47 protein-coding genes and 3 pseudogenes (2 of these 50 running past the window's edge) are annotated in these 57,671 nt (G+C 72.2%); 29 read left to right on the top strand and 21 right to left on the bottom strand.

Annotation, left to right across the window (positions count from 1 at the left end; translation table 11 throughout):
* On the top strand, positions 1-755 hold the 3' portion of the coding sequence (locus FRADC12_RS09865) for a hypothetical protein (protein ID WP_045876439.1). Its footprint begins 367 nt before the window's first position; the window shows 755 of its 1,122 coding nt (coding positions 368-1,122); its start codon lies beyond the left edge, outside the window; the stop codon is at positions 753-755.
* 305 nt (positions 756-1,060) lie between these two features.
* Positions 1,061-2,182: a hypothetical protein gene (locus FRADC12_RS09860; protein WP_045876438.1), complete on the top strand. Its 1,122-nt coding sequence runs from the start codon at positions 1,061-1,063 to the stop codon at positions 2,180-2,182.
* Positions 2,183-2,325: 143 nt separating this feature from the next.
* Here the strand turns inward: FRADC12_RS09860 and FRADC12_RS09855 are convergent, their stop codons facing one another.
* Entirely contained in the window at positions 2,326-3,123 is a 798-nt protein-coding gene (locus FRADC12_RS09855) for an alpha/beta hydrolase (protein WP_045876437.1), read from the bottom strand.
* A gap of 114 nt (positions 3,124-3,237) precedes the next feature.
* The gene (locus FRADC12_RS09850) at positions 3,238-3,462 is read right to left on the bottom strand and encodes a PKD domain-containing protein (protein ID WP_045876436.1); all 225 of its coding nucleotides are present in this window, start codon (positions 3,460-3,462) and stop codon (positions 3,238-3,240) included.
* A 65-nt stretch (positions 3,463-3,527) separates the two neighbouring features.
* Between FRADC12_RS09850 and FRADC12_RS29445 the strand changes: the two are divergent.
* The 5 genes and pseudogenes from FRADC12_RS29445 to FRADC12_RS09830 form a co-directional block, all read left to right on the top strand.
* Positions 3,528-3,734 (top strand): annotated as a pseudogene (locus FRADC12_RS29445) (cutinase family protein); the annotation flags it as partial.
* An 85-nt stretch (positions 3,735-3,819) separates the two neighbouring features.
* Positions 3,820-4,272: a helix-turn-helix transcriptional regulator gene (locus tag FRADC12_RS09845; RefSeq protein ID WP_045876435.1), complete on the top strand. Its 453-nt coding sequence runs from the start codon at positions 3,820-3,822 to the stop codon at positions 4,270-4,272.
* A 10-nt stretch (positions 4,273-4,282) separates the two neighbouring features.
* Positions 4,283-4,690 carry a VOC family protein gene (locus tag FRADC12_RS09840; RefSeq protein WP_045876434.1) on the top strand — a complete coding sequence of 136 codons (408 nt, stop codon included), beginning with the start codon at positions 4,283-4,285 and terminating at the stop codon, positions 4,688-4,690.
* A gap of 126 nt (positions 4,691-4,816) precedes the next feature.
* Positions 4,817-7,279, top strand: coding sequence for an ATP-binding cassette domain-containing protein (locus FRADC12_RS09835; protein WP_045876433.1), 2,463 nt, complete (start codon positions 4,817-4,819; stop codon positions 7,277-7,279).
* A gap of 273 nt (positions 7,280-7,552) precedes the next feature.
* Positions 7,553-8,737, top strand: coding sequence for a sulfotransferase family protein (locus FRADC12_RS09830; protein ID WP_052710789.1), 1,185 nt, complete (start codon positions 7,553-7,555; stop codon positions 8,735-8,737).
* Positions 8,738-8,793: 56 nt separating this feature from the next.
* Here FRADC12_RS09830 and FRADC12_RS09825 read toward each other — a convergent pair.
* Positions 8,794-9,288 (bottom strand): annotated as a pseudogene (locus tag FRADC12_RS09825) (cytochrome P450); the annotation flags it as partial.
* Between FRADC12_RS09825 and FRADC12_RS31010 the strand changes: the two are divergent.
* The 5 genes from FRADC12_RS31010 (at position 9,288) to FRADC12_RS28225 (ending at position 13,108) form a co-directional block, all read left to right on the top strand.
* Positions 9,288-9,680: a hypothetical protein gene (locus FRADC12_RS31010; protein WP_045876431.1), complete on the top strand. Its 393-nt coding sequence runs from the start codon at positions 9,288-9,290 to the stop codon at positions 9,678-9,680. The pseudogene FRADC12_RS09825 and the gene FRADC12_RS31010 overlap by 1 nt on opposite strands.
* Positions 9,681-9,792: 112 nt before the next feature.
* Complete coding sequence (locus tag FRADC12_RS09815) at positions 9,793-10,410, top strand: hypothetical protein (protein WP_045876430.1); 618 nt, start codon at positions 9,793-9,795, stop codon at positions 10,408-10,410.
* Between the two features lie 208 nt (positions 10,411-10,618).
* Positions 10,619-11,716: a magnesium transporter CorA family protein gene (locus FRADC12_RS09810; RefSeq protein WP_232303707.1), complete on the top strand. Its 1,098-nt coding sequence runs from the start codon at positions 10,619-10,621 to the stop codon at positions 11,714-11,716.
* Between the two features lie 250 nt (positions 11,717-11,966).
* Positions 11,967-12,353 carry a Dyp-type peroxidase domain-containing protein gene (locus FRADC12_RS32105; protein WP_052710788.1) on the top strand — a complete coding sequence of 129 codons (387 nt, stop codon included), beginning with the start codon at positions 11,967-11,969 and terminating at the stop codon, positions 12,351-12,353.
* The gene (locus FRADC12_RS28225; protein ID WP_157488757.1) at positions 12,350-13,108 is read left to right on the top strand and encodes a hypothetical protein; all 759 of its coding nucleotides are present in this window, start codon (positions 12,350-12,352) and stop codon (positions 13,106-13,108) included. The genes FRADC12_RS32105 and FRADC12_RS28225 overlap by 4 nt, the downstream gene beginning before the upstream one ends.
* Before the next feature lie 72 nt (positions 13,109-13,180).
* Here FRADC12_RS28225 and FRADC12_RS09795 read toward each other — a convergent pair whose 3' ends face one another.
* Entirely contained in the window at positions 13,181-16,090 is a 2,910-nt protein-coding gene (locus FRADC12_RS09795) for a polynucleotide kinase-phosphatase (protein ID WP_045876429.1), read from the bottom strand.
* A gap of 7 nt (positions 16,091-16,097) precedes the next feature.
* Entirely contained in the window at positions 16,098-17,753 is a 1,656-nt protein-coding gene (locus FRADC12_RS09790; protein ID WP_084010555.1) for a 3' terminal RNA ribose 2'-O-methyltransferase Hen1, read from the bottom strand.
* A 508-nt stretch (positions 17,754-18,261) separates the two neighbouring features.
* Here FRADC12_RS09790 and FRADC12_RS09785 point away from each other — a divergent pair.
* The 5 genes from FRADC12_RS09785 (at position 18,262) to FRADC12_RS09765 (ending at position 24,270) form a co-directional block, all read left to right on the top strand.
* Complete coding sequence (locus FRADC12_RS09785; protein ID WP_045876428.1) at positions 18,262-19,824, top strand: APC family permease; 1,563 nt, start codon at positions 18,262-18,264, stop codon at positions 19,822-19,824.
* 28 nt (positions 19,825-19,852) lie between these two features.
* Entirely contained in the window at positions 19,853-20,209 is a 357-nt protein-coding gene (locus tag FRADC12_RS09780) for a TraR/DksA family transcriptional regulator (protein WP_045876427.1), read from the top strand.
* 158 nt (positions 20,210-20,367) lie between these two features.
* On the top strand, positions 20,368-22,218 hold the full coding sequence (locus FRADC12_RS09775; RefSeq protein WP_232303706.1) for a TIGR03767 family metallophosphoesterase: 1,851 nt from the start codon (positions 20,368-20,370) through the stop codon (positions 22,216-22,218).
* Positions 22,219-22,306: 88 nt separating this feature from the next.
* On the top strand, positions 22,307-23,674 hold the full coding sequence (locus FRADC12_RS09770) for a TauD/TfdA family dioxygenase (protein ID WP_045876426.1): 1,368 nt from the start codon (positions 22,307-22,309) through the stop codon (positions 23,672-23,674).
* Positions 23,671-24,270, top strand: a complete 600-nt coding sequence (locus FRADC12_RS09765; RefSeq protein ID WP_045876425.1) for an HD domain-containing protein — start codon at positions 23,671-23,673, stop codon at positions 24,268-24,270. The genes FRADC12_RS09770 and FRADC12_RS09765 overlap by 4 nt, the downstream gene beginning before the upstream one ends.
* A gap of 185 nt (positions 24,271-24,455) precedes the next feature.
* Here FRADC12_RS09765 and FRADC12_RS09760 read toward each other — a convergent pair whose 3' ends face one another.
* From FRADC12_RS09760 to FRADC12_RS09745, 4 genes are read right to left on the bottom strand one after another with little or no spacing between them, the layout of a single operon-like run.
* The gene (locus FRADC12_RS09760) at positions 24,456-25,934 is read right to left on the bottom strand and encodes a UDP-glucose dehydrogenase family protein (protein ID WP_045876424.1); all 1,479 of its coding nucleotides are present in this window, start codon (positions 25,932-25,934) and stop codon (positions 24,456-24,458) included.
* Positions 25,931-27,073 carry a UDP-glucose 4-epimerase GalE gene (galE, locus tag FRADC12_RS09755; RefSeq protein WP_045876423.1) on the bottom strand — a complete coding sequence of 381 codons (1,143 nt, stop codon included), beginning with the start codon at positions 27,071-27,073 and terminating at the stop codon, positions 25,931-25,933. The genes FRADC12_RS09760 and galE overlap by 4 nt, the downstream gene beginning before the upstream one ends.
* Positions 27,070-28,848 (bottom strand): glycosyltransferase family 2 protein, encoded by a 1,779-nt coding sequence (locus tag FRADC12_RS09750; RefSeq protein ID WP_045876422.1) that lies wholly within the window; start codon positions 28,846-28,848, stop codon positions 27,070-27,072. The genes galE and FRADC12_RS09750 overlap by 4 nt, the downstream gene beginning before the upstream one ends.
* Positions 28,848-29,807 carry a UDP-glucuronic acid decarboxylase family protein gene (locus tag FRADC12_RS09745; RefSeq protein WP_045879339.1) on the bottom strand — a complete coding sequence of 320 codons (960 nt, stop codon included), beginning with the start codon at positions 29,805-29,807 and terminating at the stop codon, positions 28,848-28,850. The genes FRADC12_RS09750 and FRADC12_RS09745 overlap by 1 nt, the downstream gene beginning before the upstream one ends.
* Positions 29,808-30,349: 542 nt before the next feature.
* Between FRADC12_RS09745 and FRADC12_RS09740 the strand changes: the two genes are divergently transcribed.
* From FRADC12_RS09740 to FRADC12_RS09725, 4 genes are all read left to right on the top strand, one after another.
* Positions 30,350-31,585, top strand: a complete 1,236-nt coding sequence (locus tag FRADC12_RS09740; protein ID WP_157488756.1) for an FUSC family protein — start codon at positions 30,350-30,352, stop codon at positions 31,583-31,585.
* Positions 31,582-32,931 carry a winged helix-turn-helix domain-containing protein gene (locus FRADC12_RS09735; protein ID WP_045876420.1) on the top strand — a complete coding sequence of 450 codons (1,350 nt, stop codon included), beginning with the start codon at positions 31,582-31,584 and terminating at the stop codon, positions 32,929-32,931. Before FRADC12_RS09740 ends, FRADC12_RS09735 begins: the two co-directional genes overlap by 4 nt.
* Positions 32,932-33,098: 167 nt before the next feature.
* Complete coding sequence (locus FRADC12_RS09730) at positions 33,099-33,299, top strand: hypothetical protein (RefSeq protein ID WP_045876419.1); 201 nt, start codon at positions 33,099-33,101, stop codon at positions 33,297-33,299.
* Positions 33,293-33,640, top strand: coding sequence for a type II toxin-antitoxin system PemK/MazF family toxin (locus tag FRADC12_RS09725; protein ID WP_045876418.1), 348 nt, complete (start codon positions 33,293-33,295; stop codon positions 33,638-33,640). Before FRADC12_RS09730 ends, FRADC12_RS09725 begins: the two co-directional genes overlap by 7 nt.
* Positions 33,641-33,722: 82 nt before the next feature.
* Here FRADC12_RS09725 and FRADC12_RS09720 read toward each other — a convergent pair whose 3' ends face one another.
* The 3 genes from FRADC12_RS09720 to FRADC12_RS09710 all read right to left on the bottom strand — a co-directional run bounded on the left by FRADC12_RS09720 (position 33,723) and on the right by FRADC12_RS09710 (position 36,897).
* On the bottom strand, positions 33,723-34,679 hold the full coding sequence (locus tag FRADC12_RS09720) for a D-alanine--D-alanine ligase family protein (RefSeq protein ID WP_045879338.1): 957 nt from the start codon (positions 34,677-34,679) through the stop codon (positions 33,723-33,725).
* A gap of 11 nt (positions 34,680-34,690) precedes the next feature.
* On the bottom strand, positions 34,691-35,902 hold the full coding sequence (locus FRADC12_RS09715) for an aminotransferase-like domain-containing protein (protein WP_045879337.1): 1,212 nt from the start codon (positions 35,900-35,902) through the stop codon (positions 34,691-34,693).
* Between the two features lie 425 nt (positions 35,903-36,327).
* On the bottom strand, positions 36,328-36,897 hold the full coding sequence (locus FRADC12_RS09710) for an LppP/LprE family lipoprotein (protein ID WP_045876417.1): 570 nt from the start codon (positions 36,895-36,897) through the stop codon (positions 36,328-36,330).
* A 479-nt stretch (positions 36,898-37,376) separates the two neighbouring features.
* Between FRADC12_RS09710 and FRADC12_RS09705 the strand changes: the two genes are divergently transcribed.
* Positions 37,377-38,231 carry a sucrase ferredoxin gene (locus FRADC12_RS09705; protein WP_045876416.1) on the top strand — a complete coding sequence of 285 codons (855 nt, stop codon included), beginning with the start codon at positions 37,377-37,379 and terminating at the stop codon, positions 38,229-38,231.
* Positions 38,232-38,249: 18 nt separating this feature from the next.
* Here FRADC12_RS09705 and FRADC12_RS09700 read toward each other — a convergent pair whose 3' ends face one another.
* Complete coding sequence (locus FRADC12_RS09700) at positions 38,250-39,167, bottom strand: JmjC domain-containing protein (protein ID WP_232303705.1); 918 nt, start codon at positions 39,165-39,167, stop codon at positions 38,250-38,252.
* Positions 39,168-40,576: 1,409 nt separating this feature from the next.
* On the opposite strand from FRADC12_RS09700, the gene FRADC12_RS09695 reads away from it, so the two are divergent.
* The gene (locus tag FRADC12_RS09695; RefSeq protein ID WP_084010552.1) at positions 40,577-41,446 is read left to right on the top strand and encodes an SAM-dependent methyltransferase; all 870 of its coding nucleotides are present in this window, start codon (positions 40,577-40,579) and stop codon (positions 41,444-41,446) included.
* 153 nt (positions 41,447-41,599) lie between these two features.
* On the opposite strand, the gene FRADC12_RS09690 is transcribed toward FRADC12_RS09695, so the two are convergent.
* The 4 genes from FRADC12_RS09690 to FRADC12_RS09675 all read right to left on the bottom strand — a co-directional run bounded on the left by FRADC12_RS09690 (position 41,600) and on the right by FRADC12_RS09675 (position 46,413).
* Positions 41,600-43,162 carry a SulP family inorganic anion transporter gene (locus FRADC12_RS09690; RefSeq protein WP_084010551.1) on the bottom strand — a complete coding sequence of 521 codons (1,563 nt, stop codon included), beginning with the start codon at positions 43,160-43,162 and terminating at the stop codon, positions 41,600-41,602.
* 270 nt (positions 43,163-43,432) lie between these two features.
* A complete protein-coding gene (locus FRADC12_RS09685) occupies positions 43,433-44,233 on the bottom strand; it encodes a DUF305 domain-containing protein (protein ID WP_232303704.1) in 801 nt (266 codons plus the stop codon).
* 62 nt (positions 44,234-44,295) lie between these two features.
* Positions 44,296-45,753: an FHA domain-containing protein gene (locus FRADC12_RS09680; protein ID WP_045876415.1), complete on the bottom strand. Its 1,458-nt coding sequence runs from the start codon at positions 45,751-45,753 to the stop codon at positions 44,296-44,298.
* 429 nt (positions 45,754-46,182) lie between these two features.
* The gene (locus FRADC12_RS09675; protein WP_013421808.1) at positions 46,183-46,413 is read right to left on the bottom strand and encodes a hypothetical protein; all 231 of its coding nucleotides are present in this window, start codon (positions 46,411-46,413) and stop codon (positions 46,183-46,185) included.
* Positions 46,414-46,756: 343 nt separating this feature from the next.
* Here FRADC12_RS09675 and FRADC12_RS09670 point away from each other — a divergent pair, with 343 nt between their 5' ends.
* Positions 46,757-47,698, top strand: coding sequence for a glycosyltransferase family 2 protein (locus FRADC12_RS09670; protein WP_349305853.1), 942 nt, complete (start codon positions 46,757-46,759; stop codon positions 47,696-47,698).
* A gap of 10 nt (positions 47,699-47,708) precedes the next feature.
* Positions 47,709-48,758, top strand: a complete 1,050-nt coding sequence (locus FRADC12_RS09665; protein WP_045876414.1) for a tryptophan--tRNA ligase — start codon at positions 47,709-47,711, stop codon at positions 48,756-48,758.
* 339 nt (positions 48,759-49,097) lie between these two features.
* Here FRADC12_RS09665 and FRADC12_RS09660 read toward each other — a convergent pair whose 3' ends face one another.
* Positions 49,098-49,745 (bottom strand): YdcF family protein, encoded by a 648-nt coding sequence (locus FRADC12_RS09660; protein ID WP_045879331.1) that lies wholly within the window; start codon positions 49,743-49,745, stop codon positions 49,098-49,100.
* Positions 49,746-49,988: 243 nt separating this feature from the next.
* Positions 49,989-51,095 carry an ABC transporter substrate-binding protein gene (locus tag FRADC12_RS09655; protein WP_045879330.1) on the bottom strand — a complete coding sequence of 369 codons (1,107 nt, stop codon included), beginning with the start codon at positions 51,093-51,095 and terminating at the stop codon, positions 49,989-49,991.
* Positions 51,096-51,318: 223 nt separating this feature from the next.
* Between FRADC12_RS09655 and FRADC12_RS09650 the strand changes: the two genes are divergently transcribed.
* A complete protein-coding gene (locus FRADC12_RS09650; protein ID WP_045876413.1) occupies positions 51,319-52,161 on the top strand; it encodes a TatD family hydrolase in 843 nt (280 codons plus the stop codon).
* 10 nt (positions 52,162-52,171) lie between these two features.
* The gene (locus FRADC12_RS09645) at positions 52,172-53,290 is read left to right on the top strand and encodes an rRNA adenine N-6-methyltransferase family protein (protein ID WP_084010550.1); all 1,119 of its coding nucleotides are present in this window, start codon (positions 52,172-52,174) and stop codon (positions 53,288-53,290) included.
* 58 nt (positions 53,291-53,348) lie between these two features.
* On the opposite strand, the gene rsmI is transcribed toward FRADC12_RS09645, so the two are convergent.
* Positions 53,349-54,302, bottom strand: coding sequence for a 16S rRNA (cytidine(1402)-2'-O)-methyltransferase (rsmI, locus tag FRADC12_RS09640; protein WP_045876412.1), 954 nt, complete (start codon positions 54,300-54,302; stop codon positions 53,349-53,351).
* Between the two features lie 324 nt (positions 54,303-54,626).
* Here rsmI and FRADC12_RS29425 point away from each other — a divergent pair.
* Together FRADC12_RS29425 and FRADC12_RS09630 are read left to right on the top strand one after the other, a co-directional pair.
* Positions 54,627-55,442 (top strand): annotated as a pseudogene (locus FRADC12_RS29425) (dolichyl-phosphate-mannose--protein mannosyltransferase); the annotation flags it as partial.
* A 163-nt stretch (positions 55,443-55,605) separates the two neighbouring features.
* A complete protein-coding gene (locus tag FRADC12_RS09630; RefSeq protein WP_045879328.1) occupies positions 55,606-57,285 on the top strand; it encodes a phospholipid carrier-dependent glycosyltransferase in 1,680 nt (559 codons plus the stop codon).
* A gap of 262 nt (positions 57,286-57,547) precedes the next feature.
* Here FRADC12_RS09630 and FRADC12_RS09625 read toward each other — a convergent pair whose 3' ends face one another.
* Positions 57,548-57,671, bottom strand: the end of a protein-coding gene (locus tag FRADC12_RS09625) for a ribose-phosphate diphosphokinase (protein ID WP_045876411.1). 851 nt of this gene lie beyond the right edge of the window; the window shows 124 of its 975 coding nt (coding positions 852-975); its start codon lies off the right edge, out of view; it ends in the stop codon at positions 57,548-57,550.

Genomic DNA, 57,671 nt, shown 5'->3' with positions numbered 1-57,671 from the left:
AGCGCTTCGAGAACATGCAGACCGCCAAGACCCCCGGCCAGCTCGCGATCGAACTGACCGCCAGCGGCCTGATCAGCGTCGGCGTCCCGATGGCCTGGGAGGTCATCAAGGCGCTGCGGGCCGGGCAGGCGGTCATGGCCGCCATCCGGACCGGCATCTCGAACATCGGTATGAAGACCGCGATCGGCGCGATCGTCGTGGTCCTCGTCGGGTTCTTGCTCTACATGTTCCTCGACAACCCCAAGAAGATCCTCGGGATGGTCATCAACGACACCGACGAGCACCTCGTCGTCAAGAACTGGGAGAAGGGCGTCGACGGAAAGAAGGACGGAGACCTCTACATGGCCTTCGGCCACATGGCGAACTTCATGCAGGACAACGAGAGCGGACTCGTCTCACCGAAGGTTCAGATCAGGGCCCGGGTGAACTTCGGCCCGAACGAGCCCGACAACCTCGTGTTCGCCGGCATCTACTTCGCCGACCGCAACGTCGGAATACGCGGCGCCGAAGGCGTCATGATCTTCAGTTCGCCCAAGGTCAGGATCGCCCACCTGTTCGCCGTCCCCTACTTCGAGGACAACGGCACCTGGATGGGGTTCGTCAACGAGGGCGAGGACATCGAGAAGATCTACAAGGACTTCTACGCTCGCCGCCAGGTCTCCATGTCCCGCACCGAACGCAACTACCGGCTCGGCGCCAACGTCAACGCCCCCAGAGGCGGCGTCGTCTCCTGTATCGCCTCCATCGTCCAGTAGGGGCCCAGGAACGATTCCCGGCGGCCGTGGTCGGGGCCGCCGGGAAGCCTGACGAACACGAGGTAGCCGACGCTGACGGAAACGTCAGGCCACTGGACATCACAACCCACGACCGTGAGAACCGGCGAGGACCGGAACACGCCGTCCGCCTGTCGCCGGCGGCCGGACCGGTCCTCGCCCTGCCCCGCGTGACGCGTCCCGGGCGATCGCCTTCACCCGGACGCCCATGAGCCGCGCGGGACGCCCCGCCGTGGCGGTGTGCGCGCACCGCCACGTTCACTGGCGCGATCATTCGGAGGTATCTGGTGGAACTCTCGCCGACACAGACCCACCTGAGCGACCGGCAGTTCGCCGAACAGATCATGGACTCGATCAGGGAACGGCACGGTGTCGACCTACAGGCCATCTTCTCGAACGACGCGCTCAGCGAGCGTAAGAAGGCCCGGCTGGCCCGCGTCCGACTCCTGGAAGCACTGCTGGACGAGGCGAGCCAGCCCGGCTCCGGGGCCGTCGATCTCGACGCCGCCGACTTCGACGAGGAGACCGCGCTCGCACGGATGCTCGACACCGAGGTTGACGTCGAGCCGAACCTCGCGCTGGCCCGCGGCGACGCGAACTACCTCATGAGCCTGCGCGGCGACGGCGTGCGCGAGTACCTGACGATGCTCGTGAAGCGGTTCGAGAACATGCAGACCGCCAAGACCCCCGGCCAGTTCACCATCGAACTGATCTCCAGTGGGCTCGCCGGCGTCGGCGCACCGATGACGGCCGAGGTGCTCAGAGAGCTACGGGCCGGGCAGGTGCTCACCGCCGCCATCCGGAACGCGATCACCACCATCGGCCTCAAGACCGCGATCGCAGCGGCCGTCGCGGTCCTCACCGGGCTCCTGCGGTACATGTCCCTCGAGAACCCGAAGAAGATCCTCGGACTTGTCCTCAACGACACCGATGAGCATCTCGTCGTCAAGGACTGGAAGGAAGGCGTCGACGGGACGAAGGCCGGCGACCTGTACATGCACTCCGGCCACATGGCCGCCTTCATGCAGGACAACGAACGCGGGCTGCTCTCACCACGAGTCCAGGTCGGCGCACGCGTCAGCTATGGGCCCGACGAGCCGGACACCATTGTGTTCGCTGGCATCTACGTCGCCAACCGCAACATCGGACTACGCGGCACCACCGGAATCATGATCTTCAGCTCGCCTTCGATCAGGGTCGCCCACCTGTTCGCCGTCCCCTACTTCGACGACAACGGCACCTACATCGGATTCGTCAACGAAGGCGAAGACATCGGCAAGATCTACACGGACTTCTACGACCAGCGCCAGGTGTCCGTCGCCCGCACCGAACGGAACTACCGCCTCGGCGCGAACGTCAACGCCGCCAGAGGGGGCGTCGTGTCCTGTATTGCCTCGATCGCCCAATGAAGAGAGCCCCGGCGAACACGAGGTCAGGCTGGTAGCACGGCCGTCAGTACGGGCAGCCGCGCGCTGCGGGCCCGGTCGATGTGGGCGTACGCGAGTGGTCGGCCGGCCCTTCGCGCGGGCGCGCGCCCAGCTGGCCGCGGGTGTTACAGCCCCTGCTTGTGCAGCCAGGCGAGCGAGGCGTCCGCGACCTCGCGCCAGCCGTGGTCGATCGTCAGCGAGTGCCCGCGGTCGGGGAAGCCGAGGATGTCGGTGACCGCCGAGGAGTGGCGGTACTGCTTCAGCGTCGCCCGGGTCACGACCTCCGGAACCGTGTGGTCCTTCCCGCCGGCGATCAGCAGGAGCGGGCCGCGGCCCTCGTTCTTGGTGTTGACCGCGGCGGGTGAATGCGGGTCGAAGTTGGCGGCCGCGGCCTCGAACAGTGGCTTGCCGGGGGCGGGCATGACCCAGGTGTCGAACAGCTGCTGGGACTCGTCCTCGGGAATGGCGTTCCCGAAGGCGTACCGGAACTGCTCCGCCGTCAGCGGGACGGTCTTGTTCTTGTTGCTCGGGTTCTTGAACACCGGCAGCGTGGCGCGCAGCGCCGAGAGCGGCAGCGGCAGCACGCCCTTGATCTGGGCGGCGTCGATCGCGACGGCGGCGCCGGCGAGGTCCTGGCCGAGAAGGCGCTGAGCGATCATCCCGCCGAACGAGTGCCCGACCAGGACCGGCTTGGCCGGGAGGTGCGAGATGATCTCCGCGTAGTGGGCGACGACGTCGTCGATGCCGTGGCCGGCCATGGCGTCCGAGTTGGACCTGGCCTCCTCCACCGTGTCCGGGTCGCCCGGCCAGCCAGGGGCGGCGGGCTCGTAGCCGGCGCTTCGGAACAGGTCCAGCCAGGGTCCCCAGGACGAGGCGTGCAGCCACAGCCCGTGGATGAAGATCACCGGGGTCGAGGTTGTCATGCGAGGGCTCCTTAGCGGCCGGACGTCCGGATCGGTCATGGGTCGGGACGTCTTCTGATCGGAACGGTAAGGCATGACGATCGGCCGTCGCGTGCGTCAACCGCATCGGCGACGTCATCGGTTACTCGGACGAGGACCCGCCGGCCGGTGCGCGCGCGGCGGCGAGTCCCTACGGGTGCCGGTCGCGGTGTAGCTGTGCTTGGCCGTGCCGCCGGTCTGCGGGCCGAAGGTGGCCGCGCCGTCGCCGAAGTCGAACGTGTACCGCAGAGTCCCGGAGCCGCTGGACCCCGACGCGTCCGCGGTGACCTCCAGCTCGACCTGCGTGGGGACGACGGACACGGTGGGGTCACCGACGGCCGTGTCGACGCAGGCGGCGGGGCCTCGCCCCGAGGGCCGCGGCGGTCGTCGTCCTCGGCAACCCGCTGGCCCTCTACGGACAGCACATCCCGACGGCCAGCGCGCTGTGCGGCCCCAGGTCCCAGGAGTTCTGCGCGTCGGGCAACCCGGTCTGCGTCAACGGAGCCAACGGCGTGGCCCACCTGACCTACGGCTCCAACGGGATGACCACCCGGGGCGCCGCGTTCGCCGCCAGCAAGGTCAAGAACTCCTGATCCGCCCGGCCCGGCGGCGCGGTGCGCAACGGCGTCGCGCCGCCGGGCCGCCGGCCGGGCGGGTGCGGGCCCATACCCTGGCAGGGTGACGCCGGAGGATCTCGCCAACCTCGCGCACCTGCGTCGCGCCCGCGACCTGATGGACCGTGAGTACGCCCGCCCGCTGGACGTGGCCGCGCTCGCCCGGGCCGCGCTGATGTCGACCGCGCACTTCTCCCGGCAGTTCCGCGCCGCGTACGGGGAGACGCCCTACGCGTACCTGATGACCCGGCGTATCGAGCGGGCGAAGGCGCTGCTGCGCCGGGGCGGCCTGTCGGTCACCGACGTCTGCATGGCGGTCGGCTGTACGTCGCTCGGCTCGTTCAGCGCCCGCTTCACCGAGCTGGTGGGGGAGACGCCGACGGCCTACCGGGCCCGTGACCACGGCGGGCTCGCCGGCGTGCCGGGCTGCGTCGCCAAGGACCTCACCCGCCCCAGCCGCAGACCGCGCGGTGGACCGAGCAGGATCGGAGAAGCGCCCGGGCCCACGGTTCCTTAGCGTTGCGGTCATGGACCTCACACTTGCCCGCTGCTTCGTCCAGATCAACGACCCAGACCTCGCCCTGGCCTTCTACCGGGACGCCCTCGGGCTCGAGGTGCGCAAGGACGTCGCCAACGAGGGCTTCCGCTGGATCACGGTCGGCGCCCCGTCCCAGCCCGGCGTCGAGATCGTTCTCACGAACTTCCTCCAGGGCAGCCCGGCCGACACCGAGGCGATCGCCGCCCTGGTCGCCAAGGGAGCCCTCAACGGCGTCCACTTCCACACCGACGATTTGGACGGCACCTTCGAGAAGGTGCGTGCCTCGGGCGCCGAGATCGTGCAGGAGCCGACCGAGCAGTTCTGGGGAACCAAGGACTGCGCCGTGCGCGACCCGTCCGGCAACCTGGTGCGCATCGACCAGCTGCCCGCCGCCTGAGATTCCCGGGGCCGGAACCCGGGCCGGCGGCGCAGGGCGGGACTTCCGGCCCGAAGCTGGTTGGATCGAGCCAGGGGGCGCCGGCCCAGACCGCGGCGGCGGCCCCGGTCGACAGATGAGGACGCGATGAGCATGGCCACGAGGACACCGACGCAGTCGCCCGCGCCGCACGTTGCCGACAGCCAGGACCTGATCCGCGTGCACGGCGCGCGCGTGAACAACCTCAAGGACGTCACCGTCGAGCTCCCGAAGCGACGGCTGACGGTGTTCACCGGCGTCTCCGGCTCGGGCAAGAGCTCGCTGGTGTTCGGCACGATCGCCGCGGAATCGCAGCGGCTGATCAACGAGACCTACAGCGCCTTCGTGCAGGGCTTCATGCCGACGCTGGCCCGGCCCGAGGTCGACGTTCTCGAAGGGCTGACGACCGCGATCATCGTGGACCAGCAGCGGATGGGCGCCGACACCCGCTCCACGGTCGGCACCGCCACCGATGCCAACGCGATGCTGCGGATCCTGTTCAGCCGCCTTGGTCAGCCGCACATCGGCCCGCCCAACGCGTTCTCCTTCAACGTCCCCTCGGTCCGAGCCAGCGGCGCGATCACGGTCGAGCGCGGCGGACACAGCCAGGCCGTGAAGAAGACCTTCAACCGTCTCGGCGGCATGTGCCCGCGCTGCGAGGGCCGGGGATCGGTCTCCGACATCGACCTGGCCCAGCTCTTCGACGACTCCAGGTCGCTGGCCGACGGTGCCCTGACGATTCCCGGCTACCACGCCGGTGGCTGGAACGGCCGTCTCTACACCGAGTCGGGGTTCGTCGACCCGAACAAGCCGATCCGCGACTACACCCAGAAGGAGCTGACCGACTTCCTTTACAGGGAGCCGGTCAGGATGAAGATCGCCGGCATCAACATGACCTACGAGGGCCTGGTCCTCCGGGTGCAGAAGTCGATGCTGTCCAAGGATCCCGACGCGCTCCAGCCGCACATCCGGGCCTTCGTGGACCGGGCCGTGACGTTCATGGTCTGCCCGGAGTGCGCGGGTACCCGGCTGGCCGAGTCGGCTCGGTCCTCGCGGATCGGGGGCGTCAACATCGCCGACGTCTGCGCGCTGCAGATCAGCGACCTGGCCGGGTGGGTCCGCGGCCTGACCGAGCCCCGGGGACCCGACGGATCGCGAAGCGATCTGGCGGGAGTAGGCGTCGCGCCGCTGCTGGCGTCCCTGCTGCGCACGCTCGAGTCGTTCGTGGAGATCGGTCTGGGCTACCTCTCGCTCGACCGGCCGTCGGGCACGCTGTCGGGCGGCGAGGCCCAGCGGGTCAAGATGATCCGCCAGCTCGGCTCCTCCCTCACCGACGTCACCTACGTCTTCGACGAGCCCACCACCGGCCTGCACCCGCACGACATCCAGCGGATGAACGAGCTGCTGCTGCGGCTGCGCGACAAGGGCAACACGGTGCTCATCGTCGAGCACAAGCCAGAGATGATCGCGATCGCCGACCACGTCGTCGACCTCGGCCCGGGCGCCGGCACCGGCGGCGGCACCGTCTGCTTCGAGGGCACCGTCGAGGGGCTGCGCGCGAGCGACACCGTCACCGGCCGCCACCTCGACGACCGGGCCACGATCAAGGACTCGGTGCGCACGCCGACCGGCAAGCTGGAGATCCGCGGCGCGACGACCCACAACCTGCGCGATGTCGACGTCGACATCCCGCTCGGGGTGCTGGTCGTCGTCACCGGCGTCGCCGGTTCCGGGAAGAGCTCGCTGGTGCACGGGTCGATCTCGGCCGGCGCGGGCGTCGTGTCGGTCGACCAAGGCGCCATCCGCGGCTCGCGGCGCAGCAACCCGGCGACCTACACGGGGCTGCTGGAGCCGATCCGCAAGGCGTTCGCGAAGGCCAACGGCGTGAAGCCGGCGCTGTTCAGCGCCAACTCCGAGGGTGCCTGCCCGACCTGCAACGGCGCCGGCGTCATCTACACCGACCTCGGGATGATGGCCGGGGTCGCCACCACCTGCGAGGACTGCGAGGGGAAGCGGTTCGACGCCTCGGTGCTGGAGTACCGGTTCGGCCGCCGTGACATCAGCGAGGTACTCGCGATGTCGGTGATCGAAGCGGCGGAGTTCTTCGGCGCCGGCGAGGCGCGCACGCCGGCCGCGCACGCCATCCTCGGCCGGCTCGCCGACGTCGGGCTCGGCTACCTCACCCTGGGCCAGCCGCTGACGACACTCTCCGGTGGCGAGCGGCAGCGGCTCAGGCTCGCCACCGTGGTGGACATGCGGCCAGGTGCGGGCCGGGCCGAGAAGGGCGGCGTCTACGTCCTCGACGAGCCGACCGCGGGCCTGCACCTCGCGGACGTCGAGCAGCTGCTAGGCCTGCTCGACCGGATCGTCGACGCCGGCAAGTCGGTGATCGTCGTCGAGCACCACCAGGCGGTGATGGCGCACGCCGACTGGATCATCGACCTCGGCCCCGGTGCCGGGCATGACGGCGGCCGGATCGTCTTCGAGGGACCCCCGGCCGACCTCGTCGCCGCCCGCTCGACCCTCACCGGCCAGCACCTCGCCGACTACGTCACACCCCGCGCCGCGTAGCGGCCACCGGCGGGGTGAGCCGGGCCCGCCTGGCTGTCCGCTGACCGACAGGCCCTGGTCAGCGGCCTGCGCGGCGAGGTGTCATCGACCCCCCGGTCGAAGTCTGGACTGGGGGTGGGGGAGCATCTGGGCTGGGGAGCCGTGGCCCGTGCCGTCCTCGTGGGCGAGCGGCTCCACTGGGTCGTCCCACGCATTGGGGCGGCTTTTGTGTTCTTCCGGCCCCACCCCACTTTCGATGTGAACGCCGATCCAGTGACTGGTGGAGGTAGCCGCGTGAACCCAGATGATCTTCTCGCGTCCGCGCGGGAGACCACTGGTCTCGATGACTTCGGTGACGATGAGCTTTTCGGCGGGGATGGGTGGCGGGACGGGCTCGCCCTGCTGCTGCGCTGCATCGAGGACGAGGCCAGGTTCAGCGAGCTGGGCCAGCTGGCGGCCGGGTTCGAGCTGGCCTCCTACCTGGCGAACCGGTTGAGAGTCGTCGACCACCACCGCGGGCACCCGGAGATCCGGGAGCGCGACATCGTCCCGCCCGTGGTCATCGTCGGGCAGGCGCGCACCGGCACCACCCTGCTGTTCGACGTCCTCGCCCAGGACCCGGCCCACCGGGCGCCGCTGACCTGGGAGGTCGAGGCCCCGCTACCGCCGCCGCGCACGCAGACCTACTACTCGGACCCGCGCATCGACGAGGCTGAGTCGCTGATCAGCGTGACGGACACCGTCATCCCCGGGTTCCGCGCGATCCACCAGCTCGGCGGCCGGCTCGCCCAGGAGTGCGGCCGGATCCTGGGCAGCGCGTTCACCAGCACGATCTTCGCGAACCAGTACCGGGTGCCCAGCTACCTGCACTGGTGGCTGCACGACGCCGTCCGGGACGGCCACGTCGCGGCCGCCTACACCTGGCACCGGCGCTTCCTGGAGGTGCTGCAGAGCGAGCACCCGGGCAGCCGGTGGCTGCTGAAGTGGCCGTCGCACGTCTGGACGCTGCCGCAGCTGATGGGCGAGTATCCGGACGCCCTGCTCGTGCAGACCCACCGCGACGTCGCGACCCTGGTGGCCTCGAACACGAGCATGGTGGCCGCGCTGCGCCGGCTGTACTCCGACGAGGCCGACCGGGACGAGATCGGCCCCGAGTTCGCGGAGCTGCTGCTGGAAGGGTCGGAGCGCACGGTCGATGTCCGGCTCGACGGCACCGTGCCGGCCGGCCAGGTCTTCGACATCTCGTTCGCCGAGCTGATGGCCGACCCGCTGGCGACCGTGCAGACGATCTACGACCGGTTCGGCTTCGAGCTGCCCGGCCCGGCCAGGGCCCGGATGGCCGGTTTCCTGCGGGACAACCCGCGGGCGGCGAGTGGCCACAGCTACAGCTTCGCCGACACCGGCCTGGACCTCGCCGACGTCCGGGCCCGCACCGCCCGGTACGCCAAGTACTTCGACGTCGTGGAGGAGCGCGGCTAGGGCTCGCCCAGCGCCCCACCCGGCCCCGGTGATGATCACCGGGGCCGGGCCGCGGCTCAGAACGTGATGGGCAGCTTCGCGTAGCCGCGGACGGTGCTGGTGTGTACCCGCACCACGTTGGCCTCGTCGATGTCCCAGTTCGGGAACCGGAGCAGGGTCTCCTCCACCGCCACCCGGCTCTCCATCCGGGCGAGGCCGGCGCCCAGGCAGAAGTGGATGCCGTGGCCGAACGAGAGGTGGCTGTCGACGACGCGGTGGATGTCGTACCGGTCGGCGTCGGCGTACTTGCGCTCGTCCCGGCCGGCGGACCCGGTGAGCAGCAGGACCTTGGAGCCGGCCGGGATGGTGGTGCCGTGCAGCTCGACGCCGCGCTTGGTCAACCGCCCCTGGACCGGTGACGGCGCCTCGTAGCGCAGCGTCTCCTCCAGCGCGTTCCTGATCAGCGACGGGTCGCCGGCCAGCTCGGCGCGGGCCTCGGGGTGCGCGGCCAGCAGCGCGCCGGTCCACCCGAGCAGCCGCGCGACCGTCTCGGTACCGGCGCTGATCAGCGATGGCGTTGGTGGCCGGCTGCGGGCGGGTCGACCCGAACGAGGGCTTTCCCGGATTTCAGGACACGCTGGCGCCGTCGGCCCAGACGGCCGGCGGTGACGACCCCGCGTTGACCGACGCCGGCGCTGGTCAGCCCACGGACGCCGCCGACGTGGGTGCTCCGCTGGCCGTCGCGACCCCGGACCCGCAGACAGTCCGGCCGGCCGGCTCGAATGCCTCCGCCGGCACCGCCGCGACCGCCTCGGCGAAGGCGAGCCCGTCGGGCACGGCGGGGAACCACGCCCCGACCGCCCCGGCCAGCACTAGTTCGATCAAGCTCCCCGTCGAGACCACGACTCCCGCCGCCAAGCCGACGACGGCCAGGCCGACCGGCGGCCTCACCCTCCCCAACTGATCGCCTGCCGGCCCCGACCGGTCGGGCGAACCAGACCTGTCGGTGGTCCGGTCTACCGTGACGGGACAGAACGGCCCACACGGCGGCCCCGGGCGAACAGGGGAGAATCGCAGTGAGCGACGACGCGGCGAGTGCCGCCCCGCGCCGAGCCCGCGAGCCTCGGCGGGCCAAGCGGCTGGTGCTGGTGGTGGGGGCGGCCGTCGGGCTGCTGGCGGTCGGCGGTGGGCTCGGGTTTGTCGGCGGTCGGCTGTCCGCGCCGACGGGACGCTCCTCGGACCGGGCGGTCCGGCCCGAGGAGAAGGCCCAGCACGCCGCGGCCGTCCGGTACGGCAACCTGACGTTCCGCCCGACCGGGCTGACCTGCGGCCTGCAGTGGGCCTTCGGCACGCACGCCGAGCTGGAGGCCAGGGGCCAGTACTGCCGGCTCGGCGTCGTCGTCGAGAACGTCGACTCGACCTTTCATGACCTCGTCACCGGGAGACAGCGCCTGGTGGACGCGGCCGGAACGGCCTACGCGCCGAGCTTCGACGTCATGCGCGCGAAGCGGCAGCCGGACTCGATCACCATCGGCGCCCGGGACGCCGTCGAGATCGACCTCTGGTTCGACGTCCCGGCCACCGCCCGGGTCGTCGCCGCCCGCCTGGTCGGCGACGACGACCCGTCCGGCATCGACACGGTCGTCAACACCCCGCGACCAGCCGGCGGCGCCCGCGTCCCACTGACGATGTAGGCGGCCCGCGGCAGCGGACCGGGCTGTCCGCTCTCGGCTCGGCCGCCGGCGGCTCCTCGTCGCCGGTCGGGCTGTGAGTGCGCGGCTTCCTCCGGTGACGGTTGCGGCGGGTCTTGTCTGGAGATTCACCCTGGAGCGGGTCGGATTCTTCGTCATGCTCGGATAGGGGTCATGGCCGGCTTGGCCAGGGGCGAGGAGGGTGGATTCGGTGGGTGACGCGACGCTAGAGAATTCGGGCCTGTCGGGCCGCGCGGCGGGTTGGGCCGGGCATCCGACCCTCGCCTGTCGCGTCGACCCGGAGGCCGATCCGACGAACCGAGTCGGCCGGGAACCGCCCCGCACTCGGGCCTACCGGGCCGGCAAGCTGGAGGCCGAGGGCTTCGCGGTCGCCCGGGTCAGCGACTATCTGGAACAGCCCGACACCGTCGTGTGGCTCGACCTGTGCGCTCCCCGCCCGGACGAGTTGCACGTCATCAGCGAGGAGCTGAACCTCTCCTCGCTGGCGGTCGAGGATGCCGTCAGCCCGCGCGAGCGTCCCAAGCTGGACCGCTACGACAGCCACCTGTTCCTGAACGCCTATTCGGTGAGCTTCGACCAGGACAGCGGTGAGGTGGCCACGCACGAGGTCGCCGCTTTCATCACGGAGAAGGCGCTGGTGACCGTGCGCCAGGACGAAGGCTTCGACGTCGACGGCCTGCTCGCGCACTGGGGCGAGGTCGGCGCGGAGCTCAGCCAGTACGGCGTCAGCTACCTCGTGCACGGGCTTCTTGACTTCATCGTCGACCAGCATTTCGCCGCCGTGCAGAGCCTCGACACCGAGATCGAGACGCTGGAGGACCTGCTGTTCGACGACGCGCCGCACGACGGTGCCGTCCAGCGACGCAGCTACGAACTGCGCAAGAGCCTGGTACTGCTGCGCCGGGTGGTGCTGCCCATGCGCGAGGTCGTCAACACGATCATGCGCCGGGACCTGCATCTGGTCAGCCCCGAGATCGCGCCCTATTACCAGGACGTCTATGATCACGTGTTGCGCGCCACGGAGTGGACCGAGAGCCTGCGGGACCTGGTCACCACCATCCTGGAGACGAATCTGACCATCCAGGGAAACCGGATGAACCTCATCATGAAGCGGCTGAGCGCGTGGGCCGCCGTTATCGCCGTACCGACCGCGATCACCGGGTTCTATGGTCAGAACGTGCCCTATCCCGGCTTCGGAAAGGAATGGGGTTTCGCCGTCAGCGTCGGCGTCCTCCTCGGGTGCGCGAGCTTCCTCTACCTGGCTTTCAAACGCCGCGACTGGCTCTGATGTAGCCCGGATTTCTCGACGCTCCAGGCCCGGGCGAACGTCACGGGAACTTCGGATGACGTCTCGGCTCGAACCGCCCGTCAGCCGCCAGCCACCGACGCCGTCCCGGCCGGCGCGCTGGTCCGGCCGGCCCGGTTCGTCGCGTTCCACGGCCAGCACCAGGCCGGCATCCTGGTGCCCGCACAGGCCTACTCGGTCACCGCGGCCTTCGACGTGACGGGCCCGCTCCAAGGGCGAGCTCGCCGACCTGGTGCGCGCGCTGACCGGCCGGACCCGCTTCCTGGCCACCGGCGGCGTCCCGCCGAACGACGGGATCTCGGCGCCGCCAGCCGACTCCGGCGTGCTCGGCCCGGCCATCACCGGCACGGGCCTGACTGTCACCGTCGGCGTCGGGGCATCGCTGTTCGACGACCGGTTCGGCCTCGGCTCCGCCCGGCCGCGCCGGTTGACCACGATGCCGACGTTCCCGAACGACAGCCTCGACCGCGCCCAGTGCGACGGTGACCTGGTGGTGCAGATCTGCGCCGATGCCCCGGACGTCCCGCTGCACGCGATCCGCGACCTCGGCGTAGGCGTCCGCTCCACGACGTGGCGCCGTCGGTCGCGGGTGGTGCCTTCGCGCACCAGCAGACCGTGACCCGGTTCGCCCTGCTGTTCCTGTCGGGCACCCTTATGTGCCTGTTCCAGGACAAGATCCCGTTCTCCGGCGTGCTGGGGGCCGTCGCGCTGCTGGAGGTGGTCGTCGCCTACCGCGTCTTCGACAACGCCTACATCTGGGCCGGTCCGCCGCTGGCGTACGTGTGCCTGTGGGTGGCCACCCGGGTGCCGATGCCCAAGGTGCTGCGCAACGACTTCTCCTACGGTCTGTATATCTTCACGATGCTGGTGCTCTACGGACTGGCCAAGGGCAGTCTCACGGTCTACACCGTCCTCAGCCTGTCTGGCGGCCTCGCGATCGCGGCCCTCAGCTGGTTCGGCCTGGAGAAGCGCGTCTTGAAACTGAAGAACTTCACCCCTGGTTTCCTGAAGACCAAGGGCGCCGCAGCAGCCGCCAGCGGCTCCCACCGGCGGTTGCGACGGCCGCCCGGCATGCGGGCGTCGACGATGGTCATCCCGATGCCCGCCGAGATCCGGTCGGCGATGGCCGGGCCCAGCCCGGCCGAGCCGGTCCGGCGCGGCGCCAATCGGCCGGCCCCGGCCCCGGCCGAGTCGAGCCCCCGGTCGCGACGTCGATCGGGCTCGGACCGGCCGGCGCCGCCGCCGGCCCCGCCTGGGCGCGTCGATGAAACGATGCTGCTCATCCCGACCGGAGGAGCGGAGGAGACCATGCGGCTACCTCCCCAGCCTTCGGTCGACGACACGGTGCGACTCCGGCGCGGCCGCCGGCGCTGACGGCGGCCGCCCGCGCGGCTTCAGGGCTTCTGAAAGCCCAGAAGCCTTGTCGGCGCTAGAGGCGGGTCGGCGCTAGAGGCGGGGGTCGACGGCCTCGGACTCCAGAGCGAGGATGGCGAAGGCGCATTCGTGCACGCGCCAGAGCGGCTCGCCGGCGGCCGCCCGCTCAAGCGCCTCCAGCCCGAGGGCGTACTCGCGGAAGGCCAGCGAACGCTTGCGGCCCAGCCCGCGGACACGCAGCCGGTCCAGGTTCTCGGGCCTGGTGTAGTCGGGCCCGTAGATGATCCGCAGGTACTCCCGGCCGCGCACCTTGATGCCGGGCAGGGCCAGGCCGCGTGAGCCTCGGGCCAGCCCGGCCGCCGGCTTGACGACCATGCCCTCGCCCCCGGTCCGCGGGTCGGTCAGCTCGTCCCACCAGGTGACGGCCGCGGCGACGGCCGCCGGGTCGGTCGCGCGCACCGCGTACCTGCGGGTGGTGACGACCAGCTCGGAGTCGGCGGCCACGAGCCGGTCGGCGACAGCCAGGTGCCAACTGTGTGGACGGTCAACCTGGGTGGCGCCGGGACCGCTTGCCGGGCCGGCGGCCAGTAGCTGGAACGGGGCGACCTTCAAGCCGTCGAGGCCGTCGACCGGCCAGCAGTACCGCCGGTAGGCATGCGTGAACGCGACCGCGTTGTCGAGCCGGTCGCGGGTCTTGGCCAGCAGGTCGGCGACGTCGACGCCCCGGTCGGCCGTCGCCGCCAGTGCCGAGATCGCCGCTGGTAGCGCGCCGCGCGCGGCTGCCCCGGCCGCCGCGTACTGCCGGGAGATCAGTTCGGTGGCCTTGGCAGACCACGGCATGATCTCCGCGTCGAGCACGAGCCAGCCGGCGTCGAGCTGCGTCCAGAGCCCGGCCGACGCCGCCGCCGCGCGCAGCCGGGCCAGCACCTGCTCGGTGAGTTCCGGGGAGAAGAACGGCCGGCCGGTCCGGGTGACTATCGCGCCCGTGGTGCCGTCGCCCGCGCCGAACCGGGCCGTCGCGACCGCCTGATCCCGGCAGACGACGACCACCGCCCGCGAGCCCATGTGCTTCTCCTCGCAGAGAAGATCGTCGACGCCGTCCGCGCGGTAGGCCTCGAAGGCCTCGGCCGGGTGTTCCAGATAGCCGGGCAGCGACGACGTCGGCGGCGGGCTCATCGTCGGCGGGAGGTAGACAAGCCAGCGCGGGTCCACCGCGAACCGGCTCATGACCTCCAGGGCCGCCAGCGCGTTCTCCGGCTGCACCTGGACCCGGCCGCCGTGGCGGGTCTCGACGACGCGGCGCCCGAGCACGTCGGTGATGTCGAGCAGGTCGTCCGCGCGGTGGCCGGAGGGCCACGTGGCGGCGGGAAGCGGCGGGCCCAGCGATCCGGCGGGCAGGGGCGATCCGGCGGGCAACGCGGGGCCGACGCTGGTCGCCCACTCGGAGGCCGCGACGCCGACGCCCGCCGGCGGCGCCGCCGGCCCGACGTGCGCCGGTGGCCCGAGCGGGGCGAGCAGGGCCTCGGCCGAGGCCGGGTCGGCGGTCGCCGCCGGCCCGGGCTCGTTCGCCCGTCCATTCCCTCCGCACGCAGTCTCCTCGGCCTCGGCATCGTCGGAGCGGACGCCGACGGAGTCCGCGGGCCGCGGCTGTTCGGCCAGTGGTCGGGCTGGCTCGAAGTAGACGCGGGCGGCCGGCAGGGAGACCAGCTCACGCTCGGGGTAGCGCAGGGCGGTGAGCGCCCCGCCGAAGACGCAGCCGGTGTCGAGACAGAGGGTGTTGTTGATCCACTCCGGCTCGGGCACCGGCGTGTGCCCGTAGAGCACGGTCGCCCTGCCCCGGTACTCGTTGGCCCACGGGTACCGCACCGGCAGGCCGTAGTCGTCGGTCTCGCCGGTCGTGTCGCCGTACAGGGCGAACGAGCGCACCCGGACGGAGGCCCGGCCCTGGTAGGCCTCCTTCAACCCGGCGTGGGCGACGACCAGCCGGCCCGCGTCCAGCACGTAGTGCGCGATCAGCCCGTCGCAGAAGGCGGTGACCTCCGCACGGAACTCGGCACTCTCGCCCTCAAGCTGCTCGAGCGACTGGGCGAGGCCGTGCCCGATCGTCACCTTCTTGCCGCCCAGGGCCCGGACCAGCTTGTCCTCGTGGTTGCCCCGGACGGCGAACGCGGTCCCGGCGGCGACCATGCCCATCGCCAGGCGCAGCACACCGGGGGTGTCTGGCCCGCGGTCGACCAGGTCGCCGACATAGATCACCCGTCGGCCCTCGGGATGGCGCGCCCCGACCGGTCGCCCGGCGTCGTCGACGCCCAGCTCGTAGCCAAGCTTGGTGAGCAGCCCCTCCAGCTCGACGCGGCAGCCGTGCACGTCGCCGATCACGTCGAAGGGGCCGGTCTCGTGCCGCAGGTCGGTGAACAGCCGGGTGAAGGCGATCGTCGCGGCGGCGACCTCGGCTTCGGAACGAAGCACGTGGACCCGCCGGAAGCCCTCCCGAGCGAGTCCCCTGATCGACCGGCGCAGCTCGGAGCGCTGGCGACGGATCACGGCCGGGCCGAAGTCGCGGTCCGGCCGGGCGGAGTTGCGGGCGAGGCACACCTGCTCGGGCAGGTCGAGCACGATCGCCACCGGCAGTACGTCGTGTCGCCGCGCCAGCTCGACCAGGGGCTGGCGGGCGCGGGACTGGACGTTGGTCGCGTCGACGACGGTGAGCCGACCGGCCGCGAGCCGCTTGCCGGCGATGTAGTGCAGTACCTCGAAGGCGTCGCCGGTGGCGGCCTGGTCGTTCTCGTCGTCCGCGACCAGGCCGCGGCAGAAGTCGGACGAGAGGACCTGGGTCGGCGTGAAGTGGGTCCGGGCGAAGGTCGACTTCCCCGATCCGGAGACCCCGACGAGCACCACCAGACAGGTCTCGGGGATGTCGAGTGCCGGCAGCGGGGCCGTCTCGGGTGTGCCGGTCATCTTCTCGGTCTCTTCCAGGGTCATCGGGGCCTCACACGACCCGTTCGAGGACCGCGAGCTGGGTGGGGGCGCCGAGCTCCGGGTCGGCGGCGCCGATGGCGCCCAGCCGGGCGGTGTAGGGGTAACGGGTCAGGAGATCCTCGACCCAGCGGGCGAACTCGGCCCTGGTCCACTCGAACCGGTGGTCGCGGTGGCGGAGATCGCCGGTGGCGAGTCCCTCGTAGCGGACGTTGAACTCGACGTTGGGCGTGGTGATCACCACCAGGCGGGGTCGTGCCTCGCCGAGCACGGCCGCGGCGAGGGCCGGGAGCCGTGGCGGGTCGACATGCTCGATCACCTCGCTGAGCACGGCGGCGTCGAGGCCGGCGATCCGTGCGTCCCGGTAGGTCAACGAGCTGGCGACCAGCCGGAGCCGAGCCCGAGCCCGGTCGGGCATCCGGTCGATCCGCAGGCGGCGCGCGACCGTCTCCAGCGCGCGGTGCGAGACGTCCACCGCGACGACCTCGGTGAACCGCGCGTCGGCGAGCAGCTCGCCGACCAGCTTCCCGTCGCCGCAGCCCAGGTCGGCGACCCTGCGGGCGTCGGCCGCCCGCAGCACATCCATGATCGCCCGCCGTCGCTGGACGGCCAGCGACGGCGGGCGTGGCTGCTCCTGCGTCGGGTCCACCCGGTCCGCGACGGAGGAGGCCGCGTCGACCGATGCGTCCGGGGCGGGAGCCGTCGCGGACGCATCGTCCAGGGCCGCCGTCGGGCCGGGGCCGTCGACCGCGAGGTCCGCCTCCGGATCCTGGTCGACCGCGGCCAGCCCGGGCTCGAAGCCGGCGGAGACCGCGTCGGTAGGGACGTCCTCGACGGTGCCGAGCTGGGCGAGCGCGGCCGAGGCGAGGCCGGCGCGGTGCGCGAGATACCGGCGGGCGATGAGGTGGCGCTCGGGATGGCTGGGCAGCCAGCTCACGCCCTCGCGGACCAGCTTGTCGATCTCGTCGCGCCCGACGTAGTAGTGCTTCCCGTCGTCGAGCACCGGCAGCAGGACGTAGAGCTGGGTCAGCGCGTCCGCGAGCCGGGCGGTGCCGGTGAACGTCACGTCGTGGTGCGGTGCGTCGCCCCATTCGGGAAAGGCCGGGTCGAGCGGCGCCGCGACGGCGTCGACCCGCCAGCCGAGCGGGGCGAACAGCCGCTCGGCCAGCGTCGCGCCGCCGCGCCGACAGGGCAGCGCCGGGACCCGGATCTCCAGGGGAAGCGGCGTCGCCGCCAGGTCCGGCCGGGCCTTGCAGATACCGGCCATCGCCGTCGAGAACACGGCGGCCATCGCGACGGCGAGCAGGCTGGACGCGGCGTAGGGCCGGTCGTCGACGTACTGCGCCGCCGTGGAGCCTCGGCTGTTGCCCTTGCCGCGGACGAGGCCGACCGGGTCGACGTCGAGCAGGAGCGCTGCCGTGCAGCGGGCCGCGTCGGCCTCCGGGTAGAAGACGTAGGCGCCGCCCGCGGCCGTGTCGAACCGTTGCGCCCGGTCCGGATGCTTGTGGAGCAGGAAACCGAGGTCGGTCGCGGGGTGCGCCGCCACTGGCTGACCGGCAGACGAGTTCTCGACGAGCTGGTTCTCGACGAGCTGGTTCTCGACGAGCTGGCTCTTGACGAGCTGGTTCTCGACGACCAGGGGCGCGGTCGTGGTCAGGGTCAGCAGCATGGCCGGTATTCTGCCCGACCCCGATGGTTTTTGTCACCTCATTTTCCCGCTTTCTTGCACGTCCTTAGAACGCCCGTAGCGATGGTTCACTGGTAATTCGCTATTCAGGCCTGAATCTCGGCCAATAGGGCGGGAAGAGTTCACGTCACAGGATCGTCGACGGGCGGTTCGCGACAGACAGATGGACACTGAGCCTCGCGACCACAGCGCCGACGGCCGAGATTCAACGCGGGCTTCCGGTGATTCTTCGAATGGCCAGGAAAGCCGGTAAGTACGCGCAGTGTGTCGCTATGGTCGGGCAACTAACGACCACGCCCCGCTAACCGCGACAGAGCTGTATATCGAGAGGCGGCCGGTGATGTACGGAAGTCAGCCGGCCGCGAGGCACCGCGGCATCGCCGTGCCGTCGCCCCTGACGCCTGGACGGCGGGCAGGCTTGCCTGGACCCGGCCACCCTGGCCAGGCGCCGCCGGGACCGCCCGCCCCGCCGCCGGGCGGCGACACGGGGATGGCGCCGCGACTGGGACTGCTGGGCCTGACCTTCGTCTCGCTCGGCTCGATCATCGGCTCCGGCTGGCTGCTCGGCGCGCTGACCGCGGCCCGGGTCGCCGGCCCGGCCTCGCTGGTCGCCTGGGCGCTGGCCGGCGTCCTGATCATCGGGTTGGCACTCGTCTACGCCGAGCTGGGCGCCACCTACCCGGTCGCCGGCGGCAGCGCCCGCTACACCCACCTCGCCCTCGGCCCGCTGTCCGGCTTCGTCGCCGGCTGGCTCGCCTGGATCCAGGCGGTCGCGCTCGCCCCGATCGAGGCCGAGGCGGCGCTGTCCTACCTGGACAACATCTGGCCCGGCCTGATCAGCCCGCAGGGCACCCTCACAGGCACGGGCCTCATGCTCGGCGCCGCCGCGCTCGGGGTGTGCACGGCGGTGAACGTGCTCGGCGTGCGGTGGCTCGCGGAGACCAACTCGGTCGCGGTGATCTGGAAGTTCCTGGTGCCGGTGCTGACCGTCATCACGCTGTTGGCCGTCGCCTTCCACCCCGGCAACTTCCACGCGGGCGGCGGGTTCGCCCCCTTCGGCGCGCACGGGATCTTCGCAGCGCTGCCGGCCGGCGTCGTCTTCGCGCTGCAGGGCTTCGAACAGGCCGTCCAGATGGGTGCCGAGGCACGTGACCCCGGCCGCGACGTGCCGCGCGCGGTGATCATCGCGACCCTGCTCGGGACCGCCGTCTACCTGCTGCTCGCGCTCGCCTTCCTCGGCGCGCTCTCGCCCGCCGGGATCGCGGGCGGCTGGGAGCACCCGGTGGGCAGCGGCGACTACGGGCCGTACGCGACCATCGCGACCGGGCTGGGCCTGGGCTGGCTGGCGGTGCTGCTCTACATCGACGCCGTCGTCTCTCCGGGCGGCACGGCACTGATCTACGTCGGCACGTCGGCCCGGCTGGCGTACTCGATGGGCCAGACCGGCTACCTGCCCGGGGCGATGCGCCGCCTCGACCGGCGCGGCACGCCCGTGGTCTCGATCCTGCTCGCGTACGCGATCGGCCTGGTCATGTTCCTGCCGTTCCCGAGCTGGCAGCAGCTCGTGACGCTGATCAGCTCGGCCACGTTCCTGACGTACGCCTTCGCGCCGATCGCGCTGACCGTGCTGCGGAGGGTGGATCCGGACCGGCCCCGGCCCTACCGGCTGCCGGTGGCGCCGGTGCTCGCCCGGGCCGCGTTCGTCACCTCGAACCTGATCGTCTACTGGGCCGGCTGGGAGAACGACCAGAAGCTGGCGGTGGCGATCGCCGCCGGGCTGGCCTGTTTCGCCGGCTACCGGTCGACACAGCCTTCCGGTCGCTGGCCGGCCCTCGAATGGCGCTCGGCGCTCTGGCTGGTGCCGTGGCTCGGCGGTCTGACTGTGGTCTCGTGGCTGGGCCAGTTCGGCGGCGGGCGCGGCCTCATCCCGTTCTGGGTGGACCTCTGCGTGGTCGTTGCCTTCGGTCTCGTGATCTTCGAGCTGGCCGTCCGGTCGACGCCGCCGGCCGCACGGGCTCGTGCCCTGATCGAGGCGGAGCTTTCCCCGCGCTGACCGGCCGACGGCGCGGTTCGATCGAACGATGACCTCCGAACGTTCCGTGCGGGCCCGGCTGGCGACCGAACGCGCCGCGGCCGCCGCCTCGCTGGAGGCGCTGCGGGAGCGGTTCGCGCTGCTCCTCGATGACAGTTATGTCAACACCGACGACGAGCACGACATCGAGGGCGCGTCCATCCCGTTCGAACGCGAACAGGTCCGCGCGACCCTGCGCGAGGCGAGCGCCCGCCTTGCCGAGATCGAGGCCGCTTCGGCGCGTCTGGCGACCGGCGACTACGGCGTCTGCGCGGCCTGCGGCGGCGCGATCGAGGCGGGGCGCCTCGACGCTCGCCCCTGGGTCCGCGTCTGCATCCGCTGCGCGTCCCGTCCCGGCCGGCACTGATCTGGCGCATCGCCAGCCCCACCCACGAGTGCCTGGTCCGTGGTTCGTGCGGCGAGGAACAGCCTGTTCGGAGGTCTGCCGAACAACTTGTTACCGGCGGGTTCATCATGGGGCAGACGCGTGCAAACCGGCGGCGCGCGAATCGGGGGACCTGAACGATGAGTACCGAGCCGTGGGACGAGTCATTCCAGCCAGGCATGAAGGGCCCGGTCGACCCTCTTGAAGTCGCCGACCCTCTGGCAGCCGGACCCGAGAGCAGCACCCCGCTGACCACGGCCCACCGTCGACTGGTCCGTGGCGCCCCACGGACTGGTGGCTATCGCCCCCTTGTCGCCGGTCCGGGGGAGCCCGTCCTGGTGCGGACCGACCTGCTCGGCGACGGCACCGGTGCCACCCCCGCGCGCGACCGGCGGACGCTGCTGGCGTTCGCGCACCTGTCCGACCTGCACGTGATGGACCATCAGTCGCCGGCCCGCGCCGAGTTCCTGGAACGGATCTCGGACCTGGACTCGCCGTTCCGGGAGAAGATCCAGGAACTGGGCGCCTACCGGCCCCAGGAGGCGTTCGCCGCCCACGTCGTCGAGGCGATGGTCCGGACGGTGAACGCACTGGCCCAGGACCCGCCGCTGGCCTTCACGATCGTCACGGGCGACGCCACCGACAACTGCCAGGCCAACGAGCTGTCCTGGTACCGCGACGTGCTGGACGGTGGCGGCCCCGTCCAGGTCGACTCGGGCAGCCCGGACCGCTACCACGGTGTCGCCGACGACGACTGCTACGACGTCCGTTACTGGCATCCGGACGGCACCCCACCGGGCCAGCCCGACGACCTGGCCAGGGCCGAGTACGGCTTCCCCGAGGTGCCAGGAGTCATCGACGCGGCCCGCCGTGCCTTCGCCGCCACCGGTCTGGCGACGCCCTGGTACGCCGTGCACGGCAACCACGACAACCTCGCGCAGGGAACCGCGGTCCCCGACGAGCCGATCCCGGCGCTGGCCGTCGGCGAGGCGAAGATCTACGACCTGGCTCCCGGGGCCGACCTGTCCACCGTGGCGCGGGCGATCGACACCGGTGATCTCGAGGCGTTCGCGGCCCTCCTGGGCGGTCCGATCCGCATCGTTCCGGCCGACGAGCGCCGCCGCCCGGTCCGTCGTCTCGAGCACATAGCCGCGCACTTCGAGACTCGTGGACGCCCGGTCGGCCACGGCTACACCGAGGCCAACAGGGCGGACGGCACGGCCTACTACACCTTCACCGCGCTACCGGGCGGCGACGGCGTCCCGCCGGTGACCGGCGTCGTGCTCGATACCGTCAACCCCTACGGCGGCTGGCAGGGCTCACTCGACGAGGCGCAGCTCGCCTGGCTGGAGGCGACGCTGCGACGGGGCTCGACCCGTTGGCTCGCCGAGGACGGGTCCGTCGGCACGGATGCCGGCCAGGACATCCTCTTCATCCTCTTCAGCCACCACCCGCTGGACTGCCTGGTCAACGACCAGGCACCGGACGACTCGCCGCGGGTGCTACTGTCCCGCGTCCGTGACCTGTTGCTGCGCTACCCGAACGTGATCGGCTGGGTGAACGGCCACACCCACCGGCACACCGTCACCCCCTACGCCCGACCGGCCGACAGCCCGTTCGCGGGTGGCTTCTGGGAGATCACGACCGCGTCGCACATCGACTGGCCGCAGCAGTCACGGCTGATCGAGCTGGTCGACAACGGCGACGGCACGCTCGCCTTCGTCGCCACCGTCCTGGACACCGCGGCCCCCGTCGCCGCCGGCTACGACGATTTCCGCCGTTACGCCCAGGCGAGCGCTGCAGGGCCCGTCGAAGGGGACGACGTCGACCCGTTGGCCCTGGCCGCGCTGTCCAGGGAGCTGGCGGCCAACTACTGGCAGCGCCGTCCCGGAAACGACGCCGATCCGGACCCGGGCGGCGGAGTGGGCGCCGGCACGCCGCTGGACCGCAGCGTCGACCTGCCGCTCCCGGCTCCGATCCCGCTGCGCTGACCGGGGAAGCGGCGTGCCGGCCTGGAAGTTCCGTACTGGTTCAACCGGATGTCATCGGCTGGCCGTCACGGGGGCGGAGGCTGTGTGGATGAACGCTGCGGGGCCCGTGACCATGCTTGACCTGGGTGATCTCGCCTTGCCCGCCGTCTGGCTGCGGGACGCGTGCGGCTGCGCCGAGTGCCGCGATCCGGGGACCGGGCAGCGGCTGGTCGGGTCGGCGCGGGTCGCGCGGCTCCTCCCGGACCTGGCGGTCGAGCGGTACGCGGTCCGCGACGGCCGGCTGACCGTCGTCTTCGCGCCGGACGGCCACGAGTCGCGGTTCGAGCTGGACTGGCTTGAGCGCAACGCTCCCGGCCGCGGCACGCGGACCGGAGACCAGTCCGCCCGGGCGCGGGTCGCCTGGACGGCCACCGACCTGCCCGCCGGCCCGCCGCGGGTGGCCTGGGATGCCTACCTGCGCTCGCCGGTCGCCATGGCCACGGCGTTGGGCGCCGTCGAGAAGCTGGGTGCCGCGGTGATCACCGAGGTGCCGGCCCGGGCCGGCCTGGTCCTGGCGGTCGGGCGCAGCTTCGGCCACGTCCGGGTGACGAACTACGGCGAGCTGTTCGACGTCCGCGTCGAGCCCGACCCCGAGCACCTCGCCTACACCGGCCTGGCGCTCGCCCCGCACACGGACAACCCCTACCGCGACCCGGTTCCCACCGTGCAGCTGCTGCACTGCCTGCGCGCCGCCGGGGAGGGTGGCGACACGACTCTCGTCGACGGGTTCGCCGCGGCCGACCGGTTGCGCGAGACCGACCGGGACGCCTTCGACACCCTGACCCAGGTCTGGCTGCCGTTCAGCTACGACGGGCCGACCTCGGTCCTCGCCTGCCGCGCCCCGGTGATCTCCGTCGACGACGAGGGCGCCGTGACGCAGGTCCGGTGGAACGACCGCGGCCTGCAGCCGCCCGACGTCACCGCCGAGAAGGTCGGTGCGGTGTACCGGGCGCTGGCCGCCTTCGGTGACATCCTCGACGCCCCGGAGCTCGCGGTCTCGCTGCGGCTGACGCCGGGGGACTGCCTGATCTTCGACAACACCCGCGTCCTGCACGGCCGGTCCGCCTACCGGGCCACCGGCCCGCACTTGGCCGCCGGTGACCTCGGCCCGCACTTGGCCGCCGGTGACCTCGGCCCGCACTTGGCCGCCGGTGACCTCGGCCCGCACTTGGCTGCCGGTGACCTCGGCCAGCGGACGGTTCGCGGCGGCGGTCGGCGCCCGGCGCCGAGTGACCTGGGCGAGCGGCACCTGCAGGGCTGCTACGTCGACATGGACGGCCTTCGCAGCACGTTGGCGGTGCTGCGCCGGGATGGCACTCGGTCCGTGCCCACCCACCCTGGCTCGCCGGGACGGACGGCGGTGCCGAGAATCGTCGCGACGCGGGCGTCGGGGCGGCCGGTGGCGGTCGCCCGATGAGCGCCCAGCCGACGGACGGCTCCTCCGGTGCGGTGGTCGCGGCGGCGCTCGCCGCGATCCTTGACGCGTTCGGCGCGGCCCGAGCGTCGGAGTACCTCGGCGAGTCGGTGACCGTGGCCGACCACCAGCTGAAGACCGCCGCGTGCGCTCGGGCCGCTGGGGCCGCCCCGGCGCTCATCGCGGCCGCGCTGCTGCACGACGTCGGCCACGTCGCCGACCACGACTCGGCCGACGCGCTGCGTCGGGGCGAGGACATCCGCCACGAGGACACCGGGTCGGCATGGCTCGCCCGTTGGTTCGGCCCCGAGGTGACCGAGCCGGTCCGCCTGCACGTCTACGCGAAGCGCTACCTGTGCGCCGTCGATCTCGGCTACTACGACACGCTTTCCCCGATATCGAAGAAGACGCTCGCGATGCAGGGCGGGCCGCTGGAAGGCGCCGAGCTTGCCGCCTTCCAGGCCGGCCCGTACGCGCAGGACGCGGCTAACGTCCGCCGCTGGGATGACGCGGGCAAGGACCCCGACGCCGTCGTCCCGCCGTTGGCCTCCTACGACGAGCTGCTTGCCGGCCTGGTCCGCGTTCCCCACGCCGAGTAGCCCGCGACCGCCTCGGCCGCGGGCCACCACGCCAGCGCCTGGCTAGGCGACGAAGTGGGCGCAGACCGTCTACCCGCGGCGAGCACCGCCTTCGCCCCTTGAGACCGGTGACCTGACCGCGCGCTCCGGGCGGAACCGTGGGAGAACGGGCTCCGCCCGGAGACGGCGTAGGACGCGGGTTTCGGTCAGGCCGCGCGAGCGGCGAGAGCCTCCCTGACCTGGCGGGGCGTGGGCACCGAGCGCGCCGTCGCCGGCACGGTCGTCGCCCTGGCCGGAACCGAGGCGGGCGCCGTCGCCGGCATCGCCGGGCGGCCGGGCGAGAGGTACGTCCAGCCCGCGGCGCGCCATCGGGCCGGGTCCAGCGTGTGCCGGGCGTCGATGATCGTGCGACCGGCGGCGGTCTCGGCGAGCTCGGCCGGGTCGAGTTCGCTGAACTCGGTCCACTCGGTGAGCAGGACCGTCGCCTTCGCCCCGGTCACGGCCTCGGTGGCGGACGTCGCGTAGGTCAGCTCCGGCCGAGCCCGTCGGGCGTTGTCGAGCGCCATCGGGTCGTAGACCGTGACAATCGCCCCCGCCGCGTCGAGCAGCGCGGCGACCGCCAGGGCCGGCGAGTCACGGACGTCGTCGGAGTTCGGCTTGAACGACGCCCCGAGTACGGCGACCGGCTGCCCGGCCAGCGAGCCGCCGACCGCGCCGCGGGCGAGCTGGACGATCCGGTCCCGGCGGCGCAGGTTGATCTCGTCGACCTCGGACAGGAACGTCAGGCTGTGCCCGACGCCCAGCTCGTCGGCCCGGGCTCGGAACGCCCTGATGTCCTTGGGCAGGCAACCACCGCCGAAGCCGACCCCGGGCCGCAGGAACTTCCCGCCGATCCGCTCGTCGAGCGACAGCGCCTGGGCCAGCGTCGTCACGTCCGCGTCGACGGCCTCGCAGACCTCGGCCATCGCGTTGATGTAGGAGATCTTGGTGGCCAGGAAGGAGTTGGCGGCGACCTTGACCAGCTCGGCGGTGGCGAAGTCGGCCACGATCACCGGGGTGTCGTACCGGTCGGTGATCGGGGCGTACACGGACCGCAGGATCGCCTCGGCCGGCGCGGAGGCGACACCGAAGACGAGCCGGTCGGGCCGCAGGGTGTCCTCGACCGCGAAGCCCTCGCGCAGGAACTCCGGGTTCCAGGCCAGCTCGACGCCCGGTGCCTCGAGTGCCAGCCGGTCGGCCAGCGCCGCCGCGGTGCCGACCGGGACCGTGGACTTGCCGACCACCAGCGAGCCGCGGCGCAGGTGTGGAGCGAGCGCGCTCACGGCCGCGTGCAGATACGAAAGGTCGGCGTTCTGGCGGCCGGGCAGCTGCGGGGTGCCCACGCACAGGAAGTGGACGTCACCGAAGGTCGCCACGTCCTCGAACGACGAGGTGAACCGGAGCCGGCCGGTCGCGAGGTTCGCCCGGAGCAGCTCGTCGAGGCCGGGCTCGAAGAACGGGACCTCACCGGCCGCGAGCCGCTCGATCTTCGCGGTGTCGACGTCGACGGCGAGCACGTCGAAGCCCAGCTGCGCCATGCAGACGGCGTGGGTGGCCCCGAGATACCCGGTGCCGACCACGGTCAGCCGCGGCCGAGTGGCCGCCCTGGTGATGTCCGACGCGAGCTGGCTGGCGCTTGTCCTCACCTGGATCCCCCGATCCCGTTGGTGGCGTGCTGGCTGGTGCTGTGGTCGTCGAACGGCCCGGGTTCGTAGCCGTTCGGGTTGAGGCGCTGGAACTCCCAGGCGTCGCGGCACATCGCGGCGACGTCGCGCGAGGCGGTCCAGCCCAGCAGCTCGACCGCGAGCGACGGGTCGGCCACCAGCTCGGCGACGTCGCCGGCGCGCCGCGCGACCACCCGGCTGGGCAGCGCCCGCCCGCAGGCGGTCGAGAAGGCGTCGAGCAGCTCGCGCACCGACGTGCCCCGGCCGGTGCCCAGGTTGATCACCCGATGGCCGGCGGCGGCGTCGAGCGCGGCCAACGCCAGCCGGTGGCCCTCGGCCAGGTCCACGACGTGCAGGTAGTCGCGGACGCCGGTGCCGTCGGGCGTCGGGTAGTCGTCCCCGAAGATCGACAGCTCGGTTCGGCGCCCGACCGCGACCTGGGCGATATACGGCAGCACGTTGTTCGGGATGCCGCGGGGGTCCTCGCCCAGCAGGCCCGACGGGTGCGCGCCGGCCGGGTTGAAGTACCGCAGCGACGTCACGTGCCAGTCCGAATGACGCCGGCAGACGTCGGCGAGGATCTGCTCGCACATCCACTTGCTGCGCGCGTACGGGTTGGTCGGCCGGGCCGGCGCGTCCTCGCGGATCGGCACGGTCGTGGCGTCGCCGTAGATCGAGCAGCTGGACGAGAGGACCAGCCGGTTGACGCCCCGGTCGAGCATCGCGGCGACCAGGCTGAGCGTGGCACCCACGTTGGTGTCGTAGTAGTCGAACGGGAACTCGACCGACTCGCCGACGGCCTTGCGGGCGGCGAAGTGGATGACCGCGTCGACCGGCCGACGGCCCAGCAGCTCGGTGAGCCCGGCCCGGTTCCGCAGGTCCAGCTCGACGAACTCACAGCGTCCCCTTGCGGCCTCCGGATGCGCGAAGGTGGAGCATTTTCGCGCATCCTCCGGCCGAGGCCCGGTGCCCTCGGCCAGCTTGTGGATCCGTTCGACGGCGCCGGGCGAGCTGTTCGCGAAGTTGTCGACGCCGAGGACGTCGTAGCCCGCCGTCATCAGGTCGACGGTCGTGTGCGAGCCGATGAAGCCGGCGGCTCCCGTCACAAGGACCGTGCTCATCCCGAAACCCCTTCCAGCAGGTCGAGTGGGTTCGTGTGGGTGGCGTCGAAGGCCAGCCAGGTGCTCGTCGCGGCGGCGGCGCACAGCGCGGCCAGCACGGCGGCGACCAGCAGCGGGACGGCGATCGTTCCGGTCAGCGCCCCCGCGCCCGCGCCGGTGGCCCGACGGGTCTCCACCGCGTGCATCGCGGCCACCGAGCCGATCACCGCCAGGTAGGCGAGGCCACCCAGCAGGCTGAGGACGACGTAGCCGAGCGCGTGGTGTACTCGCGAGCCGTACAGCGCCGCGCCGAAGGCGACCAGACAGACCGCGATGTACGGGGCCAGCAGCCTGGTCGGCAGCTTCTCGACGGCGCGGTCACCCTTCGGCGTGACCTTGAAGGTGACCGGCTTGGGCCGCACCTTCTGCAGCAGCCCGGCGACGCAGCCCCAGCCGACGTACGGCCAGCGGACCATCGCGAACAGCCAGCTCTCCCAGCCGGTGAGCTTCGCCCGCGCCGGCCGGAACAGCCCCTGGCGGCGCAGGTAGCCGTTCAGCCCGAGCATCACCGCCGAGGCGAGCAGCCACAGCGCCAGGAAGTGCAGGTAGCTGACGTTCACCCACCGCAGCCCGGTCAGACAGGCGACCGGCGCCAGGAAGAGGCCCGCCGCCGTCGTCACCGCCAGCAGCGGGTAGTAGCTCAGTGAGAACAGGAATCTGGCCCGCAGGAGCTTCGGCAACTGGCGGGCGTGCCGCCAGAAGGTGTCCATGAACAGCACCATCAGGCTGCGCGACCACTGGAACTCCTGGGTGAGGGCGGCGGCGAACGTCGCCGGGCCGTCCCCGTGCGCCTCGGCGTCGAGCGCGAAGGCGCCCTCCCAGCCGGCGGCGTTCAGCAGGTAGCTGGTCGAGAAATCCTCGGCCAGCTCCGGGCCGATGCCGCCGATCTCGCGCAGCGCCGCGGTCCGCACCGCGTAGTGCGAGCCGAAGCAGACCGGCGCGAGCCAGCCGTTCGACCCGACCTGGACCGGGCCGTGCAGGTTGGCCTCGCGGAAGAGCCGGCCGCGGGCCGCCCACGAGTCGGCGGCGTTCGCGTCACACACGCTTGGCGCGGCGACATAGCCGATCTTCTGGTCGGCGAACGGGCGGACCATGTGGGCCAGGTAGTCCGGCGCCGGGACATGGTCTGCGTCCAGCTGGGCGACGACGTCGTAGCGGTCGTAGCCCCAGTGGTCGTAGAAGAAGGCGAGGTTGCCTTCCTTGCACTTCGTCCGGCGGGGCCAGGTGTCGCGGTGGTAGTCGGCGGCCCCGCGCCGGGTGGAGACCCGGACGCCGTGCTGGCCGCACCAGTCGTAGGTCGTGCCGTCTGGGTCCTCGTCACAGATCCACACGTCATACGGGTGCGGGTAGTCCTGCGCGAGCATGCCGGCGAGCGTCGCGCGCACGACCTCCCACGGCTCCGAGGGCGCCTTCGTCACGACGAATGCGACCCGCTGGCCGCGCAGCGCCAGCTTCGGGTTGACCCGGCGCAGCCGCAGCGATGTCAACACGAAGTAGACCGGCAGGTAGCACAGGTAGCCGAGCAGCGCCGTGTTCAGGACGAAGCCCGCAACCGTGACCAGGTGCGCCGGCTCGAACCACCATCCCCAGAACAGCGCCAGCGCGGCCACCCAGGCGAGGACGAACAGGCCCCGCACCGCCCGGTCGGCCCGGCCGAACATCGGCACGAACGTCGCGTGGGCGGCCGCCTGCTGCGTGTTCTGGGACTGGCCGAAGGGGCCGGCCCGGTGCCGCATCAGGCGGCTCGCGCGTGGCTCGCCCCGACGAGCTCGCGCTCGAACCACTCGATGGTGCGCGCGAGGCCGTCGCCGACGGCGACCTTCGGCTCCCAGCCGAGCTTGCCGCGAGCGATCGTGATGTCCGGCTGGCGGACGGTCGGGTCGTCGACCGGGCGCGGGATGAACGTGATCGGCGCGGGCGAGCCGCACAGGTCGCGGACCAGTCGGGCGGTGTCGAGGATCGACAACTCGTGCGGGTTGCCGATGTTGACCGGGCCGGGCAGGTCCGACCACAGCAGCCGCAGGATGCCCTCGACCAGGTCGTCGACGTAGCAGCAGGACCGGGTCTGTGAGCCGTCGCCGGCCACGGTGATCCCCTCGCCGCGCAGCGCCTGGGAGATGAACGTCGGGATGGCCCGGCCGTCGTCGGCGCGCATCCGCGGGCCGTACGTGTTGAAGATCCGGACGATGCCGGTGTCCACGCCCCTGGCCTTGCGGTAGGCCATGGTCAGCGCCTCGGCGAACCGCTTCGCCTCGTCGTACATGCTGCGCGGGCCGACCGGGTTGACGTTGCCCCAGTAGGACTCGGGCTGCGGGTGGACCTTCGGGTCGCCGTAGGCCTCGGACGTGGAGGCGAGCAGGAACCGGGCGCCCTTCGCCCGTGCCAGGCCGAGGGCGTTACGGGTGCCGGCGGAACCGACCATCAACGTCTCGATCGGCAGCCGGTAGTAGTCGACGGGCGACGCGGGCGACGCGAAGTGCAGCACCGCGTCCAGTGGCCCGGGCACGTGCAGGAACTCGGTGACATCCCGGTCGATGAGCCGGAACCTGCGGTCGGTGAGCAGGTGCTCGACGTTCTCGGGCCGGCCGGTGACGAAGTTGTCGACGCAGATCACCTCTGCGCCGTCGGCCAGCAGCCGCTCGCAGAGGTGGCTGCCCAGGAAGCCTGCTCCACCGGTGATTGCGACGCGCGACATCACGTCCCCCTTCGTGAATGACCTCGTCGAACCGTCGGTCAGACGGCCATGTACGGCGGTCGGCATCCGAAAGCGCGCGCGGCGGCGCGGACGGTCGGATGTCAGGGTGAGGTCTGGTCGAGACCGCCAGGGCGCGGGACTCCTGTCCCGGGCCGGACCGGTCGCCCTCCTGGCTCGGAGAAGCGCTGGTCGCGAGGCAGCCATCGGATGCGGGTCCGCTGATCCCGGTGTCTTGACGTCCGGGACGGTGTCGCGACCCTGCTGGCGACGATGCCGGTCCTGCCGATGCACCTCGTCGCTTACTGACGGTACGCAGTCAAGGGGTGATCTGTGTCTGTAGGCGGGGCCCGGCGGCCGTGACAGGCATCTCAGCCTGCCGTAGGCCTGACTTTCTGTCACCGGTTCAAGCGCGGCTTCGCCTGACCACCGCCTTGCGTGATGCCTTGAGCGCGGGGTGATGGCTGGGCTGTCGCCTTGATCATGGCGTGCGACGTTCCGGCGGCGGGCTCGGGTTGTCGGGCGGCGATGCGATGCTGGGTTGCGTGTCCGGGTTCGTCATCCCCAGGTCCCGGGTGACCGCGCTCGCGGCCGCCCTGCGCACCAGTGCCGTCACGACGGCGGTCGTCATGGCCGCGGTGCTCGCGAGCTTCGGCAGCGCCCGGCTCGCCGGCGGCGCGGTCGGAACGGTGGCGGCGACGGTCGCCGTCAGCGCGGCCTCCGCCCACAGTCCCTGGACGGTTGTCGCGATCTTCGTGGTGCTCGCCGTGGCGCTCGCGCTGCGCAACCTGCACTACGCGTTCTGGGCGGCGGGCGTGACCTCGATGCTCGCGCTGCTGTACGGCTACTTCGGCCTGACCAGCACGCACGTGCTGGACGAGCGGCTGGAGGCGATCGCCGTCGGGTCGGCGCTGGCGGTCGCGGCGAGCTGGCTGGTGCTGCCCATCCGGACCAGGGACGTCACTCGGTCCCGGGTCGCCAGGGCGGCCGCGGCCCTGACCGACGCACTGCTCGCGGTCGCCCGGGACGAGGCCGCGACGCTGGCCGACCGGAGGGACGCGTTCCGTACCGCGGTCGACGAGCTGGGCCTGATCGCCGAGACGCTCACCGTGCGCCGGCTGGTCTGGAAGGCGCTACGCCGGCCGGGGCCGCATCTGGCCGACGCCGTCACCGCGGTCCGACGGTGCCAGGAGCCTGTGGACACCCTGGTCAGGGCGCTAGACGAGGCGCCCGGAGCGCTGGCGAACGGCGCGAACCGGCGCCGAGCCGGCGCGCTGGCCCGCCAGCTCGGTGGCGTCCGCCGCGCGATCGCCGGCCGCCCGGAGCCCGCGGCCGAGGTTCCCCGCCAGGGCGCCCCCGGCCGGCCCGCCGGATCGCCGGCCCAGGACATGGTCGCCGCCGCGCTCGACGAGCTGGCGGACGCGGTTGCCATCCTCCAGGCGGTCTTTCCGCCGCGCCCGGCGTCGCCGCCCGGGCAACCGGCTCCGGCCGAGCGGCCCGGCGCGTCGGCGCCCGCCCCGACCGAACGGCCCGCGGCCAGCACGCCGATCCCGACCGAGCGGCCCGCGGCCAGCACGCCGATGCCAGCCGACAAGGCCGCGGCCAGTGCGCCGGCTCCGGTCGAACCGCCTGACGCCGGCACATCCGCGCCGCCCGTCCCGCGCTCCGCGCCGCCCGTCCCGCGCTCCGCGCCGCCCGTCCCGGACGTGCCGGCCGGCGACCCGTACTCGGACGCGCGGCCGGCGGAACTGTCCTGGCTCCGCCGTAGTCTGCGGCCATGAGGGTCGAGCGGCTGACGGCGGGACAGGCGCGGCGGCTGGCGCTGGCGACTCAGGGATTCGCGCGGGCCAGACCGGCGGCGGCGAAGCCGACCGACCGCCGGCAGCTGCGGTGGCTGTTCGACCGGGTGGGCGTCCTCCAGATCGATTCGGTCAATGTCCTGAGCCGGTCGCACTACCTGCCGGGCTGGTCGCGGCTCGGCGGCTACTCGCGGCCGGCGCTCGACGACTACGTCCACCGCCATCGGCACGCCTACGAGTACTGGGCGCACGAGGCGTCGTTCGTGCCGATCGGCTGGGAGCCGCTGCTGCGCTGGCGGGCCGCGGGCGCGCTCGCCGGTGACGGGATGTGGAAGGGGCTCGCCCACTTCGGCCGGGAGCGGTCGGACTACGTGGCCAAGGTGCTCGCCGAGGTCGAGGCCGGTGGTCCGGTGACCGCCTCCCAGCTCTCCGAGCCCGGGACCGGCCGAGGGTCGTGGTGGGGCTGGGCTGACGGGAAGCGGGCGCTGGAGTTCCTGCTGTGGACCGGCCAGGTCTGCGCCGCCGGACGCCGGACGACGTTCGAGCGCACCTATGACCTGCCCGAGCGGGTGCTGCCGGCCGTCGTGCGGGCCACGCCGACCCCGGATCCGGCGGACGCGCACCGGGCGCTGCTGCTGCACGCCGCCGACCGGCTCGGCGTCGCCCTCGCCGCCGACCTGCGCGACTACTTCCGGCTGCCGGCCGCCGTCGTGCGGCCTCGGCTGGCCGAGCTGGTCGAGGCCGGCGAACTGGTCGCCGTGACGGTCGACGGCTGGCCGGCACCCGCGTACCTGCGGCCGGGGCTGACCGTCCCGCGCCGGGTGGACGCGGCGGCGCTGCTCTCACCGTTCGACTCGCTGATCTGGGAGCGGGCCCGGACCCGCCGGCTGTTCGGCATGGAGGTCAAGCTCGAGGTCTACACACCGGCCCAGGACCGGCGCTACGGCTACTACGTGCTCCCGTTCCTGCTCGGCGACCGGCTGGTGGCTCGCGTCGACCTCAAGGCGGACCGGGCAGCCGGGGTACTACGGGTCCAGGCCGCCTGGCTGGAACCGGCGGAGCACCAGCCGGACGCCCTGACCAGCGCGGCGGCCAGGACCCTTCCCGGGCCCGGTGCCGTCGCCGCGGCCTTGGCCACGGAGCTCACCGGCATGTCCCGGTGGCTCGGTCTCGGTCCGGTCGAGGTGGCGCCGCGCGGGACCCTCGCCGCCGACCTCACCCGTGCCCTCGCGGCCGGCGAGATCCTCGACCCGGCGCCTGTGCCCGCGGTTCCGCTGCCGGCGGCCGGAACGCACGCGGCCCCGGAACTGTCCACGCACGGTCGCTGACGGCGCGGTCCGCGACGGTCCCGGCGCGATGTGCGTTCTGCGGAACGCGAAGATCCACCCAACGCTCCGGCGGGCCCAGATCACAGCCGCCGCCTGTGGCGGTCGGTGGCGACCGGGCTGTCAAACATCTGCATGACAAGTGTTCGACGGACGGTTATGATCGACTCATGGCGGCAAGCATCGGCTTCAGGCCCACGGAGGAGGACGAGCGGATCATCAAAGCGGCGATGCGTCCCGATGAGGGCACTAGCGACGTGATTCGCCGTGCGCTCCGACTCCTCGACCGTGAGGTGTGGCTCTCCAAGGCCCGCGCAGATGCGGAACGGCTCGCGGACGAAGACCTTGGCGCCGAGACTGACGCATGGTGATCCGAGGAGCGGTCTACCGCGTCGACCTCGGTGAAGCGAAGCGCGGCCACGAACAGCGTGGCCGTCGCCTCGGCCTCGTCCTCAGTCCGACCTCGATGGCGTGGAGCGTTGCGACGATCGTCCCGACGTCGACCAGTGCTCAGCGTTCGGTCTTCCGGCCGTCTCTTGAGATCAACGGCCAGGAGACGCGGTTTCTCGTCGACCAGATCCGGAGCATCGACACCGACTACGTCGTGGGCGATCCCGTCCACTACCTCGAACGCGACGAACTGGCCGAGGTCGAACACGCCGTCACCTATTACCTAGGCCTGAGCGCCCCGCCCGGCGCCCGCGGAGGATGATCATCTTTTCGGCGTTCCCCTTGAGGGCTATCGCCGACTCGCGGGTGCATTCCAGGCAGCGGACTGCAGGCGCGGCATCCGCTCAGCCGGTAGCACGGCGGAATGCTGTCGCGGCGAGGTCGCGGCAGACGGTGGCCAGGTCGAGGCCGGCGGCCTGTAGGGCCATGGGCCAGGTGCTGGTGTCGGTCAGGCCGGGGGCGACGTTGACCTCCAGGAAGTGGGCGATGCCGTCGGCGTCGACGATCAGGTCGGTGCGGGACAGGTCACGGAGGCCCAGGACGCGATGGGCCGCGACAGCGCTTGCCGCGGCGGCACGCAGCACGTTCTCGTCGAGGCGCGCCGGTATGTGGAAGGTGGTCGCTCCTGGGGTGTAGCGGGCGGCGTAGTCGTAGACGCCAGCAACCGGCTGGATCTCGACAGCCGGCAGGGCCACCGGGCCGTCACCGGTGTCGAGGACACCTACGGCGATCTCGACGCCGGCCACCACACGTTCGATCAGGGCCCAGTCGTGGTATCCGAAACACGCCATCAGCGCTTCCGCGAGCTGACCGGTCTCCTCGACGCGGCTGACGCCGAACGCCGATCCGCCCGCACGGGGCTTCACGACCAGCGGCAGGCCGAGCCGAGCGACGACCCGGTCGATCAGGGCCGCGGCGCCGAGGTCGTGGAACGCCTCCCGGGGCAGGGTAACCGCGCGCGGTGTCGCGACGCCGGCCGCGGCGACGGTCGCCTTCGCGGTCGCCTTGTCGAACGCCGCCCGGCAGGCCGCCGGTGCCGCCCCGACATAGGGCAGGCCGTACAGGTCGAGTACCTCGCGGATCGTGCCGTCCTCGCCCGAGGTGCCGTGCAGGACGGGGATGACGACGGCGGGCGGATCCGTGGCAAGCGTGGGAAGCATCGAGCTGTCGACGTCGCGCAGCTCGGTCTCGACGTCGATGCGTTCCAGTGCGTCGCGCAGCCTACGCCCGGAGCGCAGGGACACCTCCCGCTCGGGCGAGAGGCCCCCGGCGAGGACAAGCACAAGGCCCAGGTCGGTCACGGTCACGTCCTTCACTTGCTGGGGCGGTCGGTGGCGGGATCGTGCGCGAACGCGCGCCGCAGGCTGATCTCCGCCCGCAGCACATCGGATAGCCGTTTCACGCCCTCCTGAATGCGGTCGGGCGGCGGGTAGCAGTAGGACAGCCGCATCGCGTTGCGGCCCGACCCGTCGGCGTAGAAGCCGGTGCCGGGGACATAGGCGACCCTGGCCGCGATCGCCCGCGGGAGCATTGCCTTCGCGTCCACACCAGGTGGCAGCGTGAGCCAGACGAAGAAGCCGCCTTCTGGCCTCGTCCACGTGGTGCCAGCCGGCATCGTCTCGGCCAGGGTCTCCACCATGGCGTCGCGGCGCTCCCGGTACATCTCCCGGAAGGCCTTGATCTGTTCGGGCCAGGGCTGGGTCGCCAGGTACCGCTCCACAGCGAGCTGGGTGAACATCGAATGGGACAGGATCGCGGACTCCGCCGCCAGCACGAGCCGCGCGGCGACCGGCGGGGGCGCGAGCGCCCAGCCCACCCGCATGCCCGGCGCCAGCGTCTTGGAGAACGAACCGAGGTAGACCACGTCCTCCGGAGCATCCGCCCGCATCGCCCGCACCGGCGCACCCGTGAACGACAACAGGCCATAGGGGTTGTCCTCCACCACGAGCACCCCGGCCCGCCGGCAGATCTCCAGGACCTCCAGCCGCCGTGCGGCCGTGAGCGTGATCCCCGCCGGGTTCTGGAACGTCGGAACCGTGTAAAGCACCTTGACCCGCGCGCCCTCTGCCGCCAGCCGGGCCAGGGTCTCGCGCAGCGCGTCGGGCACCAGGCCGTCCCCGTCCATCGAGACATGCACGACCCGCGCCTGGTAGGCGGCGAACGTGTTGATCGCGGTGACATAGGTGGGACCCTCGGTCAACACCACATCGCCCGGATCGATGAACACCCTGGTGAGCAGGTCGAGCGCCTGCTGCGAACCAACCGTCACCACCACGTCGTCCGGACGCGCGTCCGTGATGCCCTCCATCGCCATCACGTCGCAGATCCGCGCCCGCAGCTCCGGATCCCCCTGCGCGGAGCCGTACTGCAGCGCCACCGGACCACGGCTCGTCACGAGGTCCGCCACCGTCGACGCGACGGCGTCCAGCGGCAGCGCGTCCACGGCGGGCATCCCGCCCGCGAGCGAGACGATCTCCGGACGACTCGCGACCGCGAAGAGCGCTCGTACCTCGGACGCGATCATCCCGGACGCGCGAGCGGCGTAGGAGCCCCACCAGCGATCCGTCGGCCCCGTGCTCTCCGCCCGCTGGTTCTGGTCCACCCATCCACCCCAACATCGACGCCAGTGTGAGCCCTGACCACGCCGTCATCACGACGGCACGTTCCGCGCGACAGCCAACCAGGCGGCCGAGACCGAGGCCAGCGGATTTCAGCCCCCGGCCGCTCTGCGGACCCGGCCGCGACCGTGCCTGCCGATCCAGCGAATCCTCACCCGGCCGCGGGCACCGCCAGAGCCGAGATCAGTCAGGTGTCGCGGCGTAGCGCCACCTGACTGATCTCGGAACGGTCGTGACGGATGCGGGGATGTCGTCGGAGCGGAGCCGGGCGCTGCCGTCGCTCAGGCTCGGTAGGCGCTGCCGGCGACGCGACTCGCGGTCCCAACGATGATCATCGGCGGCTGGTGGGGGCATCCCAGCCGGCGGGCGGGAGGGGATCGACGGGCTTGACCGTCGTGCCGTTCCAGACGAACCGCACCGTGGTGGCGCCCGCCGTCGGGCAGCACATCGGGTCGTCGGGCCGGTAGAGCTGGTACTGCAGGGCGACGGTGTCGTTGGTCGACCACACCCAGGACGTGGACGCGCTCGGCACGCCGGCGTCGACGCCCACGTAGCGGCCGTCGTGGAAGAGGAAGGCCTGCTGGGGATGCCCGTCGGCCGATCCGGTCAGGATGCCGATGATCACACTAAGGCTTCGGCTGGCGTCGTAGCCGGATGTGTCGGCGGGTGTGTAGCCGGCCGCCTTGACCGCCCCGACGGCGAGGTTCAGCCCGGCGGCCGGCGTGTGGCTGGAGGCTGGCGGGCTGGCAGCCGCGATCGCGGCGCCGGGACTGGCGAACCAGGCGAGTCCGCACACCGCCAGCCCGCAGACCAGCTGCCAGCCGCGGGACCGACCTCCAGCGGCCTCCTCTCCGGTACGGCGGCCTCGTCGGGCCAGGTCTCGAATCACGGGTTTGGCCATGGTCCTCCTCCTGCCGGAGTGGGGTGCCCGGCCCTGGCAGCCGGAGTCGCCCGCCGGCCGGGTCGCGCCGGCGGCCGGGCCTGGCGGCCCCGAGAGCAGGGGTTGGGCCGCGGCGCGTGGTGCGGCGCTCGCGAACCAGGTACCCCAGGGCGCGCGAGGACATCCGGTAAACGGGCGGCTGGTCCCGGGTGGGGCTCTTCGCTCCGGCCTGGTTTCGCCGGTTTCCCGGGCGGTGTCGGCCTGGCGACCAGCGTCACGCGGCGTCTGCGGCCCATCCGCGATAGCTTTAAGTGAACCTAACCTGATGAGCCTGACCTGACGTGCCCACCCTGGCCTGCTTCGTGCGGAGGTGTCGCAGTGGCCGCTGTCCCTGAGCCTCGACGCCTGCATGTGTTCGGCGCTGTGTCCACGGATAGCCCCGGCACCCCGACCGCCTCGATCGGGTGCCTGGGCGCGCCTGGGGTCGGACGGGCTGGCCGATGACCCAGCCTAACGGGGCCGCCCCGCATCGCTCCACGCGCTGCGGCGCCCAGTCGCGGTCCGCCGCCGAGGACATCCGGGGCTCCGTGCCGGAGGTCGGGGCGTACTGCTTCCTGCCCGCCGCGGGGCACTGGCCGCACCAGATCCCGCCGGCCGACCCAGGCCTGTTCCCCGAGCTGCCCGGCGCCAGGACGCAGTACTACCGGCCGTACCCGGGCCAGCCGACGACCGAGCCGGCCTTCTTCTGGGACACGGTCCGGCGCCGGATCTACCGCGCGTCGCGGGGCGGCTGGGCGGCGGCCGGGCCCGCCGAGCGGTTCCTCGGCGTCTGTGTGCACGGCCGGCACGACACCTGCTGCGGCCTGCGCGGGGGCGGTTTCCTGCGCCGGGTCAAGAGCCTCGCTCCGGACGCGCCCGTGTACGGCGTGAGCCATCTCGGTGGGGACCGCTTCTCCGCGACCGCGATCCTGTTGCCCGGCGGGTACCTGCTCGGTCGCCTCGACGAGCTGGACGACGACCAGCTGCGTGACCTGGTCGTGCAGGGCCTTCTCCCGCTCGGGCACGTGCGCGGGCGCCTCGGGTCCAGCCAGGCCGAGTCCGTGGCGGAGATCTGGTACCGGGAGCTGTTCGGGCACCGGGACCCGACCACGCCGCCCACGGCCAAGGTCCTGCGCGCGGCCGACGAGCCGACCGGTGCGCAGGTGCTGGTAGAGGCGCACGAAGGCAGCTGGCGGCTCGAGGTCTCGCGCGAGCTGCGCGGCGAAGACCAGATCCACTACACCTGCGCGGCCCCACTGCGCCGTCCCGTCTACGGCTGGGAGGTCCGCGTGCTGGAGGGGGCCGGGGCGGCCTGAGTCTGCGGGCCGGTCGGCTCAGCCCAGCTTCCAGGGCGTCCCGCCGGTGACCAGGCCGGCGTACCCGACGGCCAGCTCCGGGGTCAGCCCGACGCAGATGCCTTCGCGGACCAGGACGCGAGCCAGCGGACGGACGTCGAAACCGACCTGGGCCTCGGCCGCAGCCAGATCCACGGGGCAGCCGCTGAGCAGCAGGTCGATGGCGGCCTCGGCCCGGTCCCGAACGGTGATCTTCCGGCCGCCCGCGTAGACCACCAGCTGGCCCGTGGACCGTTCGACGTGCGGGGCGAACTCGGTCACACAGACGACGACCTCGGGCTCGTGCGCCGACGGCAGCAGCGGTGCGTGCCGGGCCGGCGGCCGGGTGCGCTCTCGTGCGGTCAGGAACGCCGCCGGCGGCAGCGAGCGCACCAGCTCGATCGCCGCCTCCTGCAGCCGGGCGCGTTCGGCTTCCCGCTCGCTGGGTGAGCGGGTGAGGTCCGTCCGGAAGAGCTCCTGCTCACGTGCCTGGTCGGCGATCCAGGTCAGCCAGTCCACCCCGGTGCGCCGGGTGAAGCCGAAGGTGAGGTGCAGGCTGACCGGGTCCTCATGCTCGGCCCGGGTCGCCTGGTGCCAGTAGCCGCGGGGGATGTGCAGGACTTCGCCGGCCCGCAGCACCCCCTGCCAGACCGACTGGGAGCTGGCCTCCTCGTTCGGCACGGCGTCGCGGTACATCGGCGCCGGCCGGGTGCTGCCGCGGACGTCCCAGTTCTTCTCACCCGCCAGCTGCACGATGAGGACGTCATGATCGTCCCAGTGCAGCGGGAAGCCGTCGGCCGACCTGGTCGTCAGGTAGGCGTTCGTCTGCACGAGCTCGCCCGACCACCAGCGCAGCGCGCGGGTTGCGACCTCGACGATCGGGTCGAACATCTCCAGCCCGTCCAGTACGAGCGTCACACCCGTATCAAGCAGGGCTGTCACGGCGGTTGGGTCCAGGGCACGGGCCGACGGCCGCCGCCGGTTTTCCTGAACCCGGAGGTATTCGGCTGGATGAAGCTCCCGGCTGTCCTGGAAAAGGCGCAGCCGGGGCGGCTCCACAAATCGGCGCGTGACGATATCCAATATTCTGGACGGAGTCACTATTCGTTCGGCCAATGACTGGCCGGCGAACCGCCCGGTCGAGAACTCCCGGCCTAGCGGAGCCGCGTCTGGCCAACCAAGCGCGCCCTCGATTTCTCGGACGAGCAGGTGGTCCAGCGCGTGCGACCCGTGATTCACATTCGTCAACGCTGGTTAGTGGCTGACCGCTGACGGCTTATTTCTCGCGAACTCAGCCGTCGCTGCCGTCGGGGTCCGCCCGCTCGGCGTCGTAGCGGTCCCGTACATCGTCGAGAATTTCGACGGAGACCACGAGATCGTCATCGTTGGAGTGCTGACAAGGGTTCACTGGAGCCCTCCCACCGATAGCCGCGCCTTTGGTGTAGGCACGTCGCAGCAAAATGATAGAGGCCGTAAACCCGCCGGCGCAACCAGTCTGAGGCGACGAATTCGGCACCGGCGAAAGCCGGCCGCCTCGCCGCGCCCGCGCGTCGTGCTCCCTTTGCCCCGTACGGTGGGCAGCGGCCGGCGTTCCCGCAGGTCAGCCGGCCGTCGGCGCGCGGGGCGGGGCCGGGCGCCGCGACGCAGGCCGGCGGCGAGCGGGTGGCGAGGAGCGGCTCAGGATGGCGGTGGCCGACACGGCGGCGCAGCCGGAACCCGGTCCCGGACCTGGCGCCCGCGCCCACCCGGGCCCGCCCACCCGGGCCCGCGGGCCCGGGTGGGCGGTGCTCGTCGTCTGCTGCCTGGCCCAGTTCATGGTCATGGTGGAGGAGCTCCGGCGATGTCGGCCGCGCGCTGGGGATCACCCGGCAGGGGGCGCACAAGCGGTTCCCGCGGCTGCTGGGCTCCCAGCGCCCGGCGACAACCGCAGCCCGCCGGGCCACAGCTACTCCTGCGTGGGGCGACTTTCCTGCCTACGAGCACGATTCTGATCACACTGGCCTTCTCGCGGGCAGGCCGGATCGAGGTCTTCGCATCGACGTCCGGACAAGGCAGCTGACCGAGACGGTCCATGCCCGAGCAGCGTCCCGGCCCCCAGCAGCAGGCCAGCCCCGATCGAGAACCTCGGCGCGACCGCCTCGTCGGCGTCATTTCCGACTAGAACACGCCGTGTGACCTGTCTGGACGTGTCTCTCGGCAGGTACAGCGACGGCCCGATGCGGCTGGCCAGCCGATCCTCCCTGCCGCTCTGGCTGGTACAACCTAGGGGATAGCAGGACTTTCGGGTGACAGGCGGAACAGACCGCTTGGTAAGGAGATGCGGCGTCATGACCCAGCCGGACGAGACAGCAGGCGAACCCATCGAAGTCTCCGTGGTGGGCTCCCTGGACGGCTCCGTGATCCCTCGCGAAGCCCCGCTCACAGACCTGCGCATCGACGTTCCACACGTCGCGCGGATGTACGACTACTACCTCGACGGCAAGGACAACTTCGCCGCCGACCGGGCGGCGGTCGCGGGAGTCGAGAAGGCCATGCCGGAGGTCAGGCAGCTCGCCAGGGAAAACCGGGCGTTCCTGCGCCGGGCCGTGCGACATATGGTCGCGGAAGGCATCCGGCAGTTCATCGACATCGGCGCCGGCCTCCCCACGGCGGGCAACACCCACGAGATCGCCCAGAAGGCCGCTCCAGATTCACGCATCGTGTACGTCGACAACGACCCGATCGTCCTCGCGCACGGGCAGGCCCTACTGGCGGAGAACGGCAACACGACCGTGTTGCAGGCTGACATGCGCCAGCCGGCCGATCTCATCGACAGCGGGGCCGTACGCTCCCTGATCGACTTCAACCAGCCGGTTGGTGTCCTGCTGATCGCCATGACCCACTTCCTCACCGCCGAGGAACGGGAGCCAATCATGGGCACCCTGCGCGACAGCCTGTCCCCGGGCAGCCTGCTGGCACTCACCCATGTCACGGGCGACGGTCACTCGGATACAGCCGTGACGGGAGTAGAGAGGGTCTACAGCACGACGCCGACGCCGATATACTTCCGTACCCACGCCGAGGTCAGCCGATTCTTCAACGGGTACACCTTGATCGAGCCAGGTCTCGTGACGGTGGACGCCTGGCGTCCGGACGGCGCCGACCCCGCGCCCGCGGCGACCCGCTGGCTCTACGGCGGAGTCGGCAGGCGCCGGTAGCGCTCCTCCACCGTTCATGGCCCAATGGTTGTGTTTTGAATGATCCCGCCGAGCTTTGTGCTCTGAGTGGCCGGGCCAGACGCAGACAGTGAAGTTCGAGGCGGTGGACGACGCGCCGGGTGGGTGGGCGGGTCGTCGGGCCGGAGCCGGGTGCTAGGTGCCGGTGTCGCTCGGGCGCAGCGAGCGCAGCATCGCGGCGCTGCCGCGGTTGACCCCGGTCAGCTCGGCCACGCTGCCGCGTTCCTCGTAACGGTGCAGCACGTCGTCGAGCGCGGCGGCCGCCGCGGAGTCGAGCACGTCGGCGTCGGAGAGGTCTATCACCACCCGTGCCGGGTCGCGGCCGTAGTCGAACGCCGTCGCCAGGTCGTTCGTGGACGCGAAGAACAGCGGCCCCTGGACGGCGTAGATCCGCTCACCGCCGTCCGGGTCCAGCACGCTTGTCACGTTCGCGAGGTGTGCGACCTTGCGGGTGAACAGGAGGGCTTCCAGCGCGACGCCGACGACCACCCCGTAGGCGAGGTCGTGGGTCGGCACCACGACCGCGACGGTCGTCACCATCACGAGGGTCTCGGTGATCGGCACCCGGCGTAGCGTCGCCGGCCGCACGCTGCTCCAGTCGAACGTCATCATCGCCACGATGACCATGACGGCGGCCAGGGCCGACATCGGGATCAGCCCGACGACGGAGCGCAGCGGCAGGACCAGCAGCAGCAGGAAGCCGCCGGCCGCGAAGGTCGACAGCCGGCGCCGGCCGCCGGTCGACACGTTGAGAATCGCCTGGCCGATCATCGCGCAGCCGCCCATGCCGCCGAAGAAGCCGCTGACCACGTTGGCGATGCCCAGGCCCCAGGCCTCCCGGTGCGGGTTGTGGGTGGAGTCGGTCAGCTTGTCGATGATCTGAGCTGTCAGCAGGGTCTCGAGCAGGCCGACGGCGGTCAGTGCCAGCACGTACGGCAGGATGATCCGCACGGTCTCCCAGTCCATCGGGACGTGCGGCAGGGTGGGCCTCGGCAGGCCGGTGGGCAGCTGGCCCTCGTCGCCGACGGTAGGCACCCCGAGGTGGAAGGTGGTCGTCGCGAGCGTGAGCAGGGCCACGGCGACCAGTGGCGCCGGCACCGCCTTCGTCAGCCGCGGCAGGGTGACCAGCACGAACAGCCCGGCGGCGACGAGCGGGTACACCCGCCAGCCGTGCCCGAACACGTGTGGCATCTGCGCGGTGAAGATCAGAATCGCGAGCGCGTTGACGAACCCGATCATGACGTTGCGGGGCACGAACCGGATGAGCCGCGCTACTCCGACCAGGCCCAGCACGAACATCAGCGCGCCGACGCTGATCGTCGTCGCCAGCAGGTACTGGAAGCCGTGCTGCCGGACCAGCGGGGCCGCGACGAGCGCCATCGAGCCGGCCGCGGCGGAGATCATCGCCGGCCGGCCGCCGGTGAAGGCGATCACCGTCGAGATGATGAAGGACGTGAACAGCCCGACGGCCGGGTCCACCCCCGCGACCACCGAGAACGAGATCGTCTCCGGGATCAGGGCCAGCGCGGTGACGAGTCCGGCGACCAGCTCGACGCCCGCGACCCGCGGCCCCGGCACCGCCCGGCGCAGCGCAGGGAGCGCGCCACGCAGCAGGGGCAGCGTGGCCAGCGAGCCGCCGCGAGGCGGCTGCCGGGCCGGGGTCGACGGCACCGGGGCGGAGCCGGGCAGTGCGGACATCTGCGAACCTCACGCGAGCGGCGACACCGGTACAGGGCATCCCGGGCGGACGCTCACGGCGCCCGGCGGTGCTGAGCGGACCGGTCGGCGGGCTGGAGGACTGGCTCCGGCCAGGGCGTGGGGCGGGCGCCCCTCGTCACAGCGCCGGGCAGGCCACCCGCCGAAACGACCAGAAGCGTATCTAATGCATCACCGATGATCATCCGGAGTGGTCTGCGCCGATCTGCCTCGGCGCCCCGCGCCGCTGGTCTGACCGGCACCGGGCCGGCACTACGCCTGCGGCGCGCCGAGCCGCTGGAGGTCGAACTCCATCTGCTGGATCTCGGCGGACTGGACGACGACCATCGCCCTCGCCAGCGCGCGCACCTTGTCCTGGCCGGCGTGCTGGGCCGCGTACTGCGCCATCAGGACCCCGCCGCGATGGTGGTGGATCATGAGCGTGAGGAACCGCACGTCGGAGTCCCTGCCGCGGGAGGCCGCCAGCGCCGCCAGCTCCGAGTCACCGGCCATCCCCGGCATCCGCACCCCATCCGTCCCGACCGGAGTGCCCAGCGAGCCCCCACCCGCCATCCCGGGCATGTGGGCCATGTCCTCGCTGGCCGGGCCGGTGCCACCCATCCAGGTCATCGGTGCGCCCACGGTCGACTGTGTGAGGCCCCAGTCGGCCAGCCACGAGCCCATGACGCCGACCTCGCGTTGCTGGGTGAGCGCGATGTCCTGGCCCATCGCGACCGACGGCGGGTCCGCGCCGTGGCTGAACTCCAGCATCCCCATCTGCACGGCCTGGCCGTGGTGCTCGGACATGTCGCGCAGGAAGCCGGCGTCCACCGAGCCGTTGCCCGGCGCGCCGTTCGTCAGCCCGCGCAGCCCGAACCCGGCTGCGACGAGGGCTGCCGACAGCACCAGGACGAGCGGGGCCCAGAGCAGCCGGGAGCGGCGTCCCTGGGCCGGCGCCGCGTCGTCCGCCGGCACGGCCCGCGCTGGCAGGTCGTCTGCTGGCACGCTGGGTGCCGGCACGCCGTCGGTCGGCGCCTCGGTGTGCTGCGCGGAAACGATCCCGTTGTCTGCCACGGCGACCAGGCTAGCCTTGTCGGCGGCGCGGCCGCCCTCGGCGCGGTCGTGGCGGCGCCTGCTCAGACGTTGACCTGGCCGTTGAAGACGAAGGTGCGCTTGCCCACCTGCACGCGGGTGCCGGACACCAGCGGCGCCGGCTGGTTCGGCTCCAGCGGGGTCCACACGGTCGCCTCGGGCGGGGCGATGTAGGTGCCGTTGGCGGAGCCGCGGTCGGTGATCACCGCGTCCCACCCGTTCAGGGTGATGACGGCGTGCACCCGGGAGACCGCGCTCTCGCCGTCCTCGACGGCCAGCGGCCGGGCCTTCCCGGCCCGCACGGCGTCGTCCCGGTCGGGCTGGCGGCCGATGACCAGATCGATGTCGAGCGGGATGGTCTGGCCGTCGTCGAAGACGAGCACACCGATCGACGGCCGCGGCCGCCACACGGACTGGCTCTCCTGGGCGGACAGCGAGGCGCCGCAGTCCGCGCAGTACGGGGCCTGCGGATGGTTGAAATGCCCGTTCGGGCACAGCACGCCCTCGACCTGCGCCTGGCCGTTGTCCGGCAGCATCGTCGGCGCGTCATCGTCCTCGATCAGGTCGGAGACCGTGAACGTCTGGCCCGGCAGCTGGGTCAGCGCCTCGCTGTCGTCGTCCTCGGTGAGCTCGCCGTGCGCGCGGGCGTCGTGGTGGCCGCCCGGGCCGGGCACCGGACGGGCGAGCTCGGTGGGCGGGTCCTCGTCGAACTCGTCGAACTCCAGCTCGTCGAAGTCGGCCGCCTGAGTCGGCTCCGACCCCGACTGGGCCCGGTGTGCCTGCTCCTCCTTGGTGAGCAGCGGTGTCAGCGGCGGCGGGGCCATCGACTGCTGCTCCGGGATGCGGTCGACCGGCAGCGGGATGCGCTCCGCGGCGGTCGCCGGCTCCCGCGGCGAGCCGTAGTTGGACAGCAGGTCGCCGGCCGCGGAACGGGGGGTCGGCAGCGGCGCCTCCCGGGCGGGCAGCAGGCTCGCGCCGATGCCCGGAACCGCGCCGACCCGGAGGTCCAGCGGGAACCCGAGGCCGGTGCCGGTCACCTCGGAGCCTTCGCCCGGCAGCCCGGAGCCGTCGGGCCGGTCGCTCGGGGCGATATGCAGATGGGTGATTCCGTCAGGCAACAGGCGGTCCACCCAGGTGGCCGACTCGATCCCGGACAGGTTGACGGGGCTGGAGCCGGCCGCGGCGACGTCCATCGCGCCGTGCACCAGCGCGGCGATCCGCTCGCCGATGGCGGTCAGCAGCGCGAAGTCGGGCACGTCCTCCGGGTCTGCGGCGGCCAGCAGCCCCGCGACCCGGCGGACCAGGCGACGGCCGGTGCTGGCCGAGTCACCCGGCTCGGCGGCGACCTCGGCGCACAGGTCCAGCAGCCGGCGGGCTGTCTCGGCCGTCCGCGGCCGGCCCACCCTCGCGACGATGAGGACACCGGGCAGCCGGACCACCACCCCGGTCTCCTGGCCGCGGCCCGCCTCCACGACCACCCGGAAACGGTCCAGTCCCACCATCGTTTCCCTCCGCGCCCGTCGGACCGACGGTGGCCGGCCCTGCCGCCCGGGCCTTGGGACGGCCCTGGCTGTCGTTGCGTGCTCGATCCGTGTGCTGCCCGCCGCGCCGGCGGTCCGTTCCCTCGTATCGCCAGTTACGTCACGCGGATACCCCGCTGGAGCCGCCGAGCTGGCGACTGCCGTTACGGGCAGCGCGTGCGATCTTCAGGGATCAGGTTATCGGTCCGACGAGCGGTTTTCCGTATCTTCCACCGTCGGCCGCCCGGCCGGGGGCTGTCGGCTGCACGCCAGCGCACCCGGGACGCCGCGGCCCGTCCAGCGGCGCCGCCGCCAAGCGGATCTCTTCTGGCAGGCCCCGGCCCGGGTCGTGGCGGCTCAGGGCGAAGGAGCCGGCGGGTGACGAGCGGGGCCTGGGGCGCTGAGGGACCGTCAGCCGGTGCCGTACGGACCGGGGCGGCCGGCCGGCGGGTAGCCACCGGTGCCGTTCATGCCGGCTGGCATCGAGCCCGTCATCGAGTTGTTCATCCGAGGCTGCTCCGTCATTGCCTGGCTCACCTTGGACGCGATCGCCTCGGTCAGTCGGATTGCCTGGGTGAGCGAGAGGTTGAGCACGATCTCGCTGTCATCGGTCATCGCGAAACGCACCGATACATCCGCCATCTTGATTCCTCTCGATCGCCGTCCCCGATGTCGGGGCAGGCAACGCCCTGGATCCCCCCGATATGCCTCCGGGCGCGCACTACGGCCGCAGGCCCCGCCCGGCGGCGGGACCAGCCGCGGGACGTGGTGACCGTTCCACCATCCCCGACGGTCTTCGCGAGGGTCCAGTCGCCCCCCGGTTAACCGGCCCGGCTCGGCGGCTAGAGATCGCGCTGTCGGAACCGATGGTTGTTGATGAGTCGCTCTGGGTTTCGAGTGCGGTCGACCGGGTCTCTGCCCGTTGTTATTTCATGCCTGCTGGACACTGTGCGTTCACCGCTTTGGAGGGGGTAGACGAGACTGCGTGACCGAGCACACCGTCAAGCCGGAGCGATACCCGGCCACGCACCCCAGTTCGAACGCCGCCAGCGGCTCCACGGTCCGCGGCGGCCCGGCCGACGCCGTCCGCGCGCGACGCCGTCAGACCGGGCCGGAGGTCTGGCGGCCGCGCGCCACGGTGCCGCGCTCCGCCGGACCCAGGCCGGCCGCGCCCGTGGAACGGGACCAGCCGCTGGTGTCCGTGGTGATGCCGTGCCTGAACGAGCGTGACTCGGTCGGGCGGTGCGTCCGCGCGGCCCGTGCGGGGCTCGCCGCGGCCGGGGTGCCGGGGGAGGTGGTCGTCGCCGACAACGGCTCCACCGACGGCTCGCGGCGGGTCGCGGCGCAGGCCGGCGCCTGGGTCGTGCGCGAGCCTCGTCGCGGCTACGGCAACGCCTACCTGGCCGGGTTCGCCGCCGCCCGCGGCCACTACCTGGTGATGGGCGACTCGGACTGCTCCTATGACTTCGGCGAGCTGCCCCGGCTGCTGGACCCGCTGCGCGGCGGCCGGGCCGACTATGTGCTCGGCTCCCGGTTCGCCGGCGATATCCGGCCCGGCGCGATGCCCTGGACGCACCGGCGGATCGGGAACCCGGTGCTCACCCGAATGCTCAACCGGCTGTTCGGGCTGCGCACCACCGACGCGCACTCGGGTATGCGGGCGTTCACCCGCGCCGCCTACGAGCGGATGGCGCCGCGCCAGGGCGGGATGGAGCTGGCCTCCGAGCTGGTGGTCGCCGCGGCGGCCAGCGGGCTGCGGGTCCGGGAGGTACCGATTACCTACCACCCGCGGACGGGTACCTCGAAGCTGCACTCGCTGCGCGACGCCGCCCGCCATGTCCGCTTCATGCTCGGCTATGCCGCCCGCCTGCGCGCAGGGAAGCCGCCCGCCTGCACGCCGGGAAACGGGGTGGACCCGCGTCCGTAAACTGAGCCGCGTGGCACATGAGGACTCGCACGACGGCTCGCGCCGGGGTCAGAAGGTCTCGCTCACCGGGATAAAGCCGACCGGTGAGCCGCATCTGGGCAACTACATCGGGGCGATCCGCCCGGCGCTGGAGATGGCCTCGTCCTACGAGTCGATCTACTTCATCGCTGACTACCACGCGCTGACCTCGGTCCGGGACCGGGCGTCGCTGGCGGGCTGGACCCGTTCGGTGGGTGCCACCTGGGTCGCCCTCGGCCTGGACCCGAAGCAGACGATCTTCTACCGGCAGTCGGACGTGCCGGAGATCTTCGAGCTGACCTGGGTGCTGTCCTGCGTCACCGGCAAGGGCCTGATGAACCGGGCCCACGCCTACAAGGCGGCCCGGGACCGCAATGCCGGGGCGGGGGTCACCGACCTGGACGCCGGCATCAACATGGGCCTGTTCAGTTACCCCGTGCTGATGGCGGTCGACATCCTCATCATGAACACCGACGTGGTGCCGGTCGGGCAGGACCAGGTCCAGCACGTGGAGATCGCGGCCGACATCGCCGGCTCCTTCAACCACCTGTTCGGCGACGTCTTCACGCTGCGGATCCCGGAGGCCGTCACCCCGCCGGGCGACACCGGACGCGTGCTGCCTGGCCTGGACGGCCGCAAGATGAGCAAGTCCTACGGCAACACGATCCCGCTGTTCGCCCCGGAGGCGCGGCTGCGCAAGCTGGTCCGCTCGATCAAGAGCGACAGCACCCCGGTGGAGGAGCCGAAGGACCCGGACACCTCGGCCGCCTTCCAGCTCTACGAGAACTTCGCCACGCCCGGCGACATCGCCGAGATGCGGCGGCGGCTCGAAGCCGGCGGCACCGGCTGGGGCGACCTGAAGAACGCCCTGTTCGAGGCGATCAACACCCGGCTCACGCCCCTGCGGGAGCGCTACGAGGAACTGATGGTTCCTGGCAGCGAGCTCGACCGCATCCTCGCCGACGGCGCCGAGCAGGCCCGCGATCGTGCCCGCCCGGTGCTCGCCGGCGTCCGCCAGGCGGTCGGCATCGACACGCTGTAAGGCGGTCGGGCGGAACCGGCGCTTGCGCGCCTTCGCCCGACTCGCCGGGTCGGGCGCTGGGCGCCCTCCCCAACCTGGTTCGGGGTTGGCGAGATTTACGGGGTGGACGTCTGTCCAGGGCCGAGATCCGGGTGGCGTTCGTCAGGCGCGGCCTTCTCGGCGCTTGCGCGCCTTCGCCTGACTCGCCGGGTCGGGCGCTGGGCGCCCTCCCCAACCTGGTTCGGGGTTGGCGAGATTTACGGGGTGGACGTCTGTCCAGGGCCGAGATCCGGGTGGCGTTCGTCAGGCGCGGCCTTGTCTCCCGCCCGGCACCGCCGGGCGCGTGGCGGTGCCGGCCGGTCAGCAGGAGCGCTGGAGCGTCAGGGCCTTCACCGTCGCGGCCCATTCGTAGGCGACCATGTAGGCCCAGGTTGGGCGGTTCGGTGCGTCGACGCTCATGACCCGGACGTGGCCGTCGTAGCAGCGGCTCAGCCGTAGCCGGGCGCGGGTGTCCTGGGGCGTCGAGGTGATCACGAGGATGGACCGCCAGCCGCGGGCCCGGGCCGTCGCGCCTGTCCAGCGGGCCTCGCCCTGCGTGGTCAGCGGCTTCGGGTGGAAGCAGATGACCTCGACTCCGGCGATGGTGTCGGGTGGGCAGGGGTCGGCCGGGGTCGGCTGGGAGACGGCCAGGACCGGGGCGTAGCCGTCCCGAGCCAGGGTCACCGCCAGCTCCAGCCGCCCGGTGCTGCCGGCGAACATCACGATCGCGTCGACGGGCACCGGGGCGTCCCGCTTCGGGAACACGTACAGCTTCGCCGTCGTCAGCAGGAAGCCGACGATGAGCAGCCCGGCCGCGCCGCGCAGCAACCGCCGCCGCCGCAGTCCACGCGGCGTGCTCGGCGCCGGGCCGGGGTTGGCCGCTCCCGTCGGCGTGCCAGCGCCGACCCGCTCCAGCCCGGCCGGTGCGTCCGGGACTCCAGGCAGCGCCGCGGTCGGTCCAGACGACATCGGCACCTCCCAGCTTCCCCTCGACCTCTCAGGTCTTGGCCGCCGCGTTCGGCGCGTGTCGCGATGGCCCGGCGTGATCCCCACCGCCACCCCGGCCCGCGCCGACGGAGGCCAGGCGCGGCCGGGACCGGGGCCACCGGTCCACGGGCACCAGTACAACCGCTTGGCCTCATGGTCGCCCGGTGTCGCGCCGTCCCGGCGAGCCCCGGCGGTGTCGCCGTGGTCCGGGCGGCGGCGAACAGATCAGTGGAACGTGCGCGGGGTGAAGCCGGGGTTCGCGGTCCGGGCCTGCCAGCGTGGGTGGGCGAACCGGGCGCGGGCGCCCTCGCGCGGCCAGACCGTCCAGGATGCGCCGGACTGCCACTGCACGATGGGGATCTGGTGGCCGACCTGCAGGCCCGTCGTCTCGTCGAGCCGGAACCGGCCGAGCAGCGTGGTCGTGTCCATGCCCCGGGCGGCGGTGAGCACCGCCTGGTCGTCGATGCTTCCGGACCGGCGGATGCAGGCGCCCAGGATCAGCCCGGACACGTACGTCCAGGCGGCGGTCGCCGTCGGCGGGGTGCCGTGCAGCGCGTGGAACTCGCCGGTGAACTGCCAGGCCGTCGGCCCGGTGGCGGTCTCGGCCTTGCTGTCCGGCAGCCAGCTGCCGGGGGCGAGCAGGCCGTCGCTGGCGTCGCCGAAGCTCGCCGCGACCTGGGTGCTGACGGCGGTCGAGAACGCCGCGGCCCGCCAGGACCGGCGCAGCAGGGCGCCGGCAGCGGTCAGCTCGTCGTCCGGGTCGGCGTGCACGATCAGCACGTCGGCCGCCGGCAGCCGGCTGGCCGCGAGAGCCGCCTGGCCCGGGCCGAACGTGCTGGTGGTGACGTCGAAGCCGAGCGAGCGCCCGGCGGCCTTGATGCTCGCCGTGGTCTCGATCGCGAAGTCGCCGGCGGCGAGCAGCACGGCCGCCTTGCGCGCGGTCCGGTCGGCCGACCGGACCAGCGCGAGCACCTGGCGCGGCCACGTCGACGACGGCGCGGCCACGTTGATGACCTTGGGATAGGTCTGCCGCATGAACCGGGTGATCGGCGCGCCGACGTTGAACACGACCCGGTCGGTCGCGGCGACGGCGGCCAGGGCCGCGCGCCGGCCGAACGGGCCCAGGATCGCCGCCGGCCGCGCGGCCGCGGCGGTGCGCATGGCCGCGGCCGGATCCGGGTACGCGTCGTAGGCCGTCACGCTGATCTCAGTCCAGGGCAGGGGAACGTGCTCGTCCCGGGCCCACAGTGTCAGGCCGCGCAGGCTGGCCAGGCCCTGCGCCGCGTCGGGACCGGTGAGAGGCGTGACAAGCGCGACGGTCAGAGCGGTCATCGGCATCCGTGTAGCAAGCGACCCATGGAAAGTGGCATCCCCGATGGTGGCAGGGTGGCCAGATTTCGAGGATCTGGCCACGCGAGGACCGCCACTCACGACCCATAGGATCTACGAGGCGCGCGAACAGCCGTCCGTCCGAAGGGTATCCCGGGCCTCCGCAGGCCTGTGAAGGCAGGTGCTCTGGCCTTGGACGTGGTGACGAGGTGGCAGAGGTGACGACGTGAGTGGCGCGAACGCGCGGGCCAAGGATACCGGCCGCAAGGGGGATCCGCCGCCACCGCCGGAGCCGCTGGACATCGAGATCATCGACAGCCACTGCCATCTGGACCTGATGGACGCGATTCCGGCCGAGGCCGTCGCCGCGGCCCGGGCGGTCGGCATCCGCCGGATGGTCACCGTGGGCGTGGACCTGGCGACGAGCCGTTGGCAGGCCGCGGTCGCCGCCGAGTTCCCGGACGTCTACGCCGCGGTCGCGATCCATCCCAACGAGGCGGCCCGCGGTGTCGACGAGGCCACGTTCGCCGAGCTCACCACCCTCGCCCGGCTGCCCCAGGTCCGGGCGGTCGGGGAGACCGGGCTCGACTACTTCCGCACCCCGCCGGAGCAGCACGCGGCCCAGCAGGAGAGCTTTCGCCGGCACATCTCGATCGCCAAGGAGACCGGCCGGCCCCTGATGATCCATGACCGGGAGGCGCACGACGACACGCTGCGCATCCTGGCCGAGGAGGGGGCGCCGGCCACGGTCGTCTTCCACGCGTTCTCCGGCGACGCCGAGATGGCGAAGGCCTGCGCGGCAGCCGGGTACGTGATGTCGTTCGCCGGCAACGTCACCTTCAAGAACGCCGAGCAGCTTCGCGCCGCTGCGGCGGTGGCCCCGCGTGAGCTGTTGCTGGTCGAGACCGACGCGCCGTTCCTGACCCCGATGCCGTTCCGCGGCCGGCCGAACGGCCCCTACCTGGCGCCGCTGACGCTGCGCGCGATCGCCGAGGTCCGGGCCGAGGCGGTCGACGAGCTGGCCGCGACCGTCGCGGCGACCGCTGAGCGCGTCTTCGGGCCCTGGTAGCCCGGCCGACGTGGCGGAGGCTGGCGGCAGGCCGCGGGGCGGCGCCCCGACGGCGGTGCCCGGGGGCGGGCTGCTGTCCGGGGCGGACATCCGGGCGATCGCGGCTGCCCTGGATCTGCGGCCGACGAAGCGGCGCGGGCAGAACTTCCTGGTCGACCCGAACACGGTCCGCCGGCTGGTGCGGCTGGCCGGGATCGGGCCGGATGACGTCGTCCTCGAGGTAGGCCCGGGGATCGGCTCGCTCACCCTCGGCCTGCTCGGGGTGGCGCGACGCGTGCTCGCCGTCGAGGTCGACCCGGCTCTGGCCGCCGCCCTGCCGGCGACGGCCGCGGCCCGGCTGGAGCCGGCGACGGCGGCCCGCCTGACCGTGCTGACCAAGGACGCGCTGCGGCTCGTCCCCGCCGACCTGCCCGGCGAGCTGCCTTCGCCGACCAGCTCCGCCAGCCCCGCTGGACCCGCCAGTTCGGGCGGCCCGGTTGGCGCTGCCGAGCGCGCAAGCCCTGCTGGCCTGGCCGCCGACGCTGCCGGCCTGGTTGGACCCGCGGGCCCGGCCAACGCTGCTGGCCCGGTTGGCTCTGCTGGCCCGGCCGGCGCGGCTGGGGCTCCCATGGTCCTCGCGGCGAACCTGCCGTACAACATCGCCGTTCCACTGCTGCTCGGCCTGTTGGAACGGATTCCGTCGCTGGAGCGCGGACTGGTGATGGTCCAGGCGGAGGTCGCCGATCGGCTGACCTCCCCGCCCGGCGGCCGGGTCTACGGGGTGCCGAGCGTCAAGCTCGCGTGGTACGCCGAGGTGCGCCCGGCCGGTCCGGTGCCGAGGTCGGTCTTCTGGCCGGTGCCGAACGTCGACTCCGGCCTGGTCGCCTTCGCCCGGCGGCCCGCCCCGGCGCCGGCGGCGCTGCGCCCGGAGGTCTTCGCCGCGATCGACGCGGCCTTCGCCCAGCGCCGCAAGACGCTGCGGACTGCGCTCGCCGGCTGGGCCGGCTCGCCGGCCGCCGTCGACCGGCTGGCCCGTGCCGCCGGCGTCGACCCCGGCGCCCGGGGCGAGACCCTCGACGTCGCCGCCTACTGCAGGCTTGCGGCCGCCCGCGCCGAGACCCCAGCCGCGCCGGGCACGCTCCAGCCGTGATCGCGGCGGTCTGCGCTCCGGTTCGGCCGGGCCGGCGTACCGGTCATCGGGCGGGGGCTCACCGGCCCTTCGCGTCGCTCGCGCGGCTGGCGACGAGAGCTTCGTAGACAGCCGCCCGGCTGACGCCGAAATGGTCCATGACGGCGCGGCGGGCCTCGGCCCGGGAGAGCCCAGCGGCCTCCTGGTGGGCGACCGCGGCGGCCAGTTCGGCGGCGGTCGGGGGGCCAGGAGGCCTGAGGTCATCCAGGACCGCGTCCTGCGGGATCGAGTTTCCCGGGTTCGCTGACATCTCAGCCAGGTCGGCGAACCCGAGCCGGCGCGGGCCGGCGGCGGCGCCCGCGACGACAAGGGTGAACTCGCCGCGGATCTCGCGGCCGTCGGTGGCCCAGCCCGCGAGCCGGCCGAGATCGCCGCGGACGATCTCCTGCCATTTCTTGGTCAGCTCGCGGCAGGCGACGGCGGCGCGGTCGGCGCCGAAGACGGCGGCCAGGTCGGCCAGGCTGGAGGCCAGCCGGTGCGGCGCCTCCAGGAAGACCATTGTGCGCCGCTCGGCCGCGAGCTCGCGCAGCCGGCTCCGGCGCTCCCCACCGCGCCGGGGCAGGAAGCCCTCGAAGGTGAACCGGTCGCTGGGCAGACCACTGACCGCCAGCGCCGCCGTGACCGCGGACGGCCCGGGCACGACCGTGACGGGCACCCCGGCCACGGCCGCGGCGGCGACCACGCGGAACCCGGGGTCGGAGACGGCCGGCATCCCCGCATCGGTGATCAGCGCGACCGTCTGCCCGGCGAGCAGGTATTCGGTCAGCGTCGCGGCCCGGGCGCCCTCGACGGCGTCGTAGCAGGACGTCACCCGGCCGGCGATGGTCACTCCCAGGGCGTGGGCGAGCCGGCGCACCCGGCGGGTGTCCTCGGCGGCGACGACGTCCGCGGTGGCCAGTACCTCGGCGAGCCGCGGGCTCGCGTCCCGCGGCTCGCCGATCGGCGCCCCACACACGATCAGCACCCCGGTCATCCCGCTCGCTCCCGCTCCACGTCCGCCCGGCGCCGCCTCCGCAGGGGCGGCGCCCTCTGCGCGGCCCCAAGGCGTCCTGGCCGCGGAAGGTCAAGCCTAGGCAAGCGCCCCCGCGCCCGCTGCCGCCGGAGCCACGAGCGTCACCTCGGGGCAGCGCACACCCTCGCTCACGTCATACCCGGTGGCGGCGGTTCGGGCCTGATGCCGACCGCGAGGTATGAGTGACACCTCGTGCGTCGGGCTTGGCACACGGCCCGGGCCGTCGACGGTCGGTGCGGTTTGGAGCTGTCGCGGATCTTGCGGCGGAAGGCTGTCGCCGATGGCCTGATCGTGGCCTGGGATGTCGGCGCCAGGCGGACCGCGGGAGCGCAGGCCCCGATCCTCGGCGCCCTGCGGCGAGATCTCCGGCGTGGTTCGGCTGCTGTGTGCCGCTGCCGATCGGGACGTTTCTGGTGACGTGGACGGGCTGGTTCGTGACGGATGGCGGTTATGACCGTCATCTGTATGGCAATGGTTTCACCGCGATGTGGCGTGGTTGGTGAGCGTACCAGCGCGCGATCCTGAACTATCACGAGCATCTCGACGCGCCGCATGCCGCGAAGTCGGCGCCGTTCAGCTGGCTCGTGCTCGGCCGGGCGGTTCCCTACGACTACATCGGGACCGGCTACGGCCAGAAGACGCAGTACGGCGGGCAGGCCTGCCATGCCCGCGGACAGCTGCTCGCAGGAGATCCTTGCGATTGGCAACCCGGCCGTCTGGTGGGTCGGCAGCGCCTGCCTGCTGGTGATGATCGGGCTCTGGGTGTGCCGGCGGGACTGGCGCGCGGCGCTGGCCGTCGTCGGCTTCGGCACGTCGTTCCTGCCGTGGGAGCTGTTCCCGAGCCGGACGATGTTCCTCTTCTACGCGCTGCCGCTGCTGTCGTTCCTCGTCCTCGGCATCACCGCGACGGCCGGCCTGGCGCTGGGCCCCCGGAACGCCTCCGCTACCAGGCGCCTGGTCGGCGTACTGACGGTCGGGGTCTACCTGATCGCCGTCGTGCTGCTGTTCGCGTACTTCTACCCGATCATGACCGACCAGATGATCTCGCTGTCCGGTTGGCGCGCCCGCATGTGGTTCCCGGGCTGGGTTGTCTCCAGCTGACGCTGGTCCGTGATGCCGGCCGGGCGAGGCCCGGAGCCTCCCGCGGTGGCCGCCCTTGGCCGCGGAACCGCCCGCGCCAGGAGGTTCGGCTGGGTCGGCGGGGCGCGGTGGGGGAGGGACCCGCCGCGAGCCGCCCCGGTGGTCCTAGGCTGTCGGCGTGACGATGGCGACGACGGTCCAGCCGGCCCTGGTCGAAGACGTATCGCCGACGCGGACCCATCCGGGCGCGGCCGGGTCGGCGCTACGCGACCGGCTGTGCCCGCCGATGCCGACCGACCGGGTGGCCGGCTGGCTCGCCACGCTGGCGATCACACTGGTCGCCGGCGCGCTGCGGCTGTGGCGGATCACCGTGCCCAAGCGGATCTATTTCGACGAGGTCTACTACACCAGGGACTCCTGGGGCCTGCTGACCCACGGCTACGAGGTCGACACCCGGGACTGGGGCTCCAAGAACGGCTGCGACCCGGTCTCGGCCGGGTATGTGGTGCATCCGCCGCTGGGCAAGTGGTTCATGGCGGCGTCGGAGAAGCTGTTCGGTTATATCGACTGCACCGGCCGGGCCCATGGTGACCCGTATCTGGGTTGGCGGTTCGCCTCTGCCTTTTTCGGGACGCTGGCTGTTCTGGTGCTCATCCGGGTGGCCCGGCGGATGTTCCGGTCGACGGTTCTGGGTTGCTTTGCCGGTATCGCGTTCGGTTTTGACGGGCTGGAGTTCGTCCAGAGCAGGATCGGGATTCTGGACATCTTCCTGATGTCGTTGCTCGTGTTGGCGTTGGCGTGTCTGGTGCTGGACCGGGATCAGGGCCGGGCGCGGCTGGCCGACCGGGTGGCGGCGTTGGGGCTGGGCCCGGACCTGGTGGCGGCTTCGGTGGCGGCGGAGGGTTCGGGGAAGGCCGTGGACCGGGCGCTGACGCGGGACCTGCGGTTCGGCCCACGGTTGGGGTTCCGCCCGTGGCGGCTGCTGGCCGGGTTCTTCCTGGGCGCGTCGATGGGTGTGAAATGGAGTGGCCTGTACACGCTGGTCGGGTTTGCGATGCTGGCGATCGCGTGGGACGTGGGCGCGCGGCGGACGGCCGGGGCGAAGGCCCCGGTCCGCGGCGCCCTGCGGCGGGATCTGCCAGCGTGGTTCGGCTGCTATGTGCCGTTGCCGGCCGGGACGTTTCTGGTGACGTGGACGGGCTGGTTCGTGACGGATGGCGGTTATGACCGTCATCTGTATGGCAATGGTTTCACCGCGATGTGGCGTGGCTGGTGGGCGTACCAGCACTTGATCCTGCAGTTCCACGAGCATCTGGACGCGCCACATCCCGCCAAGTCGGCGCCGTTCAGCTGGCTGATCCTGGGCCGTCCGGTGCCGTATGACTACGTCGGGACGCCGACCGGGCAGAGGTCCCAGATCGGCGGAATGGTCTGCCGTGCTGCCGACGGCTGCTCACAGGAGATCCTGGCGATCGGCAACCCGGCCGTCTGGTGGGTCGGGTCCGCCTGCCTGGTCGGGATGATCGTGCTGTGGGCCTGGCGGCGGGACTGGCGGGCGGCGCTGGTCGTGGTCGGCTTCGGCACGTCGTTCCTGCCGTGGGAGCTGTTCCCGAGCCGGACCATGTTCTTCTTCTACGCGCTGCCGCTGTTGCCGTTCCTCGTCCTCGGTATCACCGCGACGGCCGGCCTCGCGCTCGGCCCACGAGAGGCCGGCGACGGCAGGCGGCTCGTGGGAGCCCTGGCCGTCGGCATCTACCTGATCGCCACTGTCCTGCTGTTCGCCTACTTCTACCCGATCCTCTCCGACCAGATGATCCCCCTGTCCGGCTGGCGCGCCCGCATGTGGTTCCCCGGCTGGGTTTAGCTCGACCGGCCTGACCGACACCACCGAACCAAGATCCCGACCAACTCGCGAAACTGAATCGAGATCCCGACCACGCGCGCGGAACCCAGCCAAGATCCCGACCCTGGGCCGCGCTCGCCCCCGGTCTCCGGATCCACCTCGATTCAGGGTTGGCGAGGGCGCTCGGCGCCCGAGCCGGCGGGTCGGCCCGGGGTTCCTGCCGGATCGGCGGAGCCGATCTGGGAGGTCTGGGGCGCTCCGCGCCCGTTCCGGCCGACCCGCCTTAGGCGTCGCCGCCGAAGAGGCTGGTTACGGAGCCGTCCTCGAAGACCTCGCGGATCGCGGCTGCCAGCAGCGGGGCGATCGACAGCTCGGTGATCTTGTCGATCTGGGCGTCGGCCGGCAGC

The sequence above is a fragment of the Pseudofrankia sp. DC12 genome, assembly GCF_000966285.1.
GTDB lineage: Bacteria > Actinomycetota > Actinomycetes > Frankiales > Frankiaceae > Pseudofrankia.
The sequence above is the reverse complement of the archived record's forward strand: the minus strand, read 5'-3'. Positions and strand labels throughout refer to the sequence as shown.

Excerpts from the sequence above, each read along its gene's own strand:
- FRADC12_RS09855 (WP_045876437.1), bottom strand. The coding sequence starts at position 3,123 with ATGACAACCTCGACCCCGGTGATCTTCATCCACGGGCTGTGGCTGCAC.
- FRADC12_RS09840 (WP_045876434.1), top strand. The coding sequence starts at position 4,283 with ATGGACCTCACACTTGCCCGCTGCTTCGTCCAGATCAACGACCCAGAC.
- FRADC12_RS09835 (WP_045876433.1), top strand. The coding sequence starts at position 4,817 with ATGAGCATGGCCACGAGGACACCGACGCAGTCGCCCGCGCCGCACGTT.
- FRADC12_RS31010 (WP_045876431.1), top strand. The coding sequence starts at position 9,288 with ATGGCGTTGGTGGCCGGCTGCGGGCGGGTCGACCCGAACGAGGGCTTT.
- FRADC12_RS09795 (WP_045876429.1), bottom strand. The coding sequence starts at position 16,090 with ATGACCCTGGAAGAGACCGAGAAGATGACCGGCACACCCGAGACGGCC.
- FRADC12_RS09790 (WP_084010555.1), bottom strand. The coding sequence starts at position 17,753 with ATGCTGCTGACCCTGACCACGACCGCGCCCCTGGTCGTCGAGAACCAG.
- FRADC12_RS09785 (WP_045876428.1), top strand. The coding sequence starts at position 18,262 with ATGGCGCCGCGACTGGGACTGCTGGGCCTGACCTTCGTCTCGCTCGGC.
- FRADC12_RS09780 (WP_045876427.1), top strand. The coding sequence starts at position 19,853 with ATGACCTCCGAACGTTCCGTGCGGGCCCGGCTGGCGACCGAACGCGCC.
- FRADC12_RS09775 (WP_232303706.1), top strand. The coding sequence starts at position 20,368 with ATGAGTACCGAGCCGTGGGACGAGTCATTCCAGCCAGGCATGAAGGGC.
- FRADC12_RS09770 (WP_045876426.1), top strand. The coding sequence starts at position 22,307 with ATGAACGCTGCGGGGCCCGTGACCATGCTTGACCTGGGTGATCTCGCC.
- FRADC12_RS09765 (WP_045876425.1), top strand. The coding sequence starts at position 23,671 with ATGAGCGCCCAGCCGACGGACGGCTCCTCCGGTGCGGTGGTCGCGGCG.
- galE (WP_045876423.1), bottom strand. The coding sequence starts at position 27,073 with ATGAGCACGGTCCTTGTGACGGGAGCCGCCGGCTTCATCGGCTCGCAC.
- FRADC12_RS09750 (WP_045876422.1), bottom strand. The coding sequence starts at position 28,848 with ATGCGGCACCGGGCCGGCCCCTTCGGCCAGTCCCAGAACACGCAGCAG.
- FRADC12_RS09745 (WP_045879339.1), bottom strand. The coding sequence starts at position 29,807 with ATGTCGCGCGTCGCAATCACCGGTGGAGCAGGCTTCCTGGGCAGCCAC.
- FRADC12_RS09735 (WP_045876420.1), top strand. The coding sequence starts at position 31,582 with ATGAGGGTCGAGCGGCTGACGGCGGGACAGGCGCGGCGGCTGGCGCTG.
- FRADC12_RS09730 (WP_045876419.1), top strand. The coding sequence starts at position 33,099 with ATGGCGGCAAGCATCGGCTTCAGGCCCACGGAGGAGGACGAGCGGATC.
- FRADC12_RS09725 (WP_045876418.1), top strand. The coding sequence starts at position 33,293 with ATGGTGATCCGAGGAGCGGTCTACCGCGTCGACCTCGGTGAAGCGAAG.
- FRADC12_RS09715 (WP_045879337.1), bottom strand. The coding sequence starts at position 35,902 with ATGATCGCGTCCGAGGTACGAGCGCTCTTCGCGGTCGCGAGTCGTCCG.
- FRADC12_RS09710 (WP_045876417.1), bottom strand. The coding sequence starts at position 36,897 with ATGGCCAAACCCGTGATTCGAGACCTGGCCCGACGAGGCCGCCGTACC.
- FRADC12_RS09705 (WP_045876416.1), top strand. The coding sequence starts at position 37,377 with ATGACCCAGCCTAACGGGGCCGCCCCGCATCGCTCCACGCGCTGCGGC.
- FRADC12_RS09695 (WP_084010552.1), top strand. The coding sequence starts at position 40,577 with ATGACCCAGCCGGACGAGACAGCAGGCGAACCCATCGAAGTCTCCGTG.
- FRADC12_RS09690 (WP_084010551.1), bottom strand. The coding sequence starts at position 43,162 with ATGTCCGCACTGCCCGGCTCCGCCCCGGTGCCGTCGACCCCGGCCCGG.
- FRADC12_RS09680 (WP_045876415.1), bottom strand. The coding sequence starts at position 45,753 with ATGGTGGGACTGGACCGTTTCCGGGTGGTCGTGGAGGCGGGCCGCGGC.
- FRADC12_RS09675 (WP_013421808.1), bottom strand. The coding sequence starts at position 46,413 with ATGGCGGATGTATCGGTGCGTTTCGCGATGACCGATGACAGCGAGATC.
- FRADC12_RS09660 (WP_045879331.1), bottom strand. The coding sequence starts at position 49,745 with ATGTCGTCTGGACCGACCGCGGCGCTGCCTGGAGTCCCGGACGCACCG.
- FRADC12_RS09655 (WP_045879330.1), bottom strand. The coding sequence starts at position 51,095 with ATGACCGCTCTGACCGTCGCGCTTGTCACGCCTCTCACCGGTCCCGAC.
- rsmI (WP_045876412.1), bottom strand. The coding sequence starts at position 54,302 with ATGACCGGGGTGCTGATCGTGTGTGGGGCGCCGATCGGCGAGCCGCGG.
- FRADC12_RS09630 (WP_045879328.1), top strand. The coding sequence starts at position 55,606 with ATGGCGACGACGGTCCAGCCGGCCCTGGTCGAAGACGTATCGCCGACG.